Below are 57,671 nucleotides of genomic sequence, written 5' to 3'. Positions count from 1 at the left end.
AGAGGCGTTTTCCAGGGCGCGGCGAGGGGGAGCTTCGACATCGCAGGAGCGAGCATCCGCCGAGGCCCTCACGAATGCAAGCCGCGGCGCGTCGACGCGTCTTGCGAGCGAAAGGCATCTGCTCGTAGGATGCCCAGGATGTCCGTCCACGTCTCCGGCCCGGCCCTCGGGCCCCGCCCCAAGCGCAGCTCGCGCATCGCGCGACGGGGGCGGGCGTGGATGATCGTCCTCGTTTCGCTGTCGATCCTGCTGCTCACGTACGGGTGCGTCTCGCCCGATCGGCCGTACGGCAAGGGGCCTCCCGACGCGGGCGACGGCGGCGCGGCAGGGCAGGGCGGCCAAGGCGGCCTCGGCGGCGCGGGCGGGCAAGGCGGCGGCGCGATCGGCGAGCCGTGCAGCGACGATCTCGCGTGTGGATCCGGCTTCTGTGTGGACAACGTCTGCTGCGACGGCGCGTGCGCTGGGACGTGCGAGGCGTGCAGCGCGGCGCATACGGGGCAGCCGAACGGCATCTGCGCGCCCGTGCTCGCGGGCATCGATCCCGAGAGCGAGTGCCCCGACGACGGCGCGTCGTCGTGCGGGCGTAATGGCTCGTGCGACGGGAGCCGCGCGTGCGCGCTCTACGCGGTCGGGACCGAGTGTGCGGCGCAGACCTGCGTCGGACAAACCAAAACGCTCGCGAAGACCTGCGACGGCGAAGGGGCGTGCGTGGAGACGGGCACGGTCGATTGCGCGCCGAACGCCTGCAAGGGCAACGTCTGCGCGACCGACTGCGGCAACGACGGCGACTGCGCGTCCGGAAAATACTGCGACAACGCCACCGGCCAATGCCTCGACAAGAAGGCCGTGGGCGAGGCGTGCCAGCCGCTCAAGTCGAACCAGTGCCAGAGCGGCTTCTGTGCGGACGGCATCTGCTGCAACGAGGCCTGCGACGGCGCATGCGTGGCTTGCAGCGCGGCGCTCACGGGCGGCGCGAACGGCACGTGCGCGGCGTCGCTCGGGGGCACCGATCCCCACGGCGATTGCCTCGATCAGGGCGCGGGCTCGTGCGGGACCGACGGCGCGTGCGACGGGGAGGGCGCCTGCCGTTACTACGTCGCGGGCACGATCTGCGGGCAGGGCGGCTGCGCGGCCGGCGTGCAGACGAACCCCGACACCTGCGACGGCGCGGGGAGCTGCGTCGATCAGGGCACGGCGAGCTGCGCGCCGTACGCGTGCAGCGGCGACGTGTGCGCCTCGATGTGCGCGGTCGATCTCCAGTGCGCCTCGGGCCAGTACTGCGCCGCGGGCGCGTGCGTGCCGAAGAAGATGGCGGCCGCGAGCTGCGGCGGCGCGAACGAGTGCGCGAGCGGCTTCTGCGTCGACGGCGTCTGCTGCAACACGGCCTGCGGCGGCACCTGCCAGGCGTGCTCGACCTTGAAGAAGGGCACGGGCGCGAACGGCGTCTGTGGGCCCATCGCGGCCGGCATGGATCCGGACAGCGAGTGCCTCGATCAAGGCGCGTCCTCGTGCGGGACGAACGGCGTCTGCAACGGCGCGAGCGCCTGCCAGCTTTACGCCGCGGGCACGGTCTGCGTCGCGTCGAGCTGCACGGGCTCGACGCAGACGAACGCCGACACCTGCAACGGCATGGGCACGTGCGTCGACGGCGGCACGAAGACCTGCGCGCCTTACGTCTGCGGCGCCGGGAGCTGCAAGCAAGCGTGCGTGGGCGACAACGACTGCACCGCGGGGAGCGCCTGCGTGAACGGCGTCTGCGGCACGAAAAAGCCCCTCGGCGCGGTTTGCACGCAGGCGAACGAGTGCCAGAGCAACTTCTGCGTCGACGGCGTCTGCTGCGACACCACCTGCTCCGGCCTCTGCCAGGCCTGCTCGAAGACCAAGAAGGGCGGCGGCACGACCGACGGCACCTGCGGCGTGATCCTGGTCGGCACCGATCCGGATAACGAGTGCAGCGAGCAGAGCGTCGTGACGTGCGGAACGAACGGCTTTTGCAGCGGCACGGGGAGCTGCCAGCTCTACCCCGCGGGCACCGCGTGCGTCGCGGCGTCGTGCATGGGCTCGACGCTCGTGAAGGCCGACACGTGCAACGGCATGGGCGCGTGCATCGACGGCGGCACGACGCCCTGCAGCCCCTACGCCTGCAGCATGGCCTCCTGCAACCTCACGTGCGCCTCCGACGCGGACTGCGCGTCGAGCTTCTACTGCGCGGGGGCGCTAGGCTGCGTCGCGAAGAAGAACACGGCCGCGGCGTGCGCCGCCTCGAACGAGTGCGCGAGCGGCTTCTGCGTCGACGGCGTCTGCTGCGCCACGGCGTGCACGGGCCTCTGCCAGGCGTGCTCGGCGGCGAAGAAGGGCAGCGGCGTGAGCGGCGTCTGCGGCAACATCGCGACCGGCGCCGATCCGGACAACGAGTGCGCCGCCGCGGCGGCCTCGACCTGCGGCACGACGGGCTTCTGCGCCGCCGGCATTTGCCAGCTCTACACGTCGGGCACGGTGTGCGTCGCGGCGAGCTGCACGAACGGCGTCGAGAGCACGGCCGACACGTGTAGCGGGTCCGGCACGTGTGTCGACAACGGCACGAAGTCCTGTAGTCCCTACGTCTGCGGTACGACGTCCTGCAAGACGACTTGCGCGGTGAACGCAGATTGCGTCACCGGCTACGTCTGCTCGGGCGGCACGTGCGTGGTGGGGGTCGCTCCCTCCGGCAGGACCCGATGAAGCTCGAAGAAGGCGCGATCATCGACGGGAAATACCGCATCGTCCGCATGCTCGGGCGCGGCGGGATGGGCGTCGTGTACGTCGCCGAGAACCTGCGGGTGAAGCGCCAGGTCGCGATCAAGGTCCTCTCGCGCGCGGCGACGGAGCTGCACGGCGACGCGCTCATGCGCTTCGAACGCGAGGCCCAGGCGGCCGGGCAGATCGGCTCCGATCACATCGTCGAGGTCCTCGACATGGGCACCACCGAGGCGGGCGATCGCTTCATGGTGATGGAGCTGCTCGAGGGCGAGACGCTGAAGGAGCGCGCCAAGCGCGGGCGGATCTCGATCGACAAGATCGTCGAGCTCTTCCGTCAGATCCTCGACGGCCTCGAGGCCGCGCACGCCGCGGGCATCATCCATCGCGACCTCAAGCCCGACAACGTCTTCCTCCAGAAGAAGAGGGCCGGGCACGACGACTGGGTGAAGATCCTCGACTTCGGCATCTCGAAGTTTTCCGGCATGTCCGGCGATGCCGCGCAGCACACGCGCACGGGCGTCGTGATGGGCACGCCCTTCTACATGAGCCCCGAGCAGGCGCGCGCCGCGAGCTCGGTCGACGAGCGCAGCGACCTCTACACCGTCACCGTGATGCTCTACGAGATGCTCACGGGCCAGGTGCCGTTCCGCGGCGAGACGTTCGCCGAGCTGATGTTCAAGATCGTCTTCGAGCCGCAGCCGCACCCGAAGTCCGTGAGCCCGCTGCTCGACGACGAGATCTGCGGCATCGTGGTCAAGGGCATGCACCGCGACCCGGCCGCGCGCTTCCAGAACGCCGCCGAGTTCCGCGCCGCGCTCCTCGCATGGGAAGAGAAACGCGCGGCCGGGCAGCTCAAGCGTTCGCCGCTCGCCTCGGTCTCCGAGCTGTCCTTGACGCCGCCGCCGTCCAGCGTGGCCACGCCCGAGCCTCCGCCGGTCTCGACGCCGCTCGGGGCGGCCGCCGTCGCCGGCCCGCCGAGCAGCACGCTCGGGCCGGGTTCGTCGCCGAACAGCGCCTCGCAGACGCGGCAAACGTGGGCGCAGAGCGAGCGCACGTCGGTGCCCGCGGGCAAACGCAAGGGAGGGGTCGTCGCGGCGAGCCTCGCGGCCGTGGTCGCCGTGTCGGCCGGCGGGGCGTACATGCTGCTGCGTGGCAACTCCCGGCCGACCGAGCTCCCGCCGAGCGCCGCCGCCGCGCCCGCCTCCACGCCCGAGCCCGAAAAGACCGCTCCGGCGCCCTCGGCCTCGGTGGCCACGCCTGCGCCTCCGCCGAGCGCCTCCGCCGCGTCCTCGGAAGGCGCCGGGGCCAAACCCGCCGCGACGTCGAGCGCCGCCGCGCCCACCGCGACCACGCAAGCGCCATCCACGAAGAAGAGCGTGACGAAGAAGGTCGTCACCGATTACGGGTACTGAGCGTTCGCCCCGTAAAACCTAAAATCGACCGACGACGCCGCCGCCTCGAGGCCCGATCCACGGGGTCACGTGGGCCTTCGCCGGCGCTTTCCGGGGCGATGGTTTCGAGACGACGAACAGCACCACGCCGGTGATCGCCAATGCGCCGCCCGCGGCGAGGCCGACGATCCCGATGGTTCCTTTCTTGTTCGCGTCGTCGTCGAGCGCGCGCACCGCGTCCGCCGGCGCGCCCCAGCAGCCGACGCCGCACGCGTCGAACGCCTCGTCCGCCTCCGCGCGTTTCGCCAGCGACAGCCCCCCGAATACGCCGAAGGCCCCGAGCCCCGCCACGCCGAGCCCCATCAGCACGACCCCCGCGATCCGCCCCGGGCTCGTCTTGCCGGGCGACTGCTCCCGCCCATCTCCGGGCACCGTCGGCCCCACGGGCGGCTGCGCGGGCGTGATCGGCTCGGCGTTCGCGACGGGCGCGAGTTCCAGCACCACGGCCGCTTTATCGCCTTCCTTGATGGTCACGCTCTTCTCGGGCGCCGCCATGCCCTCGGCCGTGGCGCGCAGGAGGTGCGTGCCCGGATCGATCGGGCTCGGGATGCCGAGCAGAGCTGCGGGGAGGGGCTTCTCATCGACCGTGACGACGACGTTTTTCGCCTCGGGCGTGGTGCTCACCTGGAGCGAGGGGATCCGCGGCGAGAGCTCGGCGAGCTCTTTCTCGGCGTCGACCTTGGCGAGCTTGAACGCGGCAGGCGCCTTCGGGCCGAGGACCTCGCGCACGACGGAGAGGTAGGCCTCCTTCGCGAGGACGAGCTTTCCGAGGGCGACGTACGAGCGCGCGAGCATGAGCACGTGCGTCGGCGCGTGAAAGAGCGCCTCGGCGCGCAGGAACATGTCGACGGCTTCGTCGTAACGCGACTCCTTGAACGCGGCCGTGCCCTTCTCGGTGGCGGCGCGGGCGCCGGCTTTCGCCTCGGCGTTCGCGATGGGCTCCTCGGCGTGGACGGGCGAGGGCGCGAGCGTGGCGCTCACGATGAGGCCTGCTGCGAGGAGCGCGCGGACGCCGAGCTTCATGGGAGGGCGGAGTCTACGTGAGAAGGCGCGGAACTGGCAAATTGTCCTTTACGGGGCGCTGTGGCGGTGCGAAAACATGCAATTGCAGAGGTGCCGCGTATGGCGATGGCGAGCCCGTGGGGCGCGAGCAAGGCAATCTTCGTGGCCGGGTCCCTCGGGATCCTTTCCGGTTGCGGCAGCTACACGTCCGACTACGTGCCGCCGCAGGACGGACGCGCCCGCGTCCTCTGGGACGACGATCACGTCGTCGCCTCGATGCCGAGCGAAATCTCGAAGCCGAACTGCAGCGAGGCCGTCCGGAACCTGCCGGCCGACCCGAAGGAATATTCGACGTATTACGGGGGATCGACAGGCGTCGTTTATTACCGTCCCTGGATCCGGATTCGCCCCGCGCCCTTGATCATCGTGAGCTCCGGCGGCGCCTCGAACGCCCCGCGGACCATCAGCCGGGCGCCGGCGGACCCCACGGTCGGCGGCTCCTCGGGCGGCAGTTCGGGCAGCTTCAGCGGGCCGGGCGGGGGCGGCGGCGTCAAGGGCGGCGGCGGCAAGAGCGGCGGCGGCGGAGGCGGGGGAGGCGGCGGCGGCGACCTGGGCAAGGCCGCAGTCGTGCTCGCAGTCGTCGCGCTCCTGACGCTCCCGATCATCACGCTGAGCCTCGGCCTCAGCCGTCCGGAGCCCGAGGGCGACGTCGCGAATGCAATCGACGAAGTCAATGCATACAACGACCTCGCGCGTCTGCCCGACTCGCCGTGCGTGGCCCAGCCTGCGGAGGCAGCCCAATGAGCGCGCGTCATGCATTCATGGTCGTCGGGCTCTCGGCGCTCGCACTCGCAGGCTGCGGATCCGGCCTCACGGTCGTCGAGCCGCGCGTGCTCGCCCCGAACGAGCTCACACTCCGCTACGACAACGAATTCCAGGTTCATTCGCCGCAAGGTATCGTCGCGACCGGCGTGCGTTATCGAGGCCTCGCCGAATACGTAGCCTGCGTGCCCGACGCCGAGCGGCACGCACTCGCAGCCGAGTCCGCAGGCGACACGGCCATAGGGCTCACCATCGCAGGCATCACCCTCGGCGTAGGCGGCATGGGCGGGCTCGCCGGCCTCGCCTACCAGCGCGACCCCGACCTCATGTGGGGCCTTTTGCTCGGCGGCATCGGCGTCGAAGTCATCGGCCTCGTGATGACGGCCGTCGGTCGCGCCACGAAGATCGACGCACACGGCCACGCTGTCGACGCAGTCAACTATTACAACGACGCCGTGGGCAGCCTCGGCGGCCGTTGTGGCCCACGCGGCGCCGAAATGCCGCAACCGGAATACATCGACCCGCCCGCGCCGCCAGCCGCACCTGGTCCAATTCGTCCAGTGCCCGTGCAGCCCGAAGTGCCCATCCTGCCGCCCGCATTGCCGGAGCCAGAGGGGACCACGCCGCGTCAACCCGAGGATCTCCCGCCCGAGCGAATCATCCTCGACAATCCGTGAGCACCTGAAACGAGGCGACGCGGCAAAAAAACGGATACATCGGTCCGCCTCGTGTCATAACGCGCGCCCATGCGCAGCTTTCACATCATCGCCGCTCTGGGCATCCTCGTCTTCGAAGCAGCCTGCGGCGGCAAGGTCGTCATCGATCGCGACGGACAAGGCGGGAACGAGCCGATCGACCCAGGGCCGTCCGAGGTTTGTTCGTCCTATTGCAGCGTACAGGCCGAGCTGGGGTGCACGGAGGACGTGGCCACGTGCGTCAGCATTTGCAAAACGAACCTCGATGCCGTGGGCTCCTGCGCCCCAAGCCTCGGCGCCGTCATCACCTGCTCGACGCAGAACGCCTCGCCGCCGCCAAACTGCAGCGAGCTCCCGCCAGTATGCACCGACGAGGTCGAGGCCTTCCAGACCTGCGTGGCGTCAGCCCCATGCACGAGCTTCGGCAACTGCCAGGTATCCGCCGGGCACTGCAACTGCACGAACGAATGCAGCGGCGCGCTCGTCGAATCGGACTGCGACACGAAACCCGGAGGCACGTGCACCTGCCGCTTCAACGGTGAGGTCGTCGGGACCTGCGCTCCGACGTACGCGAAGTGCGACAACCTGATCGGCTGCTGCGCCGGCCTCTTCGCCGCGAGCCATTGATTCGCCGGCTGTAGCGTAGCGCCGGGGTTTCACCCCGGACCCCGACCAGGGGTTGTCCACCCCTGGACCCGGACCAGCGCAAGCGCTGGACTCGGGGTCGATGAACTGAGCGATGCGCAGTTCATCGAACAGCCGGTGGCAAGACCGGCGACGACCCCGCCAGCCAAGACAGCAGCGCTGACGGTTCCGCCTGAAACCGACCTCCGCGGTCTTGCCACCGGCCTGTGGGAAAAACTGCGCGTAGCGCAGTTTTTCCCCCAAAGGTCCAGGGCTTGCCCTGGTTCGGGTCGAGGGGCGAACAGCCCCCGCGGGGCCCGGGGCAGCGCCCCGGCGCAGCGGCCCAGGAAAAGCCTGCGGGGCAATGCCCTCTCAGAGATCCATCTTGAGCAGCCGGCCTTCAGGCTTCGACGCGTCGAGCAGTGGCTCTAGAAGGTACGGCGCCTTCTGCATTTCTTTCGGCGGCGGTGCTGTCGTGGTCACGACGTACTGGAACGCGGGCGAACCGTTCGAGCTCTCCTCCAGGTGCCGTGCGTAGAGGAACAGCCGCTCGTAGATGCGCCCGTCCATGTCTGCTTCGCGTGGCCCGTCGTGCACGAGCAGACCGGGGAGTTGACCGTATCCGTCCACGGAGAGCTTCATCGCTGCGAGGTCGAATGCGAGCAGCTTGATCGTCTGCATCGCTGCGCCGTCTCGCTCGCCGCGGTCCTCGACGCGTAGCTCGAGCCGCCGGCCCTTCACCTCCACGCGTGCTTCCACGTGATCGCCGAGCAAGGCTCGCACGACCTCGCGGAACCGCTCCGAGATCCTTGCCTCGGCTTCCTCCTGCTCGCGCCGTAGTGCTGCTTGACGCTCCGATGAGGCCTTCACGGCGTCTGCCACGACCACGAGCCGCTCCGTGTTCGCGTCTGCTTCGCGCTCGGCTGCTGTCATGTAGCCGTAGAGACGCTCGACCTCCTCGATCGCTGCTCGCTCCCGTGCGATGCGCTTCTCCTCTGCGGACAACGCGCTTCGCTGCCGCGCGTGCTCGGCTGCTGCCTCCTTCTGCGCGGACCGTGCCTCCGCGAGCGTGCGCTTCGCTTCCATCACCGCCTCGGCGAGCGCCTTCTTTCCTTCGCGTGTGATCGGCGTGGCGGCTGGATGCGATGCCGCGAGCGGACAGCCCTTCGCGATCGCCACGTCGAGCGGCACGCTGCACACGCCTGCGTGCACCGGCAGCGGCGCCTTCGCTCCTTCTTCTGCCTCGCGCTTCTTCTCGCTCGGCCGCTTCGCCTCCTCGCGACGCGCTTCTGCCTCGCGCAGCGCCTCCACCCGCACGCCGCATGCCTCGGCTGCTTGCCGCGCGGCCTCCTCGGCTTGCTCCACTGCGAGCGCTTGCGCTGCGAGCGCTTCCTCTGCGGCTGCGACGTTCTCCTTCCGCCGCGCCACCGTCTCGCGGAAGCGCGCTGCGAACAGCGGCCCTGCGTCGCTCGTGTCGTCCTCGACCCCGAGCAGCCGCGCGAGCCTGCGCCGATCCTCTGCGGCGCGATCTGCGAGCCTCGGCGCTCGCTCTTCGAGGCTCTGCTTCTCCAGCGCGAGATCCTCGTAGCGACGTTGCGCCTCGCTCTCCTCGTCCGACATCAGCGTGCAGAGCGCCCGCAGCACCACGTGCCGATCGTCCGTCACGAGCCGCGGGCTCTCCGACTCGCTCGACGGATCCCGCCACTCCACGAGCCCTGCGAACCGCGACTCCTGATCTCGCGTCATCCACGGCAGCACGTGCTCCCACGCGATCGGCTCGCGCTGATGCGGCAGCTCCTTCACCGGCACGGGCTCCATCACCACGCGCCGGATGTCCGCGAGGAAATCCTGGTACCCGCCGCGCCCACGCTCGGCGAGCGCCTCTGCGAACGACATCCCGCGCGCTGCGAACGGATGCAGACCGAGCCCGAACGGACGCCCCACGATCCAGCGCGCTTCGCCCACCACGATCGTCGCCACGACCCAGCCGTCCGGCAGCGCCTCGCGAATCTTCTCCTGCCCGCGCGTCGTGCCGAACCGGTGCTCGCCGAGCAGGTAGCGCAGCATGCGGCAGAACGTGGTCTTGCCGGCCGTGTGCCCCGTGATCTGCCCGTCGCCGAGACGGTTCTCGATGTCCTCGGGCGTGGGCGGGGCCCAGAGCACGTTCAGGCCTTTGCGCAGCGTGAGGTGCCGGATGATCGACGCCTCGGACGCGTCGTAGTCACGGAGCAGCCAGACCTCGGCGACCCAGACGAGCGGCTCGTCGCGGCCCTTCTTGATCGGCGCGGAGGGAGGCGGGGCGGGGGGCTCGAAACCTCCGAAGAGATCGAGCTGTTGCATGCGGCGCTTGGTCATGACTTCGAGAGCGGGTGTGCGACGCTACCCCACGTTTTCGCGACTGTCTCCGGAAAGGTGTTCTCGTGCTGTCCTGCGCGTGGCGGCTAGTCCTTCAGCGCGAGCAGGGTCCGATCGAGCTCATCGGCCATCTTGGTGAGTTCCTCCACGGTCACGCCGAGCTCCTTGCTCGCCTTGGCGTCGGAGACGGCGCCGTCCTCCACGAGCAGGGCCGCGTACCGCTGCGCGAGCTTCGACGAACGCTGCAGCGTGCCGCGCAGATCGAGGGCGAGCTCCGGATCGTTCATGAGCCCCTCGAGGGACGCGAGCACGCGCAGCGCGCGCACCTGGCCCGGCGCCTCCTTCGTCTTGCCCTTCGGTTTCCCCTTCGCCGGGATGTCGTCGTCGTCCTCGTCGTCCTCGTCGCCGTCGAACCCGGGCAGGCCACGTTTGTCCTCGATCCGGGCGAGCATCTCCTCGACGGGGACGAGCGGCACGTCGTTCGGAAAGACGAGCGCGCCTTCGCCGGCGCGCGGCAGGAGGTAACGCAAGGTCGAGACGAGGCCGCGGCACGGGCCGACCTCGAGGTCCGAGGCCCGGTCGAGCGTGAGGACGGACTTGCAGGCGCGGTAGCGCGCGAGGATGGGCTTGGGGAGCGAGCGCTTGGCGAGCGCGTAGGCCGCCTGGAGCTCGGAGACGGGCGGGATTTCGCCGCCGGCGGCGACCTCGGGCACGCTCTCGTCCTCGTCGATCCGATCGACGTGCTCGTCGATGTAGGCCTCGAGGTGACGCTCGTACTCGTCGGCGAGCGCGGCGATCGCGCGGGGCGAGAGGGGGCTGTAGACGAACCAGATGGCGCTCACGAAGCCGTCCCATACCACGGGATGGCCGGCGCGCGAGCGGAAGCGGCCGAGGAAGCGGTGCTCGAACCGCTTGCGCTGGGGCGTTGCCCCAGGCCCCACCCGGGGCTATCCGCCCCGGGACCCGGACCAGCGCAAGCGCTGGACTCGGGGTCGATGAACTGCGCGGTGCGCAGTTCATCGAATAGGTCGAGGCAAGACCGGCGAGAGAGCCTGCCAACGAAGAGGGGGATCTCTTCGAGCGGCAACGTTGTTCCTGGTCTTGCCATCGGCCTGTGGGAAGAACCGGGCGAGGCGCGGTTCTTCAGGGCTCGCCCTGGTGCGGGTCGAGTGAGGCGAACGACGATGACGAACGGGTTTTGCTGGTACGAGCTCAGGACGACGGACACGGGCGCGGCGCAGGCGTTTTATACCGACGTGCTCGGGTTTCGAATGCAAGGACCGCTGTTTTTCCGCGGCGACCGACCGATGGCCGGATGTTCGCCGTTGCCCGAGCGCGCCGCGGCCCGGGGCGCTCCGGCGCATTGGCTCGGGCATATTGCCGTTCGTGACGTCGAGGGCCTTTCGCGTCGCATCCTCGCCGAAGGAGGGGAGCAGCTCGGACCGACGCGCACGCTCGAAAGCGGCGCGACGCGCGTGATCCTGCGCGACCCGTTCGGCTCGGTCCTCGCGCTCGTCTCGTCGATCCACACCCCGAGCGGCGACGTGGTCGTCTGGCACGACCTCAACACGCGGGACCATGCGCGTGCGTGGGCCCTCTATTCGGACCTCTTCGGCTGGAAGGAGACCGAAACCGTGGATCTCGGCTCGGAGCTCGGCGCGTATTTGAAATTTTCGTGGGACGAAGGCGGGCCGAGCGTGGGTGGTATGGTCAGCAGCGCTCGATTGCCCCACGTCCACCCGCACTGGCTCTTTTATTTCCACGTGGAGGATCTCGACGAAGCGCTCGCCAAGGTGCGCTCGCACGGAGGCAAGGTGCTCGCTCCGCGGCAGCTCCCGAGCGGCGATCTTGTCGCCGTCTGCGACGACCCGCAGGGCGCCGCGTTTGCCCTGCATGCGCCCGCGCCGCGGGGCTAGGTTCGTCCGCCCCCGCTGCCGCGCCGGCCTCCGCCTTCGCTTCTGCTCCCGCTTTGGCCTCCTCGGTGGTAAAGCATCCGCATGCGCCTGATTTCCAGTCATCGAACGAGCCCGACGGTCCTTTTGACCATCGCGGCGGTGCTGCTCGCGGCCGCGCCTGCCTGTTCGCGCTCGCAGGAGCCCTCCGGCGGCGGCGCCGTCCCGACCGCCGCCCCGAGCGCGACGTACTCGACGCGCGGCAAGGTGCGCGCGATCGGCGAGAAGAAGGACAACATCACGATCGCCCACGAGGACATCCCCGGCTACATGAAGGCGATGACGATGATGTTCGAGGTCGCCAAGCCCGAGCTTTTGCGCGACGTGAAGGTCGGCGACGACGTGTCGTTCACGTTCTCGGATCGGGACGGGCGGCTCTTCGTCGAGTCGATCTCGCCCGCGGCGCCGAAGTAGTCGGGGGGGTGTGTCGACGGGCCCGTTTGTCTCGGCTTTTTGGCCCCTCGACGTCACAAAAACAGCCTGTTCCCCGCCATTTTTCGTGGTATCGTCTTCAACGTGACGATGCGCCCGACGAAGCTCTTCGCCCCCGGCCCGTTTCAGGCCCAGCAGCTCCGCTCGGGAGACCCGTACGAGCTCTCGAATGGCCATCCGATCCTGTGTCTGCCGACGGGCGGGCGCGGCGCGCGGGCGAACCTGCTCGGCGGCACGGTGCTGGAGACGGATCCGGCCGTCGAGCAGGCAGGCGTGGACGCAGGGTTTTCCCCGGAGCCGGGGACGATGCGCGCGCCGGACGTGGCCGTGGGCAACGTGCCGGACGTGCCCGGCTGGGTGCAGGGCGCGCCGCCGCTCGCGGTGGAATACGCGGATCGCGGGCAGGACGAGGAAGAGCTGCAATCGAAGATCGCCGAGCTCCTCGCGGCGGGTACGCAGCACGTGTGGGTCGTATGGCTCACGGGCCCGCGAAGGGTCGAGGTGTACACGCCGGGCCAGAAGGTTCGTACCGTGCGGCCGGGCGAATCCCTCGAGGCGCCGGGGATCCTGAAGAACCCCGTCCCCGTCGAGGCCCTGTACGACCGCGAGGCTGCGCACGAGGTCACGCTGCGCAACCTCTTGCAGCGCCGCGGCTACGAGAGCCTGGAGGCCGTGCGTCAGGGAGGCCAGCTCACCCACGCGCGCGCCGTTCTCCGCCGTCAGCTCGGCAAGCGCGGGCTCACCCTCGACGCAGCCCAGGAAGCTCGCATCAACGGGACGACCGACCTCGAGACCCTCGACCGCTGGCTCGATCAGACGCTCGTCGCGAAGACCATCGACGAAGCCCTGCGCTGACCCTTCACGGAAACGTCCCGCACGGCGTCGTCGTCTTCCCCTCGGACCACTCGGCCGGCAGCGGCCCCGCCACCTTCACGGTGAACGTCGCGTTCCCCTCGTTGTTGCGCGGATCCCCGTCGTTCAGCCCCACCCAGACGAGCCCGGGCGTGCGCGCCACGAACCTCGCGCAAGGCGCGACGATCGCACCCATTCGCGCGTCTCCGCCTCCGACCGCGGCGATGCCGGCCCCGTGCGGCGCCGATCGGAACGGCTCGTTCTCGAAGTTCGGGTCGTGTGGCTCGTTCTCGAAATACCCGCGCGGATCGATCCACGCGCCGCGACCCGTCCCGATCCGGTATTGCCCTCGCGCCGAGATCTCGACCACCTCGCCCGCGCGAATCGGCCGCATCGACACGAGCGCGCCGCCCGCCTGCGCCGTCACCGCCGCCTCGGCCGTCTCCATCGGGTTCGTATAGGCCATCACGGCGAGATCCATCCGCATCACGCCCCCGCCGCTCATCGAAAACACGGGCCGCGTCGCCTGCGCCGCGAGCAGCTCCTGCCGGCCGAGCTTCACCCCGCCGATCACCTCCGCCCCGGACCCGTCCCGATCCACCACCGCCAGCGTGATGCCCTCGGCCGGAATCGAATTTGTCGGAATCACGAATTCGCCATGAAACGTCGTTTGCATCGAGTCGTGCGCGGTCGGCGTCTGGTAATGGGCCGCGCTGCCCACGCCGAGCAGCACCACGAGATCGGGCAGCCGCGGGTCGGCGTTCGCGGGCCGCGGGCGTGGATCGATGGGGCAGAGCGCCTCGGCGCCTTTGCCCGTGATCGGATCGGTCGTGGCCATCACGCGGCCGAGCATGCCGCACGCCGTGCCGTCGGTCGGCTGGGGCTCGATGTCGTCCCAGGGCACCTGCGTGCCTGGCCGGAGCGGCGTCACCTCCACCGTGTCGACGCGGACGACGAGCCAGGGCGGCTCCTGGAAAGCACTCGGGGTCCCCGGCTCTGCCGTCGGCTCGGCGCAGGCCGCGGCGAGGAGCACGAGCGAAACGAATCCGATCCGGCGCATGCCCCACCGTACGCCAGAACGAGCGGGAAGGGTAGGGGACGAGGCGACTTGCTCTCCGCGCGCCCCGCGTGATACGCCAAACGCCCATAATGACGTCGCACGCCAAGGAGCCCATCCGCGGACGCGCGCCCACCTGCCCGACGTGCGGCGCGCCTTTGCCCATCGAGCTCGGCGACGCCCGCGTCCGCTGCCGCCATTGCGGCGCCGTCACGCCCCTCGACGAAGGCCTCCGCAAGGCCATGCTCGCCTACGTCGGCGATGTCGTCGCCGTGGCCAGGAAAGAGCTGCAGGCGCGGTTCGTCGCAGCATTTTACGAGCAAAACGCCAAGGCCGCCAAGCCCGTCATCTTCGGCGCGATCGGCTTTGCCACCTTTCTCACGTTCGGCTTCGTCGCGGGGGCCATCACGGGGCAGGCCGGGGTGGGCCTCCCGCTCCTCTATTTCGGCATTCTGTTCGGCGGCTGGGTTCTGTCGCTCGCTGCTTTCACGCGCGGCTGGGGCATCATGTACGATCTCCCGGACCTCGAGCACCTCGCCGCGACGGGGATCGTCCGCTGCGACGGGTGCGGCGCCATGCATTCGTTCCGCGCCGGCGAGGCCATCTCGGATTGCAAACATTGCCGAAGCCGCCTCCTCGTCCCATTCTCGCTCGCCGCGAGCCTGCTCGGCGAGGCGCGCGCCTCGAAAGATCGCGCGGACAGAGAGCAAGCGCAGAGCTACGATCGAGCCGCGAAGGCCGGGGATCGCCTCGTCGGCGTCTCGGTGTTCCTCGTCTTTTTTGGCGTCCTCGCCGCCGTCGTCGCGGTCATCGCCCTGGGCCGTCCCGAGGGGCCCGAGGTCACGCGAGGCGAGATGTGGCTCTCGTTCCTCGGCACGTTCGTCCTGTCGTTCGTCCTCATGTGGCGCAGCACGAAGCGCGGAATGCAGAAGCGGAAGGAGCTCGACGCCCAGGTCGACGTGATGGCCCGGCGCGCGGGCGAATCGGCGCGCCGGGGCTGACGTCGCGGGCGCTCGGGATCACGGACCGCAGAGCGCGGGATTCGGCGCGGGCGGCAGCGGGAATGCGTCCGTCGCTTCCTTGGCGAACTGGCACTGGAGATCCTCGGCCTTGCACCCGGCCTGGCTGATGCAATTGCCGGCGGCGTCCGTGCCCTGGCAAAGACAGGCCGTATCGCCCTCCGGGCAGATCTCGACGAGCTCCATCATGCCCATGTCCTCGTGGTTCAGTTTGTGGCAATGCAGCACGAACTGCCCCGAGAACTTGCGGAAATTCGTCAAGATCTGCCGCGGCCCGTCCTCCGCCTGCACCCAGAACGTGTCACGCCAGTGCGGGAAGTTCGGCTCCTTGTTCGAATCGTTCGCGCAGACGAGGTACGGATTGATGTGAATGTGGAACGGATGCCCGTCGAACGCGCGGATCTCCCATTTCTCCGTCGTGCCGACCTCCATCACCCGGTCGCTGCGATATCCCCAGGCGCGCCGATCGTCGAAGCGGCGACAACTGATGTTCGGGGCGGGGCAGATGCACGTCGGCGCGTCGGGATCGATGCCGTGCATGTGATCACTCGGATTGCACGATCCGAGCTCGGCGGGTTTTTCCGGGTCGGGCTGCTCGCCCGGCGTCGGGACGAGCAGCGCGATCTTCTGGTGGATCTTGTCGACCGATTCGCAACTCGCCTCCATCATCTGGCCGTCGACCTTGCCCATGAACGTCGTCGGCGGCGCGATGGCCGCGAGGGCCGACTCCTCCGGCATGTTCGTCTCCGTCGGCGCCCCGTTCTCCGGATCCACGTCGAAGATCGCCACGAGGCTCCCGGCCAGATCGGACGGGCGCCGTCCCACGAGGCAAAGCGTCGTCTTCTCGGCCGGCATTTTCACGACGGCCTCGATACGATAGCCGGGGGATACCCACATCGTATCGCTCACGTAAAACTTCGGCAGCGTGATGCCGTCGCGGGCGATCTGCGTGATCTCGATCGAATGCAGTGTGTCGAACGAGCCGCACGTCGGATCCTCCGACGGGTGGAGCTTCATCCCGAGCTCGTTCGGCGTGCCGGCGTGCACGATCCGCAGGCGCTCGACCTGATTCGGCGACGTCTTGATGTGCGGCAGGAGCTTGCCGTTCACGAGCGTCGGCTTCGAATCGTCCTCCGCCGCCTCGAAATCGTTCGCCGAGAGCGTGTCCTCGGAGCAAGCCTCTCCGTCCGCGAGCGGCCGCGTCGATTCGACGTTGATGGGCACGCCGCCGAGCACCATGATTCGCTCCTTCGCCTTGGCGATCCCGGGCACCTCGTCGAGATCCCCCTCGATGATGAGCGTGCCCGCGGCGCCGTTCGTCACCTGGATGGCCGTCGATCCATGGATGTGCGGGTGATACCAGTTGAAGCCCGCGTGGTGCGTCCCGTCCTCGTCGAGATCCCAGCGGTATTGCGCCATCTCGCCGGGCGGCACCTCGTGCAGCACGTCGTCGGCGTGGTACCGCGCGTCCGGCCCGCAGCCCGAGCCCTCGCACGAATCCCCCGCCGCGGGTGTCGCGTAGTTCGGCTGGACGTGCAAGCCGTGCGCGTGCAGGTTCGTCAGGTTGAAATCGTGGCACGTGACCGCCGACGTATTCGCGGCGCCGGCCACGAGCCGATAATCGGATCGCTCGAAATCGTTGTGCAGGTTGACCCGCACCTTGCGATCGGTCCCTGCCGCGACGCGGATCGTCGGCCCTGGAATCGAGCCATTGTACGTCCGCAGGCAATATCGTTTCCCACCGATCTTCACCTCGCTCGGCGCGAGACGCAGCTCGTGGACCCCCGCCGCGTTCGGCGCGAGCTCCGGCGGGTTTTCGAAGATCTCGGGCGGCCCGGCCGGCGTCTCCGCTTCGTCCGAGCACCCGCCGAGCGCCGCGCTCAGCAAAAGGAACGCGTATCGACCTGCGCGCCGAATCGGTAAGGCAAGATTGCGCTGCTTCATGGTGTCCCTCCACGCCCGGCTTCGAGCGCCGGTGATTCGTTGCTTCCGGGCCTTCCGAGGTCGACTGTAGACGATTCGGCGTGCTCTCCGATGTCCACAGGTGGTCACCGGGTGGACAGGATCCGGCCAGCGTGCGCCGTGGCTTTTGGCGAGCCGACCTGCCCAAGATCCACGAGCTCTGGCATAGTCGTGGTCACGAATGGATCCTCATCGCCTCGTCGCTTCGTGGCTCGACGGCCGTGCCCGCGTCGAAAAGGACGGCGCGCTCGTCCTCGGACCGCGGAGGAGTGCGGGCCTCTCGGGCAAGCTCCGCCGCGCCTACACGTGGATCGTCGAACAAGCCCTCGTGTGCCCGTACCTCGACATGGAGCTCGGCGAATCGACGACGCTCGGCAAGGGCGAAGCGCGTGTCGATCTCGGCCGCGCCGCGCACGCCTCGTACGTCCTCCTGCCGCTCCTTTGCCTCGTCACCTCGCAGCGCCTGCTCTTCGTCGGCGCCCCGGGCCGCGGCAAGACCACCATGGCCACGATCATGGCTGCGCTCGCGGGCATTCCGCTCGACGAGATCCGCCGCATCGTCCAGCACGGCCATCCCCAGCTCACCACGGCCGATCTGCTCGGCAGCCCCTTGCCCGCGAGCCTCGTCAAGGCCGAGGAGTCGCGCGAGATCCGCGTCGAGTGGCGCCGCTGGATCGGCAAGCGCGTCAAGATCATCGACGAGTACAACCGCATCCCCACGAAGACCCAGTCCGCGCTGCTCTCGCTCCTCGCCGAGGGCTACGCCGAGAGCTTCGAGCAGGTCGCGCTCGTGGGCAAATCCGCCTGGTATCTCACGGCGAACGAGGACTCCGGCGGCGGCACGTTCCAGGTCATCGAGGCCCTCAAGGATCGCATCGACGTCGTCGTCCGCGCCCCGCCGTTCCATGCTCGCTCCCTCGACGCCCTCGCCGAGCGTGTCGCCACGGCGCGCCCGCCCGAGACGCGCATCCCTGCCGACGTCGTCTTCTCCGCGGAGGAGCTCGACCAGGCCGAGGCCGAGATCCGCGCCGTCCCGATCCCCGAGAGCGTGCTCGACGTGCTCGGGTTCTTCGCGGGCCAGCTCGATTTTTGCCGCAGGGCCTCGGACGTCCTCGAATACCGCAACAAGGACACGCTCCACCTCGCGGGCAAGAAGGTCGCGCACGTGTGCAACGAGGATTGCCCGCTCGACAAGAACGTCCACGTCTGCACGCAGACCGAAAACGGCGTCTCGGCGCGTGCGCTCCAGGCCATCCTGCTCTTCGCCAAGGCCCTCGCGTATTTCCGCGGCAAGAGCGAGGTCACCGCGACCGACGTGCGCCTCGTCTTGCCCTTCACGCTCTTCGACAAACTGCGCCCGAATCCGCAGAGTGCGTTCTTTCAGAAGGCCGAAGCCCGCGTCCTTTTGCTCGATCGGGCCACGTGGATCACGCGCCTCTTCGATCAAGCGGCCGTCCAGCACGCGGCCTACGCGCCGCTCCGCGCGAGCGTGCGCGAACTCCAGGCCGAGGCCGAGGCGAGCGTGCTCGGCACGACCACCGCCGAGCTCAAGCGCCGCGTGGGCAAGGTGCAACGCGCGATGGAGGAGCTGCTCAAGCGCGCCGATCTCTCGGGTCCGATCTACGAGGATCTCGTGCTCCTGAAGAGCATCCATGAGTCCTACCAACGCAGGCTCGCCGCCGCCGAGCGCCTGGAAGGAGGTGCTCCGTGAGTGACCTCGAAGCGCTGGCGACCCACCATTTGCGGGAGGGAGAGCGCCGTTTTTCACGCTGGGACGGCGCGCTTTTCGAAGCGCTCGTCGTGGGTCCGGGCAAGCGGCTCGCGGCGGGCCTCGACGGATCCGAGAGCTCGTTGCGTGCGTTCGAGGCGTGGCTCGGGCTCGTGGTCGAGGCGATCGGGCTCGGCTACATCCGGCCCGGCGTCGCTCCCGAGGGCGATACGCCGCGCGCGCGCAGGCCCGAAAACCTCGTGGAATGGCTGTTCGTGGACATGCTCCCGGAGAGCCTGCCCGCGGCACCGATCGAGGCCCGCATGGGCTTGCTCGCGAAGGCGTGGAACCTCGGCGAAGGCCTCTTCGGCGAGCCTCCGTGGCTGAACCTCTGCGTCGCCTCCGCGATGGCCGCGCCGAGCGCCGTAGCGAGCCCCGGCGCGCGGTTCGACCTCGAAGGCCGCCTCCTCCGCATCCTCGACGCCGCGCTCGCGCCGCGCGCCCGCTCCACGTGGAAAGGCCCGTTCGCGGTGCGGACGATCGATCTGCGCGAGGTCGAGTCCGCGTTCCTCCCGGGCCGCGTGCATTTCGGCGCGCCCACGCTCGTCTGCGTCCACGATCGCAAGCGGCCCGATCTCTCCGCCGGTGTGCTCCTCGGCGCGCGCGGCGCCCCGAACCTCGCGTTCCGCTCGCCTTGCCTCGCCGACAAAGTCGAGGCGGATCCGAGCTTGCCCACGGTCACGCTCGGCCAGGGCGTCGTGTACGTGAGCGACACGAAGGTCCCGCTCCCGCACTGGAAACGTGGGCACAGCGTGGCTGCCTCGCGCGCGGGCTTCGTCGTCGCGACCGCGCTCGACTCGCAGCGCCTCTGGCTCGTGGAGAGCCCTTGAGCGCGCGGGAGCTCGTCGCTTCCCTCGCGGCGCGCGCCTTCCCGCGCGCGCTCGCGCGTTACTCGCCGTACCTCCTCCTCGGCGAGCCCGTCGTGGATCCCGAGGGCGACACGTTCGCCCGCATCGACCTCGCCTCGCGCACGATCCGCCTCGGCGCGCGCCCCATCACCGAGGCCTCGCTCGAAGACGCGCTCGAAGCACTGATCGCCCACGAGATCGGCCACCACGTCGCGTTTCCCGGCAACCCCGTCGAGCACGCGCGCCTCCTCCTGCTCGAACGCACGTTCCTGCCGCGCCTGCCGCGCTCGCTCATGGGGCCCTTTTACGATCTGCTCGTCGACGAGCGGCTCGGCCGGGGTTTGCCCTCGATCGAGGACGACCTCTGCCGCATCCTCGTGGCGCGCGGCGCGCGTTCGCCCGACGACGTGCTCTTCACGTTCCAGCGCGCCGTGATCGAAGAGCTCTGGCAACGAAGGGAAGGGGAGCTGCTCGGGACGAATGCCGCCGCCTTCGAGCGTGCTTTTCCGGACCACCGCCTCGACGCGAAGCTCGTCGCGGAAAACCTCTTCGCGTTCGCGCCCGACGTCACGCTCCAGTACCTTTATTTCGCCTCGATCGCCTGGCGATACGCCATGGCGAGCCCCGCGCCAAAACATGCGGGCGAAGGCGACTGCGCCGAAGGCGATCCCTCCGCCGAAGACCTCGCCGCGGCGCTCGTGCCGAAGAAGGGCGAAAAGGCGGCGATCGAGCGGGCGATCCGCGAAGGTTTTTTCCCCAAAGACCTCGCCGAAAAACTCGCCGATCAGAGCCTCGAACGCCGCGCGGGCGCGATGCCCGGCGACGGCGCGGGCAAATCCGAGCTGCTCACGACGGCCATGGCGGCCCATTACCGGCGCGAAGCCGAAAAATACCTTTTCCGCCCGCCGCCCGCCCGCGTCTTCGCCGACGCGCTCGTGCCCACCACGCACCTCGAATGGGAGCCTGGTGATCCCGTCGCCGACATCGACTGGGTCGCCACGCTCCTCCGCCGCGGCGAGACGCTCGGCGCCGCGATGCCGCTGCTCCGCGAGCGTATCGCCGACGAGGAGGGCCAGAGCACGCCGTCGTTCCTCGGCCGCACCGAGATCTACCTCGACGTGAGCGGCTCCATGCCCGACCCGAAACGCGCCCTCAACGCGATGACCCTCGCCGCGCAGATCCTGGCGACCGGCACGATCCGCGCAGGCGGCGCGGCGCGCGCGCTCGTCTATTCGGTGGGCCACGAAAAGGCGTGGGACTTCTGCCGCTCCGAGCGCGTGCTCTCGAAGTTTTTGATGCGCTATATCGGCGGCGGTACGCAATTCCCCTTCGACGTCCTCGCCGCGTCCGTCGAGGAGACTCGCTCCGAGCAGCCGATCCGCGTGATCATCACCGATAGCGATTTCGACGCGAATTACGACGCGCACCGGCAAAACGCGGGCATTTTTGCGCGCGCGGCCGAGCGCTCGCCGGCATTCGTGCTGCTCCTCCACGCGCCGAACCGCGAGAAGGTGCGCAGGTACGAGCAAGCCGGGGCGCGTGTCGTCACCGTGCGCGCGCTCCTCGATTTTCCGCGTGTCGCGGCCGAGCTTGCATTTTCCCTGTTCGACGACCCGGGCAAGACCAACCCCAGCGGATAGAGCCATGTCTTTTCTGAAAAACTGGACCGCGAAGCCCGCCGCCGCGCCTGCTGCGCAAGACGCTCGCCTCCTGCCGGAGAGCGTGCCGATCGAGCTCGCGCCGATCCTCGCCGCATTCGCCCAGGTCCTCGCGGAGATCGAGCCTGCCGCGCTGGATGTCGACGTCGCGCGGGCCAAGCTCGCTGATCTCTGCCGTGATCTCGGAATCGAGCCTGTCGATCCGCTGGAGCTCGATTCGATTGCGGCAGGGCTCGATCGCGGCGCTGTCGAGCGACTCGCGCTGCTCGTGCTCGTCCTCGAACGGCGCGTGATCCCCGAGCGGGCGCTGAAGCGCATTCTCGAAGGTCGCGCGCGCACCGCGGCGCGGGAAGGCCTTTTCGACGTCGCGCGCGCCTCCGGCCTCGTGACGCTCGATCTCCTCCGCCAAAGCCCGCTGCGCCGCGAGGAGCTCGCGCGCAGGCTCGTCCTCGGGCTCGGCGCGTCCGTCGCGGGGGAGAGCCTCGCCGAGGCGCGCGCGGCGCTCGAACGGCTCGATTACGGGCGGCTGATGGCCGAGGCAGAGCGGGCGCGGCGGGGGGTGGGGAAGGGGTGAGGCCGGAGAGACGGGTCGGATGCCGGCAATGACGTTCCCGCGCGTGAGGACCATCTTCTCCTTCGGGCTCCTCGCTTGCGCAACGGTGGCGCTCACGCCGCTCGGCTGCGGGGCCACGGTCAGACAACTGGCGCAGCAGGACGACCGCCCGCGTGTCCCCGACGCCACCGCGGAGCGCCTACGCGCATGCGTCGACGAGCTCGGCGGCGAGCTCAGGGGCGGATACTACACATTCGACGTCACGGTGAAGGTCGACGAAGACGGCCACGTCGCGGATGTGGAGAGCAAAGGCGTGCCCCATACGGAGCTCGCGACATGCATGCGGATCGCGCTGCGAGGCATGACCGTCCCGGAGGAGCTCCTCAGGCTGCGCAAGCTGCGCCTTTCCGAGTCGACCGCTCCGCCGGCCGAGCGTGGGCTCGTCGGGCACCCTGCGCTCGTGGTCGTGGCGATCGCCCTCGCCGACCTCATCATCGAGGCGGCCCCCATCGTCGTCGTGATCGCCGCGTCGGTGGAGATTGGCAAGTCGGAGATTGCGGAGGCGGGTCGGAAGAAAAAAGATGACATATGCACTGCCCACCTGAAGGATTGCCTGATGTCTGATCTGGCGGGCAAACGTGGGGAACATTGGAGAGCAACGTTATGCTACGCGTGCCACAAGCAATGCCGACCCAACAAGGAATGGCCTAAGAAGCCCATCCCACTAGGCGACGAACTCGTGTCATGTCAGTACTAGCAACAATTGCATAATGGTAGCGATGGGACGAACATGACCACGAAAGACGAAACAATCGACGCGTTCGGCGGGGAGTTCACCACAGCCAACGTCATGCTCTTCGTGAAATCGCTGGAGCGGACCCGGACCTTCGCCGAGGCCGTCGAGGACCATCGCCGACTCGAGGCGGAGTTCGTGGCGCGCGCAGGCGACAACGAACTTGCTGTGCTCGACACGAGGCAACGCATCGCCGAGACCATCCTCTCGCTCGCCCACGAGAAGCGTGCGCCCTTCGATGTCTGCCGCGAGGCCTGGAACGAGGCGGTTCGCCTCGGCTTCACGGGCCCCTTCGAAAGGGACACGTCGGCCTGGTTCTACGCGGATTGCTGCCTGTATGACGAAAAAACCGAGGAGGGGCTCGCCGTGCTCGAACCGCTCATCGCCGAGCTCGAGCGCGGATTCGAGGAAGCCAAGGCGGCGCAGAAATCCACGGCCTTTTACGAACAGGAGCTGGAGAAACTGCGTGACCTCCAGGGCGCGCTCCTGGCCCAGCAAAGGGGCGAGCCGAGCCCGGAGCGAAGCACGCGGCGGATCGACGAGGCAAACCCTCCCACCCCGGAAGAGGAGAGGAGCGATGCGCTCTGGGACGAGTTCTCCGAAGCGTGCCTCGCCGTTTACAAAACCTTCGCGAGGACACGGGAGCGGAGCTTCACCGACGTCGCCGCCGATTACAAGCGGGTCGAGGCGGAGTTCACGGCGCGCGCCGGCGAGGACGAAGCCACCCAGGACCTCGTGCTCAGCGTGAAGGGGCGCATCGCCGACGATCTGCTCAGGGCAGCAACCATGCTCGAACAGCCCTTCGAGGTTTGCCGCGAGGCCTGGAACGAGGTGGTCCGCCTGGGCTTCTCGGATCTCTGGGAACAATGCTGGATGGCGGAAAGGTATGTGCGAGCCTGCTTGCGCACCCACAAGCCCGAGGAGGGGCTCGCCGTGCTCGAACCCCTCATCGCGGAGCTCGAGCGTGGTCTCGAAGCGGAGCTCGCGCGACGGAGCGAGGCGCGGGCGAAGGGCGAGGTTCCCATGCAGGCAGGCCTGACCCCGACGTATTACCGAGACATGCTCAGTTCTTTTGTCGAGCTCCGGGACAGGCTCGAAGCCGCGGCGGCGGGGAAGGGGTGAGCGTCGCCAAGACGACAGCGCCCACCCTCCCTGCCACTCGCACCCCGCGCCCGAGGTGCCGCCCCATCATTTCTCCGTCACCCCCCGCTTACCCCTTGACTTCCTCCGCCTCCTCGTCTTCTCCGCCCTCGTCTTCCGCGCTGCTCCCGCCCTTCGATCGGTAGAGCTTGTCGAGCTTGAACGCCTCGGCCATCGCCGCGTTCCCGAGCCGCCTCGACGCTGCGATCGCGGCTCGCCGTGCCCTTCGCACGAGCTCGACGATGATCCCGTCGAGCAGGTCGAGCGTCTCCGTCTCCACCGGCGTCCCGCGCACGCCCACGTCTTCTTGGTCGGCTTTTCGCAGCGCCGGGATCGACGCTTCGATCTCCGAAAGCGCCTCGGGCCCGCCCTGATCTGCCCCCACCGCCGCCACTGCCGGGTGCTTCAGCGTATCGCCGAGCAGCGCGAGCTGCTGCGCCAGCGGCTCCGCCTTCTTCGCGGACGACCGCGTCTGCCGCAATGCCGCCGAGACCGTCGCCGCGGCCTCCTCGGACACCCCGCTCGCCTCCAGGTCCTCCTTGACCCCTGCGAGCACGACGCGCGCGTTGAGCCGCGCCGTCGCCGCTTGGGTGTATGCCTTGACGTAGGCGTCCCCCGTCACCTTCTTTTTGCCCTTGGCGGCCTCCCGCCCCACGCCCGCTTCCACGAGCCCGTCGCGCGCGCCCTTCAGCGCTGCCGCGTGTTTCGCGCCAAAGCCGGACGTCTTGAGCGGCGGCGCATGCCGTTCGTATGCGGCCAGCGTCTGGTTCGCCTGGTCCAGCGTGTCCTGTGAGCCGAACTGCTCGCCCAATCGAATGAGCTTCAGCCGGCGCGCCTTCGGAATCGTTTCGAGATCAATGGCCATGCGGCGCAGCGTAACGAACCTCTGTCCGGCAAGGAACCACCTGCGCCCGTCACGGCGTCACCGCTGTACGTCGCGGAGCGACCGCTGCGGCTCATGACACGACCGCTGTAACTCGCGGCGCGACCGCTGTAACTCGCGGAGCGACCGCTGCGGCTCATGACACGACCGCTGTAACTCGCAGAGCGACCGCTGTAACTCGTGAAGCGACCGCTGTAACTCGCGAAGCGACCGCTGTAACTCGCGGCGCGACCGCTGTAACTCGCGAAGCGACCGCTGTAACTCGCGAAGCGACCTGCTACCGCGACAAGAGCCCCTGACTCTCCAGCGCCGTCCGCACCGCGCCCGCCATCTCCACCGACAGCGGCCCCTCGCCGTGCACGCCGATCGCGTCGAAGCGGCTCGTCCTCGCCAGCCGCAGCGCGTTCTCCGCCGCCGCGGCCGCGCTCTCGATCTGCGCGCCCGGCTCGCCTTCCGGGATCAGCGTCCCATCCGCGCGGTAGCCCCGATCCGCGTACGCCTCCCGCAGATAATCGAGCCCGCCCGTGCGCACGTAGTCGAGCATCGCGCCCTCGAACGGGCCGATCACGGGCACGTCCATCGAGAGACCTTCGAACGCGCCGTCGAGGATCGCGTCGGCCACGTGCCGGTTCGCCGTCGCCGCGAGGAGCAGCGGATCCGTCGCCTTCACCGCGAAGATCCGCGCGCCTTGCCACTCGGCCACGCGCAACATCGCGGTACACTGATCACGCACCACGCTTCGCACGTCCTCCGGCTCCACCGATGGCCCGATCGGCCCGCCGTGCGCGGGGAACGAGACGAGCGCGACGATCTTCGCCCACGACTCCTTCGCCTGCTGGATCGCGCGCTTGATCGATCGCTCGTCGACGCCGGGGCCTCCGCAGGCGATGCTCGCCATCGTGGCGAACTTGTAGAGCTCCCGGGGCTCGTCCGGCCGACGACCCACGGTGATGTTGAGGCTGACCGCGCGCATGAGGACGACCATCGTAACGCAGGGCGCCGCCGCGTGGGTAGTCTCATCGCGCGCACACGCCGCAGGACGCGCGGGTGCTTGACGCCGCCGAGCCGGCGTGGTTTCCGCGGTCGATGCTCTCGAGCGGCGACCGCGCCCGTGCCCTCGTCCTCGGCGCCACGGGGCACATCGGACAGGCCATGGTCCGCGAGCTCCTCGCGCACGGCTACCACGTCACCGCGGCCACGCGAAGGAAGAGCCCCGCGAACCTCGAAGGCCTCGACGTCGACCTCGCCGTCGGCGACGCGGACGCGCCGGGCCAGATCGACGCATGGGCCCGCGGGCACGACGTGATCGTCGACGCCGCCGCGCCTTACCCCGTCCACCGCTTCGCCCCGCAATCCTCGGCCGAGCGGGATCCCCTCGGTTATGCCGTCGCGCGCATGCGCGCGGTCCTCGACGCCGCGTTCCGGAGCGGCGCGCGCCTCGTGTACATCGGCTCCTTCACCACCTTGCCGCGAAACGAAGCGGGCCTCGCCGGGCTCGAGACGAGCTTCCGCAGGCGCAGCCATCCGTACTTCGCCGTCAAGGCGCACATGGAGGGCATGGTCCTCGACGCCGCGCGACACGGCCTGCCCACAGTCCTCGCCAATCCCACGGCGTTCCTCGGGCCCTGGGACGACAAACCCCAGGAGCTCGCGCTCGTCCCCGAGCTGCTCTCGGGCCACGTCCTGGCCACGGTGCGCCGCATCGTCAACGTCGTCGACGTCCGCGACGCGGCCTCGGCGATCCGCGGCGCGCTGGAAGCCGAGGCGTTCGGCGCGCCCCTCCCGATCACGGGGCACGACGTCCACACCGACGTGCTCGCCGCGCGCATCTGCGAGCTCGCGGGCCAAAGGCCCCCGCTCTTGCGCGCCTCGGCCCGGCTCTCCGCTGCGGGCGCGTTCTGGATGGAGGCGGCTCTTTCGCTCGGCGGCCGGCCTTCGCCGCTCCCGTCGCTCGCGCTCCTGCTCGTGCTCGACGCCTACGCGATGGGCCCGCCGATCGCCACGACGCGCTTCGGGGAAGGCGTCCGCCCGCTTGACGAAACGTTGCGTGATGCGATTGCGTGGTACCGCTCGCAGAGGCGCGCCTGAATCGGTCGCGCTCCGTCGTCGCGCTGTTTCCAAAGCGTGGCGGATGTGCATAGACTCGGGCAAACGCGGTTTTTCCGGGTGGTGGATCCGCAAACGAAGGAGGTCGTCCCCATGGGTCGAGTCGAGGGCAAGGTGGCGCTCGTCACGGGTGCCACGGGCGGGATTGGCAAAGCAACGATCGAAAGGTTGGTTCGCGAGGGGGCGCGCGTATTCGCGTTCGCTCGCCAGGAAGGGCCGCTGCGCGACGCCGTGGCGCAGTACGGCGACGCCGTCGCGATCGGGACGGGGACCGTCACCGAGGAGGCGGACGTGGCGCGCGCGGTCGCGTCATGCCTTTCGGCATTCGGGCGGCTCGACATCCTCTTCGCCAATGCCGGCGTCGAGGGCGTCGTCAAGCCGCTCACCGAGATCACGGCGGAGGAGCTCGACGAGGTCTATCGGGTGAACATGCGCGGGACGTTCTTCACCCTGAAGCACGGCGCCCCGCCGATGGTGGAGCAGGGCAAAGGCAGCATCGTCTTGAACTCGTCGGTCCTCGGGCTCTCGGGGATGGCCGGGCTCAGCGCGTACGCGATGAGCAAACACGCGGTGACCGGCCTCATGCGCTCGGCCGCGCTCGAGCTTTCACCCCGCGGCGTGCGCGTCAACTCGATTCACCCCGCCGCGGTCGACAACCGCATGATGCGCTCGATCGAGCGATTGGCAGCCCCGGACGCGCCGAACTCCGTGAAGGACAAGTTCACGAGCATGATCCCTCTCGGTCGTTATGGGACGAACGAGGAGATCGCCGACCTCGTGCTTTTCCTCGCGAGCGACGAATCCTCGTTCTGCAGCGGCTCCACGTTCACGGCCGACGGGGCCTTCGGCGCCCTGTGATCACGCGGGCGCCCTGGTTCGTCAGGGCGCCACGAAATCGGGCTTTTGCCAGGCCTTCGCGAGGATCAAGGCCACGCGCTCGCGCGCGGTCGCGTGAACCTCCGGCGTCGCCCCGTCGGGCGACGAAGACGCCGGCGCGAAAAACGCGACCGTCGCCTCGGGCGCGAATTGCTTCGCCGATCCGTCGGTGATCTCCGCGGCGGCCGCGAGGCGCTGGAGGGCCTCCTCCGCGTGCGGGCGGAGCCGGCTCTCCTTGGGGATACGCCGATCCATCTCGGCGGTGAGGTACGCGATCTCCGCGGATCGCGCCGCCGCCTCGTCCATCCCCGCCTCTGCGCGGACCGCGGCGAGGGCCTGGACGATCTCGGTCTTGCCGTCTTCCCAGCGCGTCCGCCCGTGATCCTCCCATTCGCCGCTCAGCATCGTCTCGAGGACCATCTGCGGCTCGATCGCCCCGAGCGCCTGCGCCCGGTTCGGCTGCGACAACGTTCCCACCATCGAGGTGGAGAGGTCCTGCGCGCGCGGCGCGATTTGCCGCGGCACGCCGGCGTCGACGTCCGCGAGCATCTCCATGCCGAGGTTCGGCTTCTCGAGGAGCGAGGCGAGGAGTTTTTCCGGGGGCTGGATGATCCAGTGCGTGCTGCCGGCGCGCATCGCGAGGTTCTGGCCGAGGTGCTGCCGCATGGCGACGCGCGCCCAGAAGGGCCGCACGGGCTCGACGACGTACACCTCGACCGGGCCGCTCACGTCCACGGCCTTCCAGTGCAGGCCCAGCGTCTTGACGATCGGCTGGCCCGGATACTCGTGCAGGCGCACCTCGAGGCGCTGTTCGATCTCGTCGATCTCGTAGACGTGCTCGAGCACGCGCTCGATGAGGACCACGCTCTGGTAGCAGGCGGCGATCGGATCCTGGGCGTCCCGGAATTGCTTCAACGTGAGGATGTCGAGCGAGGCCTTGAGCGCGACGGGGCCGAGCGCGAGAGCGCGGGCCATTTCGAGCTCGTCGCGGAGCGCTCCGGCCGTCGACACCTTTCGCTCGTATTCCTGCTGCATGAGGTGCGAAAAGCTCTCGTTCAGGAGGAACGAGCTCGTCGGGGCGAGCGGCGTCGTTGATCCCTGGACGATCTCGATGACCGGCTGCCGCTCGGCTTTCTGGCCATACCCGAGCGCGGGGAGCACCTCGGCCAGGACGGTGAGCAGGGGCTGCGGCTTGTTCGGCGAGGGACCGGCGTGGTCCATCCATCGATCGGCCGGGCTCGCGAGCAGGGCGGGCAGGGTCGGGATGCCGCTGACCTCGGAGGCCGAGATCGCCGCCGCGGCGCGGTTCGCGTAGGAGAAGACGGGGATCATCGCTCCGCCGCGCAGCTCGCCGTTGAAATACCAGAGGACCGGCAGGAGGATCTCGATGTCGCGGTCCGTCCAGACGCCGACGTTGTTCGTCGCGGAGCCGACCTCGTCGACGCTCGACGCCATCATGTACACGTACGTGCCCCAAGCATCGATCTGATAGCCAGTGCCCTGGAGCATCTGGTTGAGGTAGGCGTCGCAGAAGGCCTGGAGTTTTCCCTTGTCCGCGAGCATCGGGAGCACGCGGACCGTGGCGTCGGGGAAATAAAAGGGCCCGGTGACGGGATCGAGCGGGACGCCGCGGGAGGTGTTGAAGAGCGGGATGGGCTCGGGATCCGGCGCCATGAGCGACGCGGGCACCCATTCGTGGCACTTCCATCCGCACGAGAAGGGCGTGCGCCACGCGAGCACCTCGCCCCAGGGGTATTTCATGTCGAAATCGAGCCAGAACGGGAACACGGGCTCGATCACGTCCACCGGCTCGCCGTGCGGGCCGCGCGTGGACTCGCCCGAGGTCTTGAGCCCGAGCGTGTCGACGAGGGGGAAATCGGAGTAGCCGTGGATGAGCAGCCGATAGCCGCCCGTCATGTCGCCGAGCAGGAGGTGGCTGTTGCCGAAGAAGCCGACCTGGTTGATCCCGTCGATGAGGAGCTTCGTCGTGATGAACCCCTGGTAATCGGCGAGGTGCGGCTGCGTGGCGCTCTGGAACTGCTTCAGATTGAGCGCGAGCCAGTAGGGGTTCGAGGTGTAGAGGCCGACGATGAGCTCCGCGAGCTGCTTGGCCATTTTCACGGCGTTCGCGGGCGTCGCGCCGGGCTGCTTGTGCAGGATGCCCATCCCGTAGAGGATGTCCATGCAGCTCGACAGCCAGCGGCTCGCGCTGTTCACCACGTTTTGCGCCGCGGCCCAAGGGTAGAACGCCTGGTCGAGGTCCGGGGGGCACTCGAACGGCGTGAGCGACGGCGCCTGGACGAACTCGAGGATCGCGCGCTCTTCGAGCTTCTGGCCCGCGTACGTGCGCGGGAAGATCTGCGTGCTCACCTTGCCGAGGAGCCGCGGCGCCATGGGATCGTCGACCCACCCGGGCACGGTCGGCACGAGATATCCGGGGGATTTCGGCCAGCCGTAGACCTCGCGGCCCGTCGTCATCGAGAGCGGGTTGTCCACGAAAATGTAGGGCGTGAGGTAGATCCAGTCCTTGAAGACGAGCTCCGAGCCCTTTTTCTCGTACCACGCGAGCGGGATCGTGAAATTGACCTCGTGCTGCGCGATCCAGCCGAGGTTCGCGGCGTCGATCGACATCTTGCCGTAATGCACGAGCTGCACGTACACGTACGGCAAAAACACCCGGAACTGGCCGACCTGTTCGGGGGCGATGTTGTTGATGTACTGGTCGACGAACCGCTGCACCCGCTCCATGTCGGCGAGGAGCGGGAAGACCCGCATCGTCACCCCCTTGAAATAAAAGGGAGGGATGAGCTGCATCGCGGGGTACATCCCCCGCGCGATGTTGAAGAGCGGTTTCTCCATGGTTCGTCTCCGGAGCGTTTGTCGTGTTGCCGCGGCCGCTCGTCAAGCCCGCTCGATGACCCAGCGGGGGAGCGCTTCGATGAACCGCTTGTCCTTGGAGTCCGGCAGCGCGCCGAACAGGAGGGAAAACTCGTGCGAGGCAGCGCCCGCGAGCCCCTGCGCGACCTCGCGCGCGTACTCGATGCACCCGTAATGATCCATCCGCTCGCGCACCCAGGCGATCTCCTCGCGGGTGCGCTCGGCGCGCGGGAGCGCGAGCAGGCGGCCGAGGCGCTCGCGCTCCTCCGCCGTCGCCGCCTCGAAGAGGCGAATCAGCATCATCGTGCGTTTGCCCTCGTGGATGTCGCCCCCGAGCTCCTTGCCGTAATCGTTTTCGTCGCCGGTCAGGTTCAGGAGATCGTCCTGGATCTGGAAGGCCGCGCCGAGAAAGAAGCCGAACCGGATGAACGAGTCGGGATCGACCGAGTCGAACGTGGCGATCATCGCGCCGACCCGGACCGGGTGGATCATCCCGAGCCAGCACGTCTTCTTGAGGACCATTTCGAGATAATCGGCCTCGCGCACGCTGGTCGAATTCTCGTGGCGCCAGCCGAGCTCCATGGCCTGCCCTTCGGCCGTCTCCGAGGCCATGCGCTCGGTCTCTTCGAGGATGCGCAGCGCGAGGCGCGGGCCGAGGGTCCGGAAGTTCACGAGCAGCGGGCGCAGGCCGAGGAGCCCGAGCATGTCGCCGACGTTGATGGCGATCGGAATGCCGTGCGTCGTGTGCAGCGTGGGTTTGCCCCGGCGGCGCTCACTCTCGTCCTCGATGTCGTCGTGGACGAGCATGGCATTGTGCAAGAGCTCGATGGACGCGGCCGTATCGAGGGCATCCTCGGGCGGGCAGCCGAAGGCGCGGGCCGTGGCGATGCAGAGGCTCGGCCGGAAGCCACGGCCGCCGCGCTGCGGATAATCGGCCACGAGGTCGTAGAGCCAGCGCCGCGGCTCGCGCGCCGGGATGTATTGAAAGAGCCGCGAGCGCGCGGCCGCACCGTATTCTTGCAAGACGGCGGGGACGATCTCGGCGAGCATGGCGTCCTCGGCCCCGATCAGGCCTTCAAGGTGACGGTGACGCGACCGACGGGCGTTCGGCTCGCTTCGTCGATCACCACGCCGCTGTAGGTGCCGGCGGGCTGCTCGGGCGGGACTTGCAGGGTGAGCCCGATGGCGCCGTCGTTCGAGAATCGCACGCCTTCGAGCGGAGGCGCGCCCTGCGCGTCGAGCGCGGCGAGCGCCGGGGCGACGAGGTGTTTTCCGGCGGCGCCGGGCCCGAGGTGCAGGCGCACCTCCGCGGCGCGGCCCAGGTGAACGTCGAACCGCAATGCAATGCCCGCTCCCAGCTCCGGCGCCTCGAGCGACGGGCGCGGGGCCTGCGCCGGGGCGGCAGGTCCCGGCCCGCGGGTCGCCCATGGCGGGGGAGGCGGCTCGTAACGCTCGCGCGGAGGCGGCGCATGGGCGCGCTGCGGCGGCGGCTCGTAGCGCTCACGCGGCGGCGGCGGTTCGTACCGGCCATACGGGGCCGGGGGCTCGGGCTTGCCGTACGGCGGGGGCGGCTCGTAGCGGCCTTGCGGCGCGTAGGCCGCGCGCGGATCGTACCCGCCGTAGGGGGAATGTGTATACGGGGAGCCGGGCGCGCGTCCGTGTTGCGGCATGAAGCCCATCGGCCCGGCGAAATCGAACATCATGCCAATCGCGTCGGACCAGTATCGCATGGCCCGCCGCGCCATGTCGCCGTACGAAAGTGGCCCGGCTTCGTTCCACGATCCGCCGAACCCGCGCGCTGCGTCCCGGCCGCGCCGCATGTATTCGTCATACACGCGGTAGGCCGTGGACACGCCCGCTTCGAGGGAGGGGTGGCCGTTCGGCGGGATGGGGCCATTCGGCCCCGGCATGGGCTCGGGGCGGCGCTCCGGCGGGGAGCGGAAGATCAAGGGCACGTCCCGAATGGGCTGGGTGCGGGCGGGTGGATCGCGCCGCAGCCGGTCCTGCACGGGCGCGTCGTGGGGGGGAGGGCGATCGTGCGGATTCCACTGGCTCATGGGTGATCGTATCCGATGATTTCTTCGAGGGGAGGATGATGGCTGATGGCGTGCGCGGCGAGCAGCCCCGACATCACGGCCGACTCGACGCAGCCCGTATCGAGCCCGGAGCGCGTCCAGTCGCCGGCGATGGTCAGGTTGTCGAAGGTCATGTCGAGCGGCGAAATGCGGTACTTGATGGTCCCGGGCAGCGACAGGACGTACCGGTCCGAGGGATTCACGTTCGCCGTCCAGTATTGCGAGTCGAACCTCGCCGCGCCCGTGCGCTGAGGCGCGCCGGCGCGGGCCTCCTCGGGGTCGACCAGCAATTCCCAGCGGAATTCGCCCGGCCTGCGGACGGCCGCGGGCCAGAGCCAGCCCACGTCCCAGTCGAGGAACCGCACCACGTTGTCGCGCACGTAGGCGCGCGCGATCGCGGGCAGATCCGGGTTTTCGGGCGCGACGTCCGGCAAGACGCTGCAGAAATACGCGATCGATCGGACCGGCTCCTCGAAGCACTCGACTCGTTCGAGGTGCGTCATGTCCGCCCACGTATCGAATGGCTCGACGAACCCCGACACGTTGACCGGCCCGGGCCGATTCCAGCCGAGCTCCCGCGCGTCCGCCCGCAGCCAGACCTGAAAGGCCTGCGTCGCGACGCTTTTCACGTTCTGCACCATCGCCCGCCACGACGGCGCCCGCTCCACGAGCTCGGGCGCCACGTGCGGAATGGCGCCGACGCTCACGCCGAGGACGACGAAATCGAAATCCGCCCCCACACGGAGCGTTTTTTCACCCGCGCGGCGCGTCTCCCAGTGGGATTCGAAGGCCCACCCTTCGCGTTCGAGGCGCTCGCCGTCCACGAGCTGCCGGTAATCGGCCATCGCGGGCCAGCACGGAAGCCCCTTGACGTCCACGAGCGGCGCGTACTCGCCGCCGCCCACGATCTCGGCCTGCACGTCGAATTCGAGCCCCGTCACGTGCGCAGGCCCCGCCTCGGGCGGCGAGAGTTTTACGTTGCGCAGGCGGTGGAAAAACTCGAAATGCGCGCCGCGCTGCTTCAAGACCTCGTAGATCGGGGCGAACACGATGTCGCCCATGCCGGCCTGCATGCGGAAGAACAGCGAGCCGCGGTACGTGAAGAACATCCGCAGCGCGCCGCGGAGCGCGACGCCCGCCGCGAGGGCCGGCCGCCGCACGTCGCCGTCCTCGTACGCGAACGCGAGATCGTAGAGCGCGCGGACGAACCCGGAGTCGAGCGACCGCTCGGACGCGCCATTCCGGCGGAGCCAGTCCGACCATTCGTATTCGTTGATCGCGTCGAACCCGTCCGGATGGAACGCGAGCCCGTACCGGAGCGAGCCCCGCACGATGCAGAGAATGAGCTCGACGACCTCCCACACCCGCCGAAGCCCCATGTCCCCGCCCACGAGCGCGTCGAGCTCCCGCCGCACGACCGCCCCGATCGCGTCGAGCAGCCGGAGCAGTGTCGCTTGCACGCTGTCCCGCGGCGACAGCGCGAACAGCGATTGCAACGCCGTGCGCAGGAGGTCCACCGCCTCGAACACGGCCGCCGTCGTGGCGAGCTGCCCGTACCGCAGGATGCGCTCGATCATCCCGAGCACGTCGCCCGGCGACGCCCCGGCGCGGCGCGCGCCCTCGGACCCGGGCCACGCGGCCGCGGCGCGCCCCGCGTTCGCCGAACGCAAGAGCTCGGGGACGAGCGCGAGCGCCTTCTCCAGGTATCCCGCGACGCTGAAGGGGTTGCGCTCCTCCAGCGGATCCCCGGGCAGGCCCTTGCCGGGCGGGAAATGGGCGACCCACGGCTCCCAGGCGCCGCTCGGCAAACGATCCGTCACGCCCACGACGGGCGCGGGGGCAAACGCGTCCTCGAACGTCGCGATGGGGCAAGCGCGCGGATTGCGCCGGAGCTCGCCATAACACGACCGCATCAGGCGGAACGCATTTTCGTAAAACCCCATCCAGAGGTGCAGCCCGTGCTCCTCGATGCGGCCCGACGGCCCGCGGCCCGAGGCGCCTTTGCCGCCGAGCCGGAAGCCCATCTGGTAGATCGTGACGTCGTAGAGGCCGCGATGCTCGGGGCGGGTCAGCTCGAAGGCGGCCGCCATCGATGCGCACCCGCCTCCGATGATTGCCACCCGAATGGGGCGTCCGAGAACGTGCATGTCCGTTCTGGACAATGCAGCAGTTTCATCCGCCCATCAAGGACGAACGGCACGAGAGCGGTGATCCGGCTACGTTTTTCGGCTTCCGTGCACGCCGCGCCGAACCTCACCTAGCGTCACGTTATGGTTTTTCGCGAGTCCATGGCGCGCGAGGACGGGGGCGAACCGGCGACGCTCGGCTGCTTCTGGCGCCTGGGCAGCGTAATGACGAACTCGGTGAACTCTCCAGGAGCCGTGTGGACCTGCATCGTGCCGCGGTGCCCCTGGACCACGGTGTCGTAGCAGATCGAGAGCCCGAGCCCGGTGCCCTCGCCGGGGGGCTTCGTCGTGAAGAACGGATTGAAGACTTTCCCGAGGATCTCGTCCTGGATGCCCGTCCCGTTGTCCCGGATGCGCACCTCGACCAGGCTTGCATCGCCGCGCGTGCGGATCCCGAGCGTCGGCGTGTAGCCGGGGCCGGCCGTTCGTTGCTTGTCCTGCATTGCGTAGCAGGCGTTGTTGACGACGTTGATGAATACGCGGACCATGTCCTGGACCGCGATCTCCACCGGGCCGATCGAGGGATCGCAGTCGTTCTCGATCTTGAGGTGGAAGCCCGGCGTCTTGCCGCGATAGCCGTGGTAGGCGAGATCGAGCCCCTCGGCGAGGGCGGCGTTCAGGTCGGCCGGCTCGTGTTTGCCGCCGCCGGCGCGCGAATGCAGGAGCATCCCGTTCACGATGTGGTTCGCCCGCACGCCGTGCTCGCCGATCTTCGCGACGTTCTGGCGCAGGAGCGAGAGCGTCTCCTGGATCTCTTCGAGCGTGTCCGGCGCGGCGCCGTCGAGCTGCGCGAGCCCCTCGTCGAGCTCCGTCACGAGCCCGGAGGAGAGCTCGGCGAAGTTGATGATGAAGTTCAAGGGGTTCTTCATCTCGTGCGCGATGCCGGCCGTGAGCGCGCCGAGGCTCGCGAGCTTCTCCTGCATCACGAGCTGCTGCTGCGTGTCGCGGAGCTGCTCGAGCGTGGAGCCGAGCTCGGCGTTCTTCACGGAGAGCTCCCGCGTGCGCTCGTCGACCTTCTGCTCCAGCGTGCGGCTGTATTCTTCGAGCAGATCCTTCGAGGCCTTGAGGCGCGTCGAGGTCTTTTCGAGGTCGGAGAAGAGCCGGGCGTTGTGCAGCGAGAGCGCGGCTTGCGAGAGCAAGAGGCGCAGGATGTCGAGCCGCGACGCGGTGAACGCGCCCGCGATGAGGTTGTTTTCGAGGTAGATGATGGCCGTGACGGCGCCCCGATCGATGAGCGGCGCGCAGAGCACGGACTTCGGCCGCGCCGACGCGATGTACGGATCGGCGGTGAAGCGGCCTTCGCGCGCGGCGTCCCGGAGCACGACGCTCTCGCGCGTGCGGCTCACGTACTTCACGATCGCGCCCGAGAGGCGCGGCTCCCGATCGAGCGGGGTCGCGTCGTGCGTGATGACGTCGGCCTGATCGATCGTGTGCTCGACCGCGACGCAGAGCTGCCCCTCGCGCTCCAGGATCAAAAATCCTCGCTGCGCGCCCGCGTTCTCGAGGAGGATCCGCATGAGCGTGGAGCTCAGCCGTTCGAGGACGATTTCGCCGGAGATCGCGCGGGCGGCCTTCATCACGGTCGCGAGATCGATCGACTCGCCGCCGCTGCCCGTCGTGGACTCGACGCCGAGGTTGACCGTCGCGCCCTGCGCCGTGCTCGGCGGCGGCGGGGCCGCCGATCCGAGCAGCTCCGCGTGCTCCTTGTTCAGCGCCGCGACCTTCGCCGACGCGCCCCAGCGCACGTAGCCGTAACGCGCCTCGCCCATGTAAGTCGCGGCGATCTTCGTGCGCCCGAGCTCCAGGTAATGCTCCGCCGCGAGCTCGTAGGCGAGCGCCTCCTCCTGCACGAACCCGTTCTTCGTGGCGCCCTTGATCGCCCGCTCGAAGAGGTCCATCGCCTCGGACGCGCGCCCCGAGAGCCGCGCGCGCTCCGCCTCGACGAGCTCGTACTTGTGCAGGTAGTTCGCAGGCGCCTTGTCGGCCCAGCGCTTCACGAGCGCCTGGTTCTCGTCCACGCGGGCGAGCAGCGCGGCGCGGTTCTCCGGCGTCGCCACGCGCGCCGCGCGCAGCAGTGCGAGCGAGTGGTAGAACGGGAGCTGCCCGGCCGTCATGTGCCCCGTGAGCGCGTTCAGGTAGGGCCTCGCCGCGTCGGCCTCCTCGATCGCGAGCGCCGTGTCGCCGAAGAGATACGCGAGCATGCACTTCGAGATGTGCAGGAGGCCGAGCGCGTTCTCGCTCTTCACTTCGAGGAAGTGCGGGATCGCCGTCCTCTCGTCGATGCTCTCGCCCACGAGCAGGACGGGATCCTTCGACTTGCCCATGAGGTTCAGCACGGTCTGCCGGACGATCCGCGCGAACGAGAGCCCGTGCTCCTGCTTGACGCGCGACAGCACGTCGATGTGCTGGGCCACGTCCGCGACCACGACGTCGAGCGGCTCGCCCGCGTAGAAGATCGCCGAGGCGTGGATGGCCGCGGAGTACCCGACGAACTCGTGATCGCCCACGTCGAGGCCCGTCGTGACGGCCTCGCGCAGGAAGTCGAAGGAGACGCGCAGGTGCTCCTTCCAGATCTTGATGAAGCTCCCGACGAGCGTGTAGATCTTCGCCCTGTGCGCCCGCGCGTCGAAGCGATCGACGAGGCGGAGCGCGAGATCGCCGTAGAGGTTGCCGGCGTCCGGATCGCCGAACGCGCTGCGCACGACGCCGTACTCGGCGAAGGCGAACGGCGAGAGCGCGGCGTGCCCGTGCTCGACGCAGAGCGTGACCATCTCGCAGACGATCGGCACGAAGAGCATGGGCTTGCCGATGTAGACCGGCGCCGTGAGCGTCACGAGCAGCCGGAGCCGCGCGAGCTGGGTCGGATCGACCATCTCGGGCAGATCGGCGAGGGATTCGACGGGCCTGTCGCCGATGAGCGCCGCCGTCTCGGCGTACCGCGCGAGCATGCCGTTCGTGTCGATGTCCTCGGGCAGCGGCGCGCCGAGAAGCTCCAGCGCTTGCAGGCCCACGCGGATCGTCGCGTCGAACTCGATGCGCGCCGTGTGGAACAGCATCCGGAGCTCGTGGATCCGCACCTTGTCGAGCGCCGTCCGCGCGTGCTCGAGGGCGATCTGCGAGAGCTTTTGCGCGCGTTCGAAGTCGCCGTTCAGGTACGCGGCGCCGGTCGCCTCGACGTAGAGCTCGAACGCGAGCTCGTACCGATCCGAAAAGCTTCCGGGCGGCAGGAGGCGGATGCCGGCGGCGAGGTAATGCAGCGCGGGTTCGTACGCGGCCGACGCCTTTGCTTTCTTGCCGGCGAGCAGGTTCAGCCGCGCGACCTCGGCGCGCTCCTCCGGGCTCTCGATGCGCTCGCTGCCTTGATCGAGCTGGCTGATGACGTCGAAGAGGCGCTCTTCGAGCTGACCGGGCGGCGTGCGTTCGAGCAGGAGGCGCCCGATTTGCAGGTGGATCTCGGCGCGCCGGTGCTCCTCGATGAGCGAATACGCGGCCTGCTGCACGCGGTCGTGCAGGAACTTGTAGTGCGCGTCGGGGATCCCATCCGAGCTCTCCAGCACCGCGGGCTCGGCGAGCTGGTAGGCGTCGCCGATCGGCACGACGAGGCCCTCGCGCAGCGCGTCCCAGAGCCCCGTCGCCGTCTCGATCAGCGGCTCGTCGTGCACCTTCGCGAGCGTCGCGAGCTCGAAGCGCGCGCCGATGCAAGCCGCGAGCTCGAGCACGCGTTGCGCCCGCGCGGGCAGCCGCTGGATCTTCGCGGCCATCAGCTCGACGACGTTGTCCGTCATGTCGCGGCGCCGGATCTCCGCGAGATCCCAGCGCCACTGCGCGGCCTGCGGCTCGAAGCGGAGCAGCCGCTCGTCGGCGAGCGAGCGCAAGAACTGGCCGAGGAAGAAGGGGTTTCCGCCCGTCTTTTCGAGCGCGATCTCGGCGAGCGGCAGGGTGCTCTCGCCGCTGCGCACCGCGTCGTCGAGGAGCCTCTGCACGTGCTCGATCGAGAGCGGCGAGAGCGAGAGCTCGGTCACGGGCGCGCTTGCCTTCTCCAGCGCCTCCAGCGTCATCCGCAGCGGATGCCCGGAGCCGACCTCGTTGTCGCGGTACGCGCCGATCACGAGCAAATGCTTCATGTCCGGATCGGTCACGAGGAGCTGCAAGAGCTTCAGGGACGGCGAGTCGGCCCACTGCAGATCGTCGAGGAAGATCACGAGCGGATGACCGCCCGCCGTCAGCGCGCGAACGAAGCTCTGGAACACGAAATGGAAGCGGTTTTGCGCTTCGTTCGCGGGCAGCGGCGAGATCGGCGGCTGTGCGCCGACGATGAGCTCGACCTCGGGGATGACGTCGAGGATCACCTGTCCGTTCGAACCGAGCGCGGCCGAGAGCCGCTTCTGCCAGACCGCGAGTTGCCCCTCGCTCTCGGTGAGGAACTGCCGGACGAGGTCGCGAAAGGCCTGGATCAGCGAGCTGTAGGGGACGTCGCGGTTGAGCTGATCGAACTTGCCGGAGACGAAGTAGCCGCGCTTGGCGAGGATGGGCTCGTGGACCTCGTTGACGAGCGCGCTCTTTCCGACGCCCGAGTAGCCGGCGACGAGCACCACCTCGGCCTTGCCCTCGCTCACGCGGTCGAACGTGGAGAGCAGCTTCGTGATCTCCTGCTCACGGCCGTAGAGCTTCTGTGGGATCTGGAGTTTGTCGGGTACGTCGCGCCGGCCCAGGGGAAAACGCTCGATCGGGCGGCCCGCGTCGAGGGCCGCGACGCACGCTTCGAGGTCGGCTGCGAGCCCGAAGGCCGTCTGGTAGCGGTCCTCGGGGGATTTCGCGAGGAGCTTGCGCGTGATCTCGGAGACGACGGCAGGGATCCCTGGCGCGCGCTCGTGCGGAGGCACGGGCTCGCGCGCGATGTGCTGGTGCACGAGCTCCACCACGTCGGAGGACTCGAAGGGCACGTGGCCCGTCAAGAGCTCGTAGAACGTGATGCCGAGCGAATAGAGGTCCGCGCGGTGATCGACGGCGCGGTTCGTCCGGCCCGTCTGCTCCGGCGAGACGTACCGCAGCGTGCCTTCGAGCACGTTGAGATCCCGCATCGGCGCGCTCTCGCGCGACAGCGCCGTGGCGATGCCGAAATCGATGAGCTTGATCTCGCGGGTCCCCGGGTGGATGACGATGTTGGACGGGTTCACGTCCTTGTGGATGATGTTGCGCCCGTGGATCTCGCCGAGGGTCCGCGCGAGGCCGACCATGAGCGGCAGGAGCTCCTCGATCGGCAGCCGCTCGCGCGCCCGGAACGCGCTGAGCGGCTCGGCCCCGAAATCTTCGAGCACGATCGCGAGGCGGCCGTCGTGGCGCAGAAGCCCGTGCGTGCGAATGACGCCGTCGACGCCGAGCCCGCTCGTGATCTCGTATTCGCGGCGGAACCGCGCGAGCTCCTCGGGCCTCGGCCGATCCAGGCGCAGCGTCTTCAGCACCACGGGGAGCCCGTCGTGCGTGCGGCGGCCCCGGTACACGAGCGTCCGCGTGGTTTCGTGCAGCTTCGACGTGATCTCGTAGCCGGGAAAGAGACTCATGGGATCCCCAACGTAGGGGAGACGACCCTCTCTCCCTTGTCAAGGATCGCGCAGCTTCACGCGGCTTCGGCGATCACCTCGTCCGGCGGACCGAAGGCCGCCACGCGCCCCTTGTCGAGCACGAAGACGAGATCCGACGCCTCGCGCGCAACGGGAAGATCGTGCGTCACGACGATCTGCGTGACACCCGTCCCGGCCACGCGCCGTAACGTCCTGCCGACCTCGTGTTTCAGCGCCGGATCGAGCGCGCTCGTGGGCTCGTCGTAGAGCAGCACGGAGGGCTCCATGGCGAGGGCGCGGGCGATCGCCACGCGTTGCTTCTGTCCGCCGGAGAGCGCCTCCGGATAGGCCTTCGCCTTGTCCTCGATGCCGAGCTCCGCGAGGAGATCCTTGGCCCGCGCCTCCGCGCGCGCGCGCGCCTCGCCCCGCACGATGCGCGGCGCCAGCGTGCAGTTGTCGAGCACCGAGAGGTGCGGGAAGAGCTCGAACGTCTGGAAGACGAGCCCGATCTTCCCGCCGAACGAGCCGTGCTTCGCGCCCGCGCCGAACCTCACGCCCCCGACGTCGATCGTTCCGGCGTCGAAGGGATCGAGCCCGGACAAACAGCGCAGGAGCGTGGTTTTTCCGGCGCCGCTGCGTCCGAGGACGCTGGCGATCTTGCCCGTCGGCACCTTCATGCAGAGCCCCGCGAGCGCGGGCGCGGCGGCGCCCGGGTGTCGCTTGACCAGATCGGTGACGCAGATCGACATCGTTCCCTCCTTCAAGCGGAAGCCGGCCGCCGGACCTTCGATCCGAGCCGCTCCTCCACGCTGCGCGACAGGCGCGCGAACGGGAGGCTCAAGCCAAGGTAAAACAGCGCCACCACGAGGCCGAGGCCGAGGTGGTCGCGCATGGCGCTGGCGAGGCTCGTGTACGTCTTCGTGAGCTCGGTCAACGTGACGACCGAGATGAGCGAGCTGTCCTTGAGCAGCGCGATGAAATCGTTCGTCGTCGGTGGCAGGGCCACGCGGATCGCCTGCGGCAAGGCCACGTGACGCAGCGACGCGAGCTTCGACAGCCCGAGCGTCCGCGCCGCATCCATCTGCCCGGAAGGCACGCTCCCGAGCCCGGCGCGGTAGTTCTCCGCCTCGGCCGCGGCGTAGTTCAACCCGAGCGCGATCACGCCCGCGACGAACGGCGAGAGCGTCACGCCGAGCTCGGGCAGGCCGAAGTAGACCATCGTGAGCTGCACGAGCAGCGGCGTGCCGCGGAAGAGCTCGATGTAGCCCACGGCGAGCCACTGGAGCGGCTTCGGCCCGTAGACCCGCGCGAGCGCGAGCGCCATGCCGAGCGTCACGGCCACGGCCATCGCGAGGACCGAGACCACGAGCGAGAGCAGCGCGCCCCGCGCGAACAGGCGGAGCGTCGCCGGGTATCGCTCCGTCACGCGTGACCAGAACGGAAGGGGTTTTCCGACGGCGGCGCGCCACGCGTCGTGCGCCTCGGCGACGGCCGTGGACGGAGGCGCAGGCCCCCCGAGCAGCTTTTCGGTGGGCTCGTTCCAGAGGCCCCAGCGCGCATAAAGCGCGGCGAGCGTGCCGTCCTTCGCGAGCTCGTCGATCGCCCCGTTCACCGCGGCGAGCGTCTCGGCGTCGCCCTTCGGAACGCCCACCGCATACGAGACCTCGCCGAACGAGCCGTCGACGACCTCCAGCGCGGGATCGATCGCCCCGTAATAAAGCGTGATCGGATCGTCGAGGAGGACCGCGTCCGTGCGGCCGATCCGCAGGTCGTCGTAGATGTCGTTTTGCCCGCCGTCGTAGGTCTTCACCTCGGCGCCCTCGCGCTCCGCGAGCCGCGCGGCGAGTGATCCGGGCAAGGTGCCGAGCTTGCGCCCGCGGAGCGCGGTGAGCGTGCGCGGCGCGCCGGCGTCGCCCTTGCGCACCGTGAGCCGCATGGCCGCGACGTAATAGGGCCGCGACAGATCGGCGACGCGCTTCTTCTCTTCGGCGACCTCGATGCCGTTCACGACCACGTCGAAATCGCCGCGGGCGAGCAACTCGAGGAGGCCGTCCCACTGCCCCTGCACGGGCCTCGCGCGCACGCCGAGCTTTTTCGCGAGCGCGGCGGCGAAATCCACCTCGAAGCCGATGAGGTGGTTCGGATCCATCGGATCCTGGAAGACGTAGGGCGCGCCGCCCTGCGAATCGTTCCCCCAGCGCAGCTCACCGCGAGCGCGGGCCTCGGCGACGGCGTTCCTCGCCGGCGCGGGCGCCGTCTCAGTCTCCTCGGCGTACGCCCTTCCAGGGACGACGAGCGCGAGGAGCGGGAGCAGGAGAAGAAGCGTGACCGCGAGGCGACGCTTGCGCATCTTTTTCTTCGAGCACCTCCTACCGGGAAGGATCCCGAACGAGCGCGAAGGATGCGGGACCAGCGGGACGAACGCAAGACCTTTGAAGGCCTTCAAACCGCGCTGGAAGGCACGAGGAGCCGCTCGAGCGCGGCGCGGATCCGATCGGGGATCGGCGTCGGTTTTCGGCTCACCCGATCCACGAAGACGTGGACGAAGTATCCCTCGGCGGCCACGAGCGCCTCGCCGCGCGGAAAGAGCCCGATCTCGTAACGCACGCTGGAGCGGCCGAGCTTGCCCACGCGTAGCCCCGCGTCGATGTCCGTCGGGAACGACACGCCGCGCAGGTACCTGCAATGCGACTCCGCGGCCACGCCGATCACGTCGCCCCGCTCGATGTCGAGCCCGCCTTCGCCGATGAGCCAGCGATTGATGACGGTGTCGAAATACGAGTAATAAACGACGTTGTTGACGTGGCCGTAGATGTCGTTGTCCATCCACCGCGTCGGAATGACGAGGAAGTGAGGGTAGCCGTCGCGCCCGATCGTCTCGCTCATGGCGCAACCCATACACGAAACGGACAGCGGGCGGGGGCTCGCGGGCGAGGGGAGCCGCCACGGCCATCGGGTCCTCTCATCCATGCGGCTCGAGCCCGCGGAAAAACCTCAGACACGCGCGCTTTGTCCTTGAGTTCCACGACCCCTCGCCGTTAGTGTGACGTCAAATGATCGGCGCCCTTTCCCCTTCTCCCGGCATCGTCGATGCTGGCCGCGCGAGGCGGCGAGGGGAAGCACGTCCGGGCGTCGTGGTCACGGTGCTCGCGGTTCTCGCGCTCGTCTTGGTCTTTTTCGGCGGCGAGGGCGCATGTTTCGCGGCGGATCTCGCGCCCGTGGTGAACGGCGGGGGCAAGGTCGTGCCGAAGGTCGCGCGATTCGCGTCGCCGGGCGGACGGCGTTTCGAGGTCGCACGATTCGCTTCGAGCGGTCCGCATCGACATCCGCCGCCAGAAGCCGAGCACGAGCGCGGCGATCTTCCTTCGCAATCGTCGTCCTTGTCGTCGACGCGGTCGCGGACCTCGGAAGCCAGCACCCCCGTGATCGACCCTCCGACCGGAGCGCTGCCCTGGGCTGACGCCCGCATCGAGTCGAATCGCCTCCACGCCGAAGAGCGCCCCCGCGAGATCACCCTTCGCCTCGAAAAAGCTGGCTGTGTCTCCGAGCGCCGCACGCCGCAAGAAGCCCGCGCCCCTCCGCGCCCGTCGCGGGGCTCTGCCTGAGCCCATCGATCGCCATTTCCACCGTTGAAAGGCGCGCGACGAGCGCCGCGTGAGTCTCCCTCGGCCCTTTGCCGCGAGCGGAGCCCATCGCCTCGTCGTGCTCCGCTGGCATTGGCTCGGAGTGGGACATTGCAACAGCTCGTCCAGATCGATGGTTTGACCGTCCGTTGCCCGGCCGACGAGGTGGAGCGGGTACGCTCGCTCGTCCGCGCAGCCGACGGGACCGGCCATGTGCCCGCGAAGGTCCTCGTCCTCTTGTTTTCCTGGCATCCGGAGCGCCACCGGACGACGTCCCTCGCCACCGCGCTCGGGTGGCTGGGGGCCGAGATCATCGACGCGGCGACGTGACGCTCGCGTCGATTGTTGCTCGGCGGAGAACAGTGTGTCTCTCCAGCGTGCTCTTCCGCGAGCGACGGGGCGGGTGCATCCTTCCTCGGTCCCACGCGAGGAGAAGAATGCATGAGCCAGGAACGTGAAGAGGGCCTCACGCGCCGCCAGGCGATCGTCGCAGGCATCGCCGGAGCGGCGACGATCGCGGCGATCCCGGGCGCGCTGGGCGGCGCCGCCGAACCTGCGGCGGACGAGCGCGAGAAGCCTTCGGTCCCGGGGCGTTTGCCCGTGGTGTTCCTGCCGCACGGCGGCGGTCCGTGGCCGTTCGTCGACGTCGGGATGGGCAAAGCGGAGTTCGACGAGCTCGCGGGCTACCTGCGCTCGATCCGCGCGCTGCCGAAGACGCCGCCCAAAGCCTTGCTCGTCGTATCGGCGCACTGGGAGGAGCCGGTGCCGACGGTGATGACGGCCGAGCGCCCGCCGATGTTTTACGATTATTACGGCTTCCCGCCCGAGTCGTACACGCTGCAATGGCCGGCGCCCGGCGCGCCGGAGCTCGCGGCGCGCGTGCGCGAGCTGCTCGGCGCGGCGGGGTTCGAGACGGCGACGAACGCGAAGCGCGGCTTCGATCACGGGACGTTCGTGCCGCTCAAGCTCACGTATCCGGACGCGGAGGTGCCGACGATTCAGCTCTCGCTGAAGCTCGGGCTCGATCCGGAGGAGCACCTCGCGATGGGCCGCGCGCTCGCGCCGCTGCGCGACGAGGGCGTGTTCATTCTCGGCAGCGGCATGACGTATCACAACATGCGTGGCTTCCGGGATCCGAGCGCGGGCGCGGTGTCGGAGGCGTTCGACGGCTGGCTCCGTGAGACGATGGCGCTGCCGTCGAACGAGCGGGATGCGCGTCTCGCCGCATGGGCGAGCGCGCCGGCCGCGCGGCTCGCGCATCCGCGGGAGGAGCACCTTCTGCCGCTGATGGTGGTCGCCGGGGCGGCGGGCGCCGATCGGGGGACGACGGCGTACAATGGCGCGGTCTGGGGGAAGCGTTTGTCGGCGTATCACTTCGGGTGAGGTGAGCGCGGCGCCGGAGGGCGATTTTTTTCCCGCCTCGGGGTGAGACATCCGCGTAGGATGCCGCCCCCATGAAGCGACTCTTCGTCGGTCTTTCTCTCGGCAGTCTCCTCCTCGTTGCTTGTAGCGACGGCTCCAGCGAAAACACGAGCACGAGTTCGAGCTCCAGCGGCGGCGGCATGGCCGGCGCGGGGGGCGTCGGTGGCACGGGCGGCGTCGGCGGTACGGGCGGCGTCGGCGGTATGGGCGGCGCGGGTGGCCTCGGCGGCATGGGCGGCGGCGGCAGCGGAGGAGTGGGCGGCGCTGGCGGCGGCGGAGGAATCGGCGGCAGCGGAGGAATCGGCGGCGCCGGTGGGGCAGGGGGCATGGGCGGCGCGGGCGGCGCGGCTGGAAACGGCGGCGGGGGCGGCGCTCCCGCTTGTGTCGTCGATGGCGTGGTAAAACCCCCGGAGCAGTGCGACGACGGCAACCTCGTCGACGGCGACGGCTGCGATCAGGATTGTACGTACTCGTGCGTCAATCCCGCGACCGATTGCCCCGCGGCGCCGGCTTGTCAGCAAAACGCGTGTCTCGCGAACCATACCTGCATCGCCGTCCCCGACCCCGCGCAGAACGGCACCACGTGTGGCCCGAACGCGACCTGCAAGGCCGGCGTCTGCACGGCCGCGGTCTGCGGCGACGGCGTCGTCCAGGGCGGCGAGCAATGCGATTTCGGCGCGGCGAACGGCCCGAATGCCGGGTGCGAGGCGAACTGCACGTTCTCGTGCACCAAGGGGCCGGACTCGTGCCCCGACGCCGAGACCTGCAATGGCGTCGAGACGTGCACGACCGTGATGAACGGGGCGAACGTCGGGCAGAAGTGCATGCCGGGCGTGCAGCTCCTCGATTGCTCCGCGTGTGCCGGCGGCGTCTGCGCCTCGGGCGTGTGCAAAGCGTCCGTCTGCGGCGACGGATGCATCGACCCGATGAAGGGCGAGCAATGCGAGCCGCCGGGCACCGTCCTCTGCGACGCGATGTGCAAGACCGCCCCCGCGGCCATGTGCGGCAATGGCATCCGTGAAGTCGGCGAGGATTGCGACGACGGGAACCAGGTGAACCTCGACGGCTGCGACGGGGTCTGCAAGTTCGAGCAAGACCTGCGGTCGAACTATCTGAAGATGCAGTTCGGCACCACCGACGCGTTCTGCGGGAACACGAATCGGCTCGGCCAGGCGATCGACGCGGGCGTGGCCGGCAGCCAGGTCCAGAGCTACATCGATCAGGGCGTCAATGCCGGGACGTCGGGCTTCCTCGCCAAGATGTTCGGCCTCGCGAGCCTCGTCGGTGTCGACGATCCGTCGGTCGAGCTCGGCGTCGTCCGCGCGACGCCCGTGGCGGGCGCGGGCTACAGCGGTTCGAACGATCTCGATTGGTGGTACAACACGAACACGGTCACGCTCGACGCGGCCAGAAACCCGCTCGACAAGCTCACGGGCAGCATCATGGGCGGTGTCTTGAATGCGGGCCCCGGCTCGATGAGCATGGCCATCAATTTCTTCCCGAGCGGCTCGACGCTCCTCCGGATGTCGAGCGCGAAGCTCCGCGTCTCCGTTGGCGCGGGCTCGACGCCGCTCGCGTCGAATGGGACGCCCCCCGGCCACCTCGTCTCCGAGCACCTGAATCCCTCTTTGCAGAGCTTCGCGAGCCTGGGGCAAAAAGACGCCACGTTCTCCGGCCTGCTCTGCGGCAACATCGGCGTGCGGTCGTTCGCGCAGACGCCCGTTCCGCCCGAGCTCTTGCCCGGCGGCATCTTCGCGTGCACGGAAGGCTACGGCGCCGCGAATACGTTCCTCGACGTGCTCGTCTCCGGCTGCACGATCAACGTGGGGTTCGTGGTTCCAGCCATCTACCCGACGCAACCCGACCAGGCCGATCCGGCCGTGCCCGTCGGCGGGGCCGGCGCGCCCTACAAGCTGACCGTCAATGCGCAGAAGGTCGTCACGGGCTGCACCGACAAGAACAACGCCGCGGTGAACCTCTCCACCTGCCTCGACGCGGCCGCCTATTCGAGCTTCTTCCGGTTCGCAATGGGCCGCGTCATCCTCAAGTAGCCTGACAGCGCTCTCGAAGGCGATCGTCATGTCGTTTCGTGCGTGAAGCCACGAGAGGCAGGGCACGATTCCGCTTGGCATCGGCCGGGCGCCCGTGTTTTGCTGCTCGTTATGGCCTATCGCACGGTCGGAGCCGCGATTCACGAAGGTTCGTCCACCGTCATCCATCGAGGACAGCAGGATGACGACCCGACCCCCGTTGTCATCAAGCTCCCACGCGGAGACGTGACGCCGCGTGACATCGAGCGGCTCCGGCACGAGTATGCGATCCTGAAGAGCATCGACGCGCCCGGCGTGGTCAAGGCCCTCGCGCTCGAGCCGTCCGAGCGAGGCGTCGCGCTCGTGCTGGAGGCGCTCCCGGGCGAGACGCTCGCGGCGCTTCTCCGGGCGCGGCGCCTCGACGTGACGACGGCGCTGAAGATCGGCCGCAGTATCGCCGGCATTCTCGCCAGCGTCCATCAGCGCGGGATCGTCCACCGCGACGTAAAACCCCAGAATCTTCTCTTTCACGCGGACACCGGGAGCGTCTACCTCCTCGATTTCGGCCTGGCCATGCGAATGTCGGAGGCGCCCGGGCGTGCCTCCGCGGAGGCCATGGCGGGGACGCTCGCCTACCTCGCGCCCGAGCAAACGGGCCGGATGAGCCGGGCGGTGGATCATCGCGCCGATCTTTATGCATTCGGCGTCACCCTCTACCAGATGCTCACCGCGTCGCTGCCTTTCACGACCACCGACCCCGTCGAGCTCGTGCACAGCCACATCGCCCGTGTCCCCGCGGCGCCGCGGGAGGTCGATGGGCGTATCCCCGAAGTGGTCTCCGCGCTCGTCATGAAGCTCCTCGCCAAGGCGCCGGAGGATCGATACCAGAGCGCGCGCGGCGTCGAGCTCGATCTGGCCGCGTGCATTCGCCAGATCGAGGAAACGGGCAACGTCGAATCGTTCGTGCTCGGTCGCCACGACATCGCCTCAGCGCTGCACCTCCCGGAGCGGCTGTATGGGCGATCGGGCGAGGGGAAGGCCTTGCTCGATGCATTCGAGCGAGCGCGGCTCGGGCCTGCGGAGCTCGTCCTGATCGCGGGCCCGTCCGGGGTCGGCAAATCGGCGCTCGTCCACGAGCTCCGCCGAAGCCTGCCTCGCGACGGCGCGCGCTTCATCGCCGGCAAATTCGATCTCCTGAGCCAGAGCGTCCCGTACGGCCCCGTCATTCACGCGTTCCGCGAGCTCTCGCAGCAGCTCCTCGGCGAGAGCGCGGGCGAGCTCGCGTCCTTTCAGGCGCGGCTTTCGCGGGCGCTCGCGGGCAATGGTCGGGTCATCATGGATCTCGTCCCGGAGCTCGCGAACGTCCTCGGTCCGCAGCCCGCGCTCCCCGTCGTCGGGCCGGCCGAGTCGCAAAATCGCATGCGCCTCGTGCTCAAGAGCTTCGTGCAGGTCTTCGCGAGCCCGGAGAGGCCGCTCGTCCTGTTCCTCGACGATCTGCAATGGGCCGATCCGGGCTCGCTCAAGCTCCTCGAGGTCCTGCTCGCCGATCGTGATGGCCCCGGCCTCTTGATCCTCGGCGCATATCGCGACAGCGAGGTGGACGCGGCGCATCCCTTGATGGGGACCCTCGCCGCGCTGCGGAAAGAGGGCGTCGCGGTGAGCGAGATCGTGCTCCGATCGCTCGGCGCCCCGGAGCTTTCGCAATTGCTCGGCGACGCGCTCGCCGTGGACCCGCTGCGCGCGCGCCCGCTCGCCATGGCCGTGCTGGCGAAGACCCAGGGAAACCCGTTTTTCGTGGGCCAGTTCCTGCACGCATTGCACGAAGGCCAGCAAATCCGTTACGACGCCGAGCAATGCGCCTGGCGCTGGGACCTCGAGGCCATCGAGGCGCGCGAGGTCACCGACAACGTCGTCGATCTGATCGTCCGGAACCTCGCGCTCCTCGCGCCGGAGACGCAGCACGTCCTCCGCCTCGCCGCGTGCATCGGGCATGGCTTCACGCTCCAGACCCTCTCCACGATCGACGAGCTCTCGCCCGACCGGACCGCCGATGCGTTGCTCCCCGCGATTCGTGAGGGGCTCGTGGTGCAGGAGGCGCCCGATCGATACCGCTTCCTGCACAACCGCGTGCAGCAGGCCGCCCATGCGATGATCGACGAGGCGGATCGGGCCGCGACGCACCTGCGTATCGGGCGGCTCCTCCTCGCGGGGATGGAGCCCGGCGCGCCGGATCGGGCCCATTTCGAGGTCGCCTTCCACCTCAATCGTGGCGAGGCGCAGATGCAGGACCCTGCCGAGCGGCTCGCGCTCGCCGAGCGGAACCTCGATGTCGGTCGCAGGGCCAAGGCGTCGAATGCGTACGACGCGGCGGCCCACCATTTCCGCATCGGCACGACCTTGCTCCCGGAATCGGCCTGGCAAGACCTCCACGCGCTCACGTTCGCCCTGCACGAGGAGCTCGCGGAGTGTGATTACCTCTGCGGGCGCTTCGAGCAGGCCGAGGCCTCGTTCGATCGCCTCGTGGAGAGGGCCCGGTCGAAGGCCGACCTCGGGAACGTGTTCGCCAAGAAGCTCCGACTCTATCAGGTCGCAGGCAGATATGCCGAGGCCGTCGACGTCGGCTTCCAGGCGCTGCGACGTTTCGGCGTCGAGATCCCCGACACCGACGAAGGCGTGCAGGCCGCGACGACGCGCGAGATGCAGGAGGTCCAGGCGCTCCTCGGCGAAAAAACCATCGAGGCGCTCGTCGACGCGCCCGTGATGGCCGATCCCGAGCAGATCGCGCTGATGAGCATCTTGAACGAGCTCCTGTCCTGCTCGTACATCGGCCGCCCCGCGGTCTTCCCGCTCAGCACCATACGGGCCGTCCGCCATTCGCTCCGCCACGGCAATTCGCCCGCGTCCTGCTACTCGTACAGCTGCTACGCCGTCCTCCTCGTCACATTGGACCAGATCCCGACCGCCGTCGCGATCTCCGAGATGGCGATGGCGTTGAACGAGCGCTTCGCCGACGCCTCGTCGCGGGGCCGCGTGCTGCACGTGCACGGCAACCACATCCATTTCTGGGTCAACCATTACCGCACGTGTTTCCCCTTCGTCGAGCGCGCGTTCGACGCCTGCCTCGCCGTCGGCGAGCTCGTCAACGCGGGCTTTATTGCCCATTCGGTGACGTGGCTCGCCCTGGAGCGGGGGGACGCGCTCGACGACGTCGTCCAGTTTTCCGAGCGCTTCGCGGCCTTCGCGAAGCGGAGCCGGAACGAGCTCATTCTGCTTGGCATTCAGCTCACGCAGCAATTCGCCCGCAGCCTCACGCGCCCCTGGCTTCCGGATCGGCCTCTCGACGACGATCGATTCTCCGGGGACTTCGTCCTCGCGACCTTCACGCGCGCGGGCTTCCGCACGGGCATCGCCTTCTATCACATCACGTTGCTCATGCTGCATTACACGGCCGGGCGATACGAGGAGGCGGTGGCCTCGGCCGACCACGCGCGCGACGTCCTCGACGCCGTGCCGACCCTGCCCATCGAGCCGACGTTTTACCTGTACGAGGCGCTCGCCCTGCTGGCGCGTGGCCCCGTCGGGGATGCGGAGACCACGCGACGGGACCAGGTGCGGATCGACACGAGCCTCGACAAAATCGCGCGGTACGCCGAATTCGGCCCCGAAAACTACGAGCACAAACATCTTCTCTTGCGCGCGGAGGCGTCGCGCGTCGCGGGGCGCCACCTCGAAGCGGACGACCTTTACGACCGGGCCATCCTCTCCGCTCGGACGCACGGCTTCACGCCCTATGAGGCGCTCGCGAACGAGCTCGCCGGCCGGGCGCTGCTCGCGCGCGGCAGGCATCTCCTCGCGCCCGTGTATCTACGCGAGGCGCACGCCGCATACGTTCGCTGGGGCGCGACGCACAAGGCCGAGCGGCTCATCAAGGAGCACCCGCAGATCGTTGCCCACGGCCTCGCGCGCGTGCCCGCGACACACGCCTCCGCCAGCACCAGCACCTCCGCGGGCCGGGGTGTGGCCAGCGTGGTCGACATGGCCACGGTCCTGCGCTTCGGGCAGGCCCTCGCCGGGGAAATGGAGCTGCCGAAGGTGATCGCGCAGCTCATGCGTATCGTGCTCGCCAATGCGGGCGCCACGCGGGGAGCGCTGATCCTCGACCGGGACGGCGAGCTTCGAATCGAGGCGACGATGACCCTCGGGCCCGATACCGTCACGGTATGCGACGGAGGCCCGATGGATGCGTCTGCCGACCTGCCGATCTCGGTGATCCGGTATGCGGCGCGCACCCGCGAGGTCGTGGCGCTGGGCGACGTGGCGGCCGATTCGCGCTTCGCCAAGGACGCCTCCTTGCGTGGCCGTGGGGTCCTGTCGATTCTTTGCCTCCCGCTCGTGCACCGTCGCCGCCTCGTGGGCGTGCTTCACCTGGAGAACAACCTCGTCCGCGAAGCGTTCGGCGCCGAGCGGGTGGAGTTTTTGGAGCTGCTCTGCGCGCAGGCGGCGACGGCGCTGGAGAATGCGCTCCTCGTCGGGCACCTCCAGGAGGCGAGCCAGGCGCTTCGGCAATCGAACGAGCGGCTCGAAGCCGAGGTCGCCCAGCGGACCCACGATTTGCTCGAGGTCAACACGCGGCTCACGCAGGAGCTCGTCGAGCGCGAACGCTCCGAGCAGGCACGCGCGGCGCTCCAGGAGGAAATCATCCGCGTCCAGACCGATCTCCTCGTCGAGCTCTCCACGCCGCTGATTCCCATCACGGACGACATCCTCGTCATGCCGCTCATCGGCGAAATGGACGCGCGGCGCGCCGAGCGGGTGATGGATACGGTCCTGTCCGGGGCGTCGAACAGCGGGGCCCGGGTCGTGATCATGGATATCACGGGGATGAAGACCGTCGACGCCGAGGCCGCGTCCGCGCTGATCCGCGCGGCGTCCGCGCTGCGCCTGCTCGGGATGCAAGCGTGGCTCACGGGTGTGCGTCAGGAGGTGGCCCAGACGCTCATCGCCCTGGGGATCGACCTCGGCGGCATTCTCACGTTCGGGAGCTTGAAGCGAGGCGTCGCGCATGCGGCGCGCCTCGCGCGGATCACTTCTCGTTGAACACGTACTCGTGCTGGGCGTCGCGGATCGTCAGCGTCCGCTTCGCCCCGCCGCCGACCACGAATTCGACACCGAGAATGCCCGGCGCCGTGGTGACGAACGAGATCGTCCCGTCGGGGTTCTTCTTCGACGCGACCTCGCTCTTCCATTCGCCGAAATCGAAGATCGTCGCGGCGCCCGCGCGCGACACCTTGACGTCCCCGAGCGCCGCGCTCGTGTAATGGGCCGCGAGCTTCGCGGACTCTGCGGCGTCGGCCGGGATCGTGAGCAGCTTGCGCTCGGCGGCCATTTGATCGAAGTACATCTTGCCCATCGTCGCGATCTCGGTGTCCGCCTCGGCGTTGCCGTCGAACAGCACCTCGAGCAGCTTGCGCTGGAAGACGCTGCGGATGAGCCAGCCCGGGTCACCGTTCGTCAGGACCACGGCCCCGACGCCGTGCTCGGGCAGCCACATCATGTCGCTGTGGAAGCCGATGAGATCCCCGCCGTGATGCACCACGGTCACGCCCCATTTCTTGTCGACCATGAGGCCCATGCCATACGTCGCGTCCGGACTGATGGAAACCTGGGGCGCGCGCCGCGCGAGGAGGATGTCCTTCTCGATGTATTGTTTCCCGTCCGGCAGTTTGCCCTCGGCGAGCTCCATCTGGACGTACTTGAGCACGTCGTTCACCGTGGCCCATGCGCCGCCCGCCGGGCGCACCGGAATGACGGCGTCGTTCACCGCCGCGGTGGCGCGCGCCGGCTTGCCGTCGACGTCCTGCGCGTGCGGAGCCGCGTAATTGCCGGTCTGCGCGCGCTTGAAATCGAACGTGGCCCCCTTCATGCCGAGCGGCTCGAACACGCGTGTGCGCATGGCCTCGTCATACGCCTTTCCGAGCTCGAGCTTCGGGAACGCCACGTGCCCGCCGAGGAACCCGGCCGCCGCCGCGAGCGGATTCGAATACTGGAAGAGCTCTCCGAATTTGCTCGTCGGCTGCATCGTCGCGAGCGTCCCGAGCGCGCCCTCGGGCGTCACGCCCTGGAACTGGAAGATCCACTCGAGATCCTGCCGCGGCATCCCCGTACACGCGCAGATGAGGTGCTTGACCAGCACGCGGCTCGTCGTGTCCTGGTCGCCGAGCTTGAACGAAGGCAAGAGCGCCGTCGCCGGCGTCTCCCACGTGAGCTTCTTCTCCTCGACGAGCTTCGCGAGCATCAGCGTCGTCAGCGCCTTCGTATTCGACGCGATGATGTACTTCGTGTCCGCGTCCACGGTCGGCTTCTTGCCGAGCTCGCGCGCGCCGAATCCGCCGGCGAACACCACCTTGCCGCCCTGGATGAGGCCGATGGAGACGCCCGGCACGCCGAGCTTTTGCTGGGCCGTCTCGACGAACTTCCCGAGCGCGGCGATCCGCGCCTGATCGAGCGTATTCGCCTTTTTCCCGGCGAACGACTCGCGCGCCCGGCCCTTGGGCAAGAGGCGCCCGTAAATCTGCCCGACCTGAGCGCCGCGCTTCTCGCCGACGGCCTGCGCCATATCGTAGATCACCACGGTCCACGTGTCGTTCGCGAACCGCGCCATGACGCCGACGTCGCGTTTTTCGTTGGGCGAGGTCTGATAATCGTAGATCTTGATGCGACTCCAGCCGTCCTTGTCGGGGGCGTCGACCGTCGACTTGAGCGGCCATTTCTTGTCGGCGCCGTACGCCGCCCACGCGAGCGCGACGGCGGCGTCCGCGTCCTTCGCCTGGACATCGACGAGCGCGATCCGCGAGCCCGCCTCGGGGGCTTCGAGGATCGTGGCCTGTCCCTTCACGCTGATCGTCCAGCCGTTTGGCGCGATGAACGTGTTTCCAGAGACCGTGGTCTTCGGCGTATCCGCGGCGAGCCGTTCGCCGGCGACCGCAGGCGGCGCCGGGGCCTCGGGCGCGGCCGTGGGCGTGGCGGAGGCGGCGGGCGTGGAAGAACGAGCCGGCTCCACGGGCGGCGTGGGGGCCGTGGGTTCCGGTGAGGAGGAGCAGGCGGCGAGGGTGACGAGCGCGATAGCAGGTAGCAGCGAACGCATGGCGCGCAATCTACACGCGCGCGCCTGGCAGGCAAGTTCTATTCTTCCCGCGTTTGCGGCAGCGTGTATTCGAGCAGGATTGCGCCGCCGGCCTCGGTGAAGAACAACGTCCTCAAATCGATCAAGTTCCGCGTGGGCTGCATGCCTCCCTCCGTCGTCACGCCATACGCGTGCACGAGCTCCGCGCCGATCCCCTGCACGACCGCGCCGACCTCGAGATCGTAGGCCACGGGCGTCACGAGGTAATCGAAGGCCTTGAAATACCGGAGCATGTCCTCGCCCGATTGCACGAACAGGTAATTGCCGCCGCGGCTGTTCGCGATCGCATGGATCACCGACTGGTGGAAGTTCTCCCCGACCCCGAGCGCGGTCAGGCCGATCCGGCGGCTCGCCTGCTCGGTCACGAGCCGCACGAGCGAGGCCGTATCCGTCACGCCGGTGTTGAGCCCCGCGTCCGAGATGAGGATCACGCGGTGCTCGTAGCCCGGCAGGCGATCCACGTTTTCGCGGACGAGCGTGAATCCATCACGCAGGCCGGCTTCCAGGTTCGTCGAGCCGCGCGTGTTCAGGGCCTTCACCTTCGCGATGAGCGCCGGCTTGTCGCGCACGGGCGCGGGCCGGACGAGGATCTCGCTGTTCGTCTCGAAGAGGACGATGGACAGCAGATCCTCCTCGTCGAGCTCCTCGATTGTCCGGACGAGCGCGTCCTTGGCCCATTCGAGCCGCGATTTTGTGGTGCCGTCCGTGGCTTCCATCGAGCCGCTGACGTCGAGCACCACCGCGAGGTTCAGCGGATCGCGATGGAAGGCCTCCGCGGTCGTCGACGAGCCCATTCCGAGCTGCACGTAGAGCCTGCGTTTCTCGGAATCCACGGCGACGGCCGGATTCACGCAGACGAGGGACGAGCAGGCCTCCGCGCCGGTGAGCGGCAGTGAAAACTCGCGCAAGAATCCCTCGACCGTGAGCACCTCGGCCTTGGGGACGCTTCCATCCCGCACGAGCTTGCGGAAATACCCGAACCCCTGCGCCCCGCCGCCGCCCAGGGCGAGCCCGCCCCCGGCCCCACCTCCGGCAACACTCATCGCCCGGAACAGCATCATGGGAGGCGACGAATAACCGCCGACGGGCGGACGACCTTGCGCCATGTTCGCCGCGAGGGAGCGCGTCAGATCCAGGATTTTCGCGACATCGTCATCCTCGCGAAGTCGCGGGCTCGCCAGGACGCGGGCGTCCATGTTCTGGATTTCGGTGACCAATGCAGAAGCGACGGCCTTGCGGGGCGTCGCGCAATCGATGATGACCCGCCTGATGTCGGCGCGAACGGGAGTGAGCAGGCAGGCTTTTTCGTACCGGCCGAGGAAATCGACGAGTGTCTGGGCGGTCTGCGCCAGGAAAATCGTCTTTTCGATCCCCGGATCGGTCGCGACGAGGCCGGGGCCTCCCAGCGGCGGGATTTCGAGGGATCGGGATCTCGATTCGGTGCGTGCATTGTCTGCTCGCTCGTAATGCCAGGAGACCTCGACGCGCCCCGCCGCGAGCGCGGGGCGTGCGAAGAGGACGAGCGTCGCGAGGAACAAGAGGAGCTGCATGGAAACCTCCTTCCCGGGCCGGGCCCGGGTGCGGGGAGGAGGCAAGACGGGCGCCCTCCTGCGGACGCGCCGCGTGACGGGAAGGCGCGGATAATGAGGTTTTTGACCCGCGCCTGTGGAGGACGTATCCTGAGCTTCAGCACGACATCCCACGCAAGCAGCGAGAGACAGCCATGACGACTGCGGAGTTTTTCACGGCGAGAGGGGTCCGTCTTCGCCGACGAGCCGAGCGCCCAGGCGATCTCAACTGGCTTTTCCTCCCCGGCGGCCCAGGGATCGGGTCGGAGAGCTTGCACGAGCTCGCCGACGCGCTCGATGTTCCGGGCGCCATCTGGATGGTGGATTTGCCGGGCGATGGCTCCAATGTCGCGCCGCCCGGCGCGCCGGCGAATCCATTCGAAACATGGCCGCAGGTCCTGCTCGAGGCCGCCTCGGCGCTCCCGAACTGTGTCTACGCCGGCCATTCCACCGGCGGGATGTACCTGCTCTCCGTGCCGGAGCTCGAGGCGCACATCGTCGGGTTGGCGCTCCTGAGCTCCGCGCCCGATGCCGGCTGGAGGTCCCATTTCTTCGAAATGACGAAGCGGAACCCGCTGCCCGAGGTGGATGCCGCGTCCCGGAGATACGAGGCGGAGAAGACCAACGAACGGCTCCGCGACGTCGCGGTCGCGTCGGCGGAATGGAATTTCACGCCGGAGAGCGTGGAGATCGGGCGGGAGCTCCTGGGGCGCATGCCATACAATTTCGAGGCCGTCGACTGGTCCGACCGGGCCTTCGACGAGAGTTACGTCTCCAGGTGGTGGCCTCGAACGTTGCCGACCCTCATCGTGAGCGGCGCGGAGGATCGGATCGTATGGCAGGCGCTCTGGGACCGACCCGAGTTCCAGGGGCGAAACGTCCTTCGCCGGACGGTGGAGGGCGCCGCGCATTTCCCGTGGATCGAGCGGCCCGAGGCGGTGCGCTCGGCATTTCAGGAGCTGGCCGCGAGGATCCTTCAGGGCAGATAGGGAGAAGCGGCGCTGCTGGCCGCGGCCATGTCCGCAGGACCGTGCTCTCTCCGCCCCAAGCTGGGCCCTCGGCACGCCATCGTGGTATCCTGGCGGCCATGAACTTGCTTCGACCGTCATCCTTACCCCGGATCCGGCAGCTCGCGCGCCTCGCGGTCCTGCCGCTCATCATCTTCGCCGGCTCGTGTTACCAGGGCCCGAGCTGCAACCTCAACTTCGACCAATGCCAGGGCGATTCGGAGTGCGGGCCGGGGCTCATCTGCGCCCAGGAAGGTTTTTCCTTCGGCCTCGCATGTATCTCCGCGACGGAGTGCCAATCCAACGCGGACTGCCCGTCCGGCTCGACCTGCGACCAGCGCGCCACGCTCCCCGCCGACAACCCCTTCGGCGGCGACTTCGTCGGCAAAAAGGTCTGTAGCTGCGGATCGCTCTGCGGCGGCGGCGGCATCGGAGGCTTCGGCGGCGCCGGAGGCTCCGGCGGCGCGGGCGGCAGCGGCGGCGAAGGCGGCAGCGGCGGTGCCGGCGGCAGCGGAGGCGCCGGCGGAATCGGCGGCGCGGGCGGCAGCGGCG

At 68.9% G+C, this 57,671-nt stretch carries 41 protein-coding genes and 1 pseudogene (1 of these 42 running past the window's edge); 24 read left to right on the top strand and 18 right to left on the bottom strand.

Annotated features, from left to right (window positions below; translation table 11 throughout):
• Window positions 1-41, bottom strand: the beginning of a protein-coding gene (locus QHF84_RS38195; protein ID WP_281318478.1) for a multicopper oxidase family protein. Its footprint begins 1,435 nt before the window's first position; 41 of the gene's 1,476 nt are visible here — the first part of the coding sequence; the start codon lies at window positions 39-41; its stop codon lies off the left edge, out of view.
• A 97-nt stretch (window positions 42-138) separates the two neighbouring features.
• Between QHF84_RS38195 and QHF84_RS38190 the strand changes: the two genes are divergently transcribed.
• Both QHF84_RS38190 and QHF84_RS38185 read left to right on the top strand, forming a co-directional pair.
• Window positions 139-2,721: a hypothetical protein gene (locus QHF84_RS38190; protein WP_281318477.1), complete on the top strand. Its 2,583-nt coding sequence runs from the start codon at window positions 139-141 to the stop codon at window positions 2,719-2,721.
• Window positions 2,718-4,151 carry a serine/threonine-protein kinase gene (locus tag QHF84_RS38185; protein WP_281318476.1) on the top strand — a complete coding sequence of 478 codons (1,434 nt, stop codon included), beginning with the start codon at window positions 2,718-2,720 and terminating at the stop codon, window positions 4,149-4,151. Before QHF84_RS38190 ends, QHF84_RS38185 begins: the two co-directional genes overlap by 4 nt.
• 18 nt (window positions 4,152-4,169) lie before the next feature.
• On the opposite strand, the gene QHF84_RS38180 is transcribed toward QHF84_RS38185, so the two are convergent.
• A complete protein-coding gene (locus QHF84_RS38180; RefSeq protein WP_281318475.1) occupies window positions 4,170-5,213 on the bottom strand; it encodes a hypothetical protein in 1,044 nt (347 codons plus the stop codon).
• 99 nt (window positions 5,214-5,312) lie between these two features.
• Between QHF84_RS38180 and QHF84_RS38175 the strand changes: the two genes are divergently transcribed.
• The 3 genes from QHF84_RS38175 to QHF84_RS38165 all read left to right on the top strand — a co-directional run bounded on the left by QHF84_RS38175 (window position 5,313) and on the right by QHF84_RS38165 (window position 7,336).
• A complete protein-coding gene (locus tag QHF84_RS38175) occupies window positions 5,313-5,996 on the top strand; it encodes a hypothetical protein (protein WP_281318474.1) in 684 nt (227 codons plus the stop codon).
• Window positions 5,993-6,691 (top strand): hypothetical protein, encoded by a 699-nt coding sequence (locus tag QHF84_RS38170; RefSeq protein ID WP_281318473.1) that lies wholly within the window; start codon window positions 5,993-5,995, stop codon window positions 6,689-6,691. The genes QHF84_RS38175 and QHF84_RS38170 overlap by 4 nt, the downstream gene beginning before the upstream one ends.
• Window positions 6,692-6,760: 69 nt before the next feature.
• Window positions 6,761-7,336: a hypothetical protein gene (locus QHF84_RS38165; protein WP_281318472.1), complete on the top strand. Its 576-nt coding sequence runs from the start codon at window positions 6,761-6,763 to the stop codon at window positions 7,334-7,336.
• Between the two features lie 369 nt (window positions 7,337-7,705).
• Here the strand turns inward: QHF84_RS38165 and QHF84_RS38160 are convergent, their stop codons facing one another.
• A complete protein-coding gene (locus tag QHF84_RS38160) occupies window positions 7,706-9,688 on the bottom strand; it encodes a hypothetical protein (protein WP_281318471.1) in 1,983 nt (660 codons plus the stop codon).
• Between the two features lie 86 nt (window positions 9,689-9,774).
• On the bottom strand, window positions 9,775-10,629 hold the full coding sequence (locus QHF84_RS38155; RefSeq protein WP_281318470.1) for a hypothetical protein: 855 nt from the start codon (window positions 10,627-10,629) through the stop codon (window positions 9,775-9,777).
• A gap of 243 nt (window positions 10,630-10,872) precedes the next feature.
• On the opposite strand from QHF84_RS38155, the gene QHF84_RS38150 reads away from it, so the two are divergent.
• The 3 genes from QHF84_RS38150 (at window position 10,873) to QHF84_RS38140 (ending at window position 12,927) form a co-directional block, all read left to right on the top strand.
• Complete coding sequence (locus QHF84_RS38150; protein ID WP_281318469.1) at window positions 10,873-11,604, top strand: VOC family protein; 732 nt, start codon at window positions 10,873-10,875, stop codon at window positions 11,602-11,604.
• Window positions 11,605-11,685: 81 nt separating this feature from the next.
• Window positions 11,686-12,054, top strand: coding sequence for a copper-binding protein (locus tag QHF84_RS38145; RefSeq protein WP_281318468.1), 369 nt, complete (start codon window positions 11,686-11,688; stop codon window positions 12,052-12,054).
• Window positions 12,055-12,162: 108 nt separating this feature from the next.
• Window positions 12,163-12,927, top strand: a complete 765-nt coding sequence (locus tag QHF84_RS38140; RefSeq protein WP_281318530.1) for a Uma2 family endonuclease — start codon at window positions 12,163-12,165, stop codon at window positions 12,925-12,927.
• A gap of 4 nt (window positions 12,928-12,931) precedes the next feature.
• Here the strand turns inward: QHF84_RS38140 and QHF84_RS38135 are convergent, their stop codons facing one another.
• Window positions 12,932-13,984, bottom strand: a complete 1,053-nt coding sequence (locus tag QHF84_RS38135; RefSeq protein WP_281318467.1) for a C2 domain-containing protein — start codon at window positions 13,982-13,984, stop codon at window positions 12,932-12,934.
• A gap of 89 nt (window positions 13,985-14,073) precedes the next feature.
• On the opposite strand from QHF84_RS38135, the gene QHF84_RS38130 reads away from it, so the two are divergent.
• Window positions 14,074-14,982 (top strand): zinc ribbon domain-containing protein, encoded by a 909-nt coding sequence (locus QHF84_RS38130; RefSeq protein WP_281318466.1) that lies wholly within the window; start codon window positions 14,074-14,076, stop codon window positions 14,980-14,982.
• 18 nt (window positions 14,983-15,000) lie between these two features.
• On the opposite strand, the gene QHF84_RS38125 is transcribed toward QHF84_RS38130, so the two are convergent.
• Complete coding sequence (locus tag QHF84_RS38125) at window positions 15,001-16,944, bottom strand: multicopper oxidase domain-containing protein (RefSeq protein ID WP_281318465.1); 1,944 nt, start codon at window positions 16,942-16,944, stop codon at window positions 15,001-15,003.
• A gap of 199 nt (window positions 16,945-17,143) precedes the next feature.
• Between QHF84_RS38125 and QHF84_RS38120 the strand changes: the two genes are divergently transcribed.
• The 6 genes from QHF84_RS38120 to QHF84_RS38095 are packed head-to-tail and all read left to right on the top strand — an operon-like array spanning window position 17,144 to window position 23,704.
• Window positions 17,144-18,673, top strand: coding sequence for a MoxR family ATPase (locus tag QHF84_RS38120; protein ID WP_281318464.1), 1,530 nt, complete (start codon window positions 17,144-17,146; stop codon window positions 18,671-18,673).
• Window positions 18,670-19,560: a hypothetical protein gene (locus tag QHF84_RS38115; protein ID WP_281318463.1), complete on the top strand. Its 891-nt coding sequence runs from the start codon at window positions 18,670-18,672 to the stop codon at window positions 19,558-19,560. Before QHF84_RS38120 ends, QHF84_RS38115 begins: the two co-directional genes overlap by 4 nt.
• Complete coding sequence (locus QHF84_RS38110) at window positions 19,557-21,218, top strand: hypothetical protein (protein WP_281318462.1); 1,662 nt, start codon at window positions 19,557-19,559, stop codon at window positions 21,216-21,218. The genes QHF84_RS38115 and QHF84_RS38110 overlap by 4 nt, the downstream gene beginning before the upstream one ends.
• A gap of 4 nt (window positions 21,219-21,222) precedes the next feature.
• Window positions 21,223-21,810 carry a hypothetical protein gene (locus QHF84_RS38105; RefSeq protein WP_281318461.1) on the top strand — a complete coding sequence of 196 codons (588 nt, stop codon included), beginning with the start codon at window positions 21,223-21,225 and terminating at the stop codon, window positions 21,808-21,810.
• 43 nt (window positions 21,811-21,853) lie between these two features.
• Complete coding sequence (locus QHF84_RS38100; protein WP_281318460.1) at window positions 21,854-22,546, top strand: hypothetical protein; 693 nt, start codon at window positions 21,854-21,856, stop codon at window positions 22,544-22,546.
• Window positions 22,547-22,579: 33 nt separating this feature from the next.
• On the top strand, window positions 22,580-23,704 hold the full coding sequence (locus QHF84_RS38095; protein WP_281318459.1) for a hypothetical protein: 1,125 nt from the start codon (window positions 22,580-22,582) through the stop codon (window positions 23,702-23,704).
• A gap of 88 nt (window positions 23,705-23,792) precedes the next feature.
• On the opposite strand, the gene QHF84_RS38090 is transcribed toward QHF84_RS38095, so the two are convergent.
• Both QHF84_RS38090 and QHF84_RS38085 read right to left on the bottom strand, forming a co-directional pair.
• A complete protein-coding gene (locus QHF84_RS38090) occupies window positions 23,793-24,587 on the bottom strand; it encodes a hypothetical protein (RefSeq protein ID WP_281318458.1) in 795 nt (264 codons plus the stop codon).
• Window positions 24,588-24,882: 295 nt separating this feature from the next.
• Entirely contained in the window at window positions 24,883-25,578 is a 696-nt protein-coding gene (locus QHF84_RS38085) for a LamB/YcsF family protein (RefSeq protein ID WP_281318457.1), read from the bottom strand.
• Window positions 25,579-25,652: 74 nt separating this feature from the next.
• Here QHF84_RS38085 and QHF84_RS38080 point away from each other — a divergent pair, with 74 nt between their 5' ends.
• Both QHF84_RS38080 and QHF84_RS38075 read left to right on the top strand, forming a co-directional pair.
• The gene (locus QHF84_RS38080) at window positions 25,653-26,693 is read left to right on the top strand and encodes an NAD-dependent epimerase/dehydratase family protein (protein ID WP_281318456.1); all 1,041 of its coding nucleotides are present in this window, start codon (window positions 25,653-25,655) and stop codon (window positions 26,691-26,693) included.
• 111 nt (window positions 26,694-26,804) lie between these two features.
• Window positions 26,805-27,569, top strand: a complete 765-nt coding sequence (locus QHF84_RS38075) for a glucose 1-dehydrogenase (RefSeq protein ID WP_281318455.1) — start codon at window positions 26,805-26,807, stop codon at window positions 27,567-27,569.
• A gap of 21 nt (window positions 27,570-27,590) precedes the next feature.
• On the opposite strand, the gene QHF84_RS38070 is transcribed toward QHF84_RS38075, so the two are convergent.
• The 8 genes from QHF84_RS38070 to QHF84_RS38035 all read right to left on the bottom strand — a co-directional run bounded on the left by QHF84_RS38070 (window position 27,591) and on the right by QHF84_RS38035 (window position 43,172).
• On the bottom strand, window positions 27,591-30,446 hold the full coding sequence (locus QHF84_RS38070; RefSeq protein ID WP_281318454.1) for a hypothetical protein: 2,856 nt from the start codon (window positions 30,444-30,446) through the stop codon (window positions 27,591-27,593).
• A 42-nt stretch (window positions 30,447-30,488) separates the two neighbouring features.
• The gene (locus tag QHF84_RS38065) at window positions 30,489-31,514 is read right to left on the bottom strand and encodes a polyprenyl synthetase family protein (protein ID WP_281318453.1); all 1,026 of its coding nucleotides are present in this window, start codon (window positions 31,512-31,514) and stop codon (window positions 30,489-30,491) included.
• A 17-nt stretch (window positions 31,515-31,531) separates the two neighbouring features.
• On the bottom strand, window positions 31,532-32,521 hold the full coding sequence (locus QHF84_RS38060) for a hypothetical protein (protein ID WP_281318452.1): 990 nt from the start codon (window positions 32,519-32,521) through the stop codon (window positions 31,532-31,534).
• Window positions 32,518-34,686 carry an FAD-dependent oxidoreductase gene (locus tag QHF84_RS38055; protein ID WP_281318451.1) on the bottom strand — a complete coding sequence of 723 codons (2,169 nt, stop codon included), beginning with the start codon at window positions 34,684-34,686 and terminating at the stop codon, window positions 32,518-32,520. Before QHF84_RS38055 ends, QHF84_RS38060 begins: the two co-directional genes overlap by 4 nt.
• 116 nt (window positions 34,687-34,802) lie before the next feature.
• Window positions 34,803-40,286, bottom strand: a complete 5,484-nt coding sequence (locus QHF84_RS38050; RefSeq protein WP_281318450.1) for an ATP-binding sensor histidine kinase — start codon at window positions 40,284-40,286, stop codon at window positions 34,803-34,805.
• 56 nt (window positions 40,287-40,342) lie between these two features.
• Complete coding sequence (locus QHF84_RS38045; protein WP_281318449.1) at window positions 40,343-41,035, bottom strand: ATP-binding cassette domain-containing protein; 693 nt, start codon at window positions 41,033-41,035, stop codon at window positions 40,343-40,345.
• 11 nt (window positions 41,036-41,046) lie between these two features.
• Entirely contained in the window at window positions 41,047-42,636 is a 1,590-nt protein-coding gene (locus QHF84_RS38040; protein ID WP_281318448.1) for an ABC transporter substrate-binding protein/permease, read from the bottom strand.
• 92 nt (window positions 42,637-42,728) lie between these two features.
• A complete protein-coding gene (locus QHF84_RS38035; protein ID WP_281318447.1) occupies window positions 42,729-43,172 on the bottom strand; it encodes a thioesterase family protein in 444 nt (147 codons plus the stop codon).
• A gap of 167 nt (window positions 43,173-43,339) precedes the next feature.
• On the opposite strand from QHF84_RS38035, the gene QHF84_RS38030 reads away from it, so the two are divergent.
• From QHF84_RS38030 to QHF84_RS38010, 5 genes are all read left to right on the top strand, one after another.
• Window positions 43,340-43,891 carry a hypothetical protein gene (locus QHF84_RS38030; protein ID WP_281318446.1) on the top strand — a complete coding sequence of 184 codons (552 nt, stop codon included), beginning with the start codon at window positions 43,340-43,342 and terminating at the stop codon, window positions 43,889-43,891.
• A 129-nt stretch (window positions 43,892-44,020) separates the two neighbouring features.
• Window positions 44,021-44,239 (top strand): hypothetical protein, encoded by a 219-nt coding sequence (locus tag QHF84_RS38025; protein ID WP_281318445.1) that lies wholly within the window; start codon window positions 44,021-44,023, stop codon window positions 44,237-44,239.
• A gap of 111 nt (window positions 44,240-44,350) precedes the next feature.
• Entirely contained in the window at window positions 44,351-45,292 is a 942-nt protein-coding gene (locus QHF84_RS38020; protein ID WP_281318444.1) for a class III extradiol ring-cleavage dioxygenase, read from the top strand.
• Between the two features lie 71 nt (window positions 45,293-45,363).
• Entirely contained in the window at window positions 45,364-47,382 is a 2,019-nt protein-coding gene (locus tag QHF84_RS38015; RefSeq protein ID WP_281318443.1) for a DUF4215 domain-containing protein, read from the top strand.
• A 111-nt stretch (window positions 47,383-47,493) separates the two neighbouring features.
• Window positions 47,494-52,458 (top strand): AAA family ATPase, encoded by a 4,965-nt coding sequence (locus QHF84_RS38010; protein ID WP_281318442.1) that lies wholly within the window; start codon window positions 47,494-47,496, stop codon window positions 52,456-52,458.
• Here the strand turns inward: QHF84_RS38010 and QHF84_RS38005 are convergent.
• Complete coding sequence (locus tag QHF84_RS38005; RefSeq protein WP_281318441.1) at window positions 52,445-54,505, bottom strand: serine hydrolase domain-containing protein; 2,061 nt, start codon at window positions 54,503-54,505, stop codon at window positions 52,445-52,447. The genes QHF84_RS38010 and QHF84_RS38005 overlap by 14 nt on opposite strands.
• A 38-nt stretch (window positions 54,506-54,543) precedes the next feature.
• Window positions 54,544-56,094 (bottom strand): VWA domain-containing protein, encoded by a 1,551-nt coding sequence (locus tag QHF84_RS38000; protein ID WP_281318440.1) that lies wholly within the window; start codon window positions 56,092-56,094, stop codon window positions 54,544-54,546.
• A 173-nt stretch (window positions 56,095-56,267) separates the two neighbouring features.
• Here QHF84_RS38000 and QHF84_RS37995 point away from each other — a divergent pair, with 173 nt between their 5' ends.
• Window positions 56,268-57,101: an alpha/beta hydrolase gene (locus tag QHF84_RS37995; RefSeq protein WP_281318439.1), complete on the top strand. Its 834-nt coding sequence runs from the start codon at window positions 56,268-56,270 to the stop codon at window positions 57,099-57,101.
• 98 nt (window positions 57,102-57,199) lie between these two features.
• Window positions 57,200-57,671, top strand: a pseudogene (locus QHF84_RS37990) (hypothetical protein); the annotation flags it as partial.

Origin of the sequence: Polyangium sp. y55x31 (genome assembly GCF_029946505.1) — a bacterium.
Lineage (GTDB): Bacteria > Myxococcota_A > Polyangia > Polyangiales > Polyangiaceae > Polyangium.
The sequence above is the reverse complement of the archived record's forward strand: the minus strand, read 5'-3'. Positions and strand labels throughout refer to the sequence as shown.

Excerpts from the sequence above, each read along its gene's own strand:
- QHF84_RS38190 (WP_281318477.1), top strand. The coding sequence starts at position 139 with ATGTCCGTCCACGTCTCCGGCCCGGCCCTCGGGCCCCGCCCCAAGCGC.
- QHF84_RS38185 (WP_281318476.1), top strand. The coding sequence starts at position 2,718 with ATGAAGCTCGAAGAAGGCGCGATCATCGACGGGAAATACCGCATCGTC.
- QHF84_RS38180 (WP_281318475.1), bottom strand. The coding sequence starts at position 5,213 with ATGAAGCTCGGCGTCCGCGCGCTCCTCGCAGCAGGCCTCATCGTGAGC.
- QHF84_RS38175 (WP_281318474.1), top strand. The coding sequence starts at position 5,313 with ATGGCGATGGCGAGCCCGTGGGGCGCGAGCAAGGCAATCTTCGTGGCC.
- QHF84_RS38170 (WP_281318473.1), top strand. The coding sequence starts at position 5,993 with ATGAGCGCGCGTCATGCATTCATGGTCGTCGGGCTCTCGGCGCTCGCA.
- QHF84_RS38165 (WP_281318472.1), top strand. The coding sequence starts at position 6,761 with ATGCGCAGCTTTCACATCATCGCCGCTCTGGGCATCCTCGTCTTCGAA.
- QHF84_RS38160 (WP_281318471.1), bottom strand. The coding sequence starts at position 9,688 with ATGACCAAGCGCCGCATGCAACAGCTCGATCTCTTCGGAGGTTTCGAG.
- QHF84_RS38150 (WP_281318469.1), top strand. The coding sequence starts at position 10,873 with ATGACGAACGGGTTTTGCTGGTACGAGCTCAGGACGACGGACACGGGC.
- QHF84_RS38145 (WP_281318468.1), top strand. The coding sequence starts at position 11,686 with ATGCGCCTGATTTCCAGTCATCGAACGAGCCCGACGGTCCTTTTGACC.
- QHF84_RS38140 (WP_281318530.1), top strand. The coding sequence starts at position 12,163 with ATGCGCCCGACGAAGCTCTTCGCCCCCGGCCCGTTTCAGGCCCAGCAG.
- QHF84_RS38135 (WP_281318467.1), bottom strand. The coding sequence starts at position 13,984 with ATGCGCCGGATCGGATTCGTTTCGCTCGTGCTCCTCGCCGCGGCCTGC.
- QHF84_RS38130 (WP_281318466.1), top strand. The coding sequence starts at position 14,074 with ATGACGTCGCACGCCAAGGAGCCCATCCGCGGACGCGCGCCCACCTGC.
- QHF84_RS38125 (WP_281318465.1), bottom strand. The coding sequence starts at position 16,944 with ATGAAGCAGCGCAATCTTGCCTTACCGATTCGGCGCGCAGGTCGATAC.
- QHF84_RS38120 (WP_281318464.1), top strand. The coding sequence starts at position 17,144 with ATGGATCCTCATCGCCTCGTCGCTTCGTGGCTCGACGGCCGTGCCCGC.
- QHF84_RS38105 (WP_281318461.1), top strand. The coding sequence starts at position 21,223 with ATGTCTTTTCTGAAAAACTGGACCGCGAAGCCCGCCGCCGCGCCTGCT.
- QHF84_RS38095 (WP_281318459.1), top strand. The coding sequence starts at position 22,580 with ATGACCACGAAAGACGAAACAATCGACGCGTTCGGCGGGGAGTTCACC.
- QHF84_RS38090 (WP_281318458.1), bottom strand. The coding sequence starts at position 24,587 with ATGGCCATTGATCTCGAAACGATTCCGAAGGCGCGCCGGCTGAAGCTC.
- QHF84_RS38085 (WP_281318457.1), bottom strand. The coding sequence starts at position 25,578 with ATGCGCGCGGTCAGCCTCAACATCACCGTGGGTCGTCGGCCGGACGAG.
- QHF84_RS38075 (WP_281318455.1), top strand. The coding sequence starts at position 26,805 with ATGGGTCGAGTCGAGGGCAAGGTGGCGCTCGTCACGGGTGCCACGGGC.
- QHF84_RS38070 (WP_281318454.1), bottom strand. The coding sequence starts at position 30,446 with ATGGAGAAACCGCTCTTCAACATCGCGCGGGGGATGTACCCCGCGATG.
- QHF84_RS38065 (WP_281318453.1), bottom strand. The coding sequence starts at position 31,514 with ATGCTCGCCGAGATCGTCCCCGCCGTCTTGCAAGAATACGGTGCGGCC.
- QHF84_RS38060 (WP_281318452.1), bottom strand. The coding sequence starts at position 32,521 with ATGAGCCAGTGGAATCCGCACGATCGCCCTCCCCCCCACGACGCGCCC.
- QHF84_RS38055 (WP_281318451.1), bottom strand. The coding sequence starts at position 34,686 with ATGCACGTTCTCGGACGCCCCATTCGGGTGGCAATCATCGGAGGCGGG.
- QHF84_RS38050 (WP_281318450.1), bottom strand. The coding sequence starts at position 40,286 with ATGAGTCTCTTTCCCGGCTACGAGATCACGTCGAAGCTGCACGAAACC.
- QHF84_RS38045 (WP_281318449.1), bottom strand. The coding sequence starts at position 41,035 with ATGTCGATCTGCGTCACCGATCTGGTCAAGCGACACCCGGGCGCCGCC.
- QHF84_RS38040 (WP_281318448.1), bottom strand. The coding sequence starts at position 42,636 with ATGCGCAAGCGTCGCCTCGCGGTCACGCTTCTTCTCCTGCTCCCGCTC.
- QHF84_RS38035 (WP_281318447.1), bottom strand. The coding sequence starts at position 43,172 with ATGAGCGAGACGATCGGGCGCGACGGCTACCCTCACTTCCTCGTCATT.
- QHF84_RS38030 (WP_281318446.1), top strand. The coding sequence starts at position 43,340 with ATGATCGGCGCCCTTTCCCCTTCTCCCGGCATCGTCGATGCTGGCCGC.
- QHF84_RS38020 (WP_281318444.1), top strand. The coding sequence starts at position 44,351 with ATGAGCCAGGAACGTGAAGAGGGCCTCACGCGCCGCCAGGCGATCGTC.
- QHF84_RS38015 (WP_281318443.1), top strand. The coding sequence starts at position 45,364 with ATGAAGCGACTCTTCGTCGGTCTTTCTCTCGGCAGTCTCCTCCTCGTT.
- QHF84_RS38010 (WP_281318442.1), top strand. The coding sequence starts at position 47,494 with ATGGCCTATCGCACGGTCGGAGCCGCGATTCACGAAGGTTCGTCCACC.
- QHF84_RS38005 (WP_281318441.1), bottom strand. The coding sequence starts at position 54,505 with ATGCGTTCGCTGCTACCTGCTATCGCGCTCGTCACCCTCGCCGCCTGC.
- QHF84_RS38000 (WP_281318440.1), bottom strand. The coding sequence starts at position 56,094 with ATGCAGCTCCTCTTGTTCCTCGCGACGCTCGTCCTCTTCGCACGCCCC.
- QHF84_RS37995 (WP_281318439.1), top strand. The coding sequence starts at position 56,268 with ATGACGACTGCGGAGTTTTTCACGGCGAGAGGGGTCCGTCTTCGCCGA.